We start from the raw sequence: 57,671 nt of genomic DNA on the forward strand, positions 1-57,671 counted from the left end.
AAAGGAACATAATTCAGGTGCAATAAATGACTTTAAAGAATTCGTTTAAAAGGTACGGAGGGTACAATATGGAGAATGGAGCACGTAATCTCATTGCAGATGACGAGAATAAAAGAGGAAACAGGTACAACAAGAACGGTAAATCAAAGCTTATTATCGGAATTGCCGCTGTTATTGTAGTTATTGGACTTATATTAGGAGGATTCTTCTATTATCAAAGCACTCATTTTAATTCTCAAATAAAAATTAACGGTATAAATATAGGCGGATTGACAGCTGACCAGGCTCTAAACAAATTAGGTTCAACTGAATACAAAAATGTTGTTTATATCGGAGAAGACAAAATCTTTGATGCAGAAGATACGAAAATAACCTATACAGATGATGACTTACCAAATATAATAAAAATGTTGAAGAGCCAGCGAACATGGCTGCCTTCCTCAGATGCAAAGGAATTTGAGCTGAAGCCAAGTAAAAATGCTTCATCATTCGCAGAAATAAAGCAACAGTTTCAAGATGAACTGACAGATAGAAATAAAAGCTTAACACCACCAAAGGACGCACAAGCTGAGCTTAAAGAAGGTGAAATTGTCATCACAAAAAGTGAAGACGGCAAGCAATATGACATTGACGGACTTCTTGAGCAATATGAAAAACAGCAATATAAAAGTGAAATCCATTTGGAAGCTGCATTTATAACACCAATTAAAGAGGACAACGAAATTGTCAAACAAGAAGAGGAAAAACTACAAGCCCTTTTGGCTCAGACAATTGATTATAAGGTTCAGGATAAATCGTATTCTTTAAAAGGCAGTGATGTCATCAAAAATGCAACGGTTACGAAGGATCTGAAAATTTCTGTTGATCCAAGTGATATAGAAAGTAAAGTTGCAGAGATAAATGACACTCAATCAACTCTAGATAAAAACTTTAGCTTTAAGACACATACAGGTTCCGTTATCCAAGTAAAAGGACAGGGATACGGATGGGCGCTTAATGAAGAACAAGAGGCTGCAAGTCTTCAAAAAGCCTTTGAAAATGGTGATAACTCCCATACTGCATCTAATATTTACGGACATGGCTGGACTAATGAAGGTATTGGATATGAAACAACCGGCAACAACGGGATAGGCGATACGTACGCGGAAGTATCCATTTCAGAACAAAAAGCATGGATTTACAAAAACGGAAAATTAATCGTAACAACAGATGTCGTAACAGGAAGACATAACACGAATGAAGATACACACAAAGGTGTATGGTATATCCTTTATAAACGAACACCATACACACTTAAAGGAACTTCTGTTGGCCATGGCGGAGCATATGAAGTAGAAGTTGATTATTGGGCGCCATTTACAAACGATGGCCAAGGCTTCCACGATGCTGGCTGGAGAACAAATTGGGCAAGCGATGCCTATTTAACAGCAGGATCTGGCGGCTGTGTTAATACACCAGCGAACATAATGAAAAAAGTGTATGATAATCTTGACACATACGAACCAGTTATTGTTTATTAGTTAAAACTAGAATCGAAATTATATAGAAAAGTTACTTTGTTAGTTATATAAAAACAAGGCAGCTCATTAAAAAAGACAATTAAGGGAGACTTGATTGTCTTTTTTTATTGCAGTTGTGTTTAGCAAGCTTGATATGAAGCAGCATGTTCTTAGCAATTATGAAAAGAGAGTAAAACAATCTTACAAATAAAAACTATTCGTATAAGACTCATTTTACGAATAGTTGTAGTGTGCAAATAATGAATCTATATAGTTATAAAGATAAGTAGCAAGTTTTACCGAAAAACTGTAAATAAAGATAAAATGAATTATGATCGCCAATAGTTTATAAATGAGTTTTATGATAGTTTAATAAGTCAGCATGCATAATATATAAGCTTCTTAAAAAATTCCGTTTTAGTTAACAAGCTTAAAATGATTTAACGTGTAGTTAAAATCAAAATGACTAAATATGAATTTTAAATTTAAACTACAGCTAGTTAATTCAAGTCATTTTAAACGATTAGACAAACTGAATTTGCATTGATATAAGTTTCAAAGATGCGATCTTATACTTTGCAAAGGTCATCAGGTAAACTTACTAAGTTACATAAATACAATTCAAATAATAAATCCTAATAAATTTGCTTAATTTTATAGCTTAATGGCACAAAAGGGCGTAAATAAAAGAATATACAACTATTCGTATAATACATCTTTTACGAATAGTTGTATTGGGTTAAATTTATTATTAGATTGAGGACAGCTTAGTTAACATAATGTCAGTAAACCACAATAATTATACCTGTTGCGCGGGTTTTAAGTCAGTTATATTCTAGAGTGATGTTAAGATGATTAATTGCTAAAACGCATATAATTTCTTATGTCGTAATTTGTCTAATACAGCTATTTGTTTCAAAAGTTAAATATTATAGCTTAAATCACAATACAACAATTTGTTAATAATAATCTTATTAAAAATTTTAAATCAATCACTGAAAAGATTGCTATCCAGCAGGTTTGATCAATAGTTAAACTACATAAATCAGTCACAAATACATTGAAATTGTCTGTTTGAAAGCAGACTTAAATCAATCCCCCTTCCCTTTTTTCCTGATGTCTTTGAATAATGGTACGTAATGTAATTAACTGGAGGAATTAAAGCGTAGCTATCTGTAAATCAAAGATAATGCTCATTAGCCAAATAACCAATATACAAATATCATTCAAATAAACAAACTTTACGATAATTAAATTATGTAAACTAGTATTCGTAAAAATTGTATTATACGAACAATTGTTCGGTAGTGTAAAACATTTTTTTGTTTACTAATAACACTTTCGTTTGCAAATCGAAATCAAATTTTGAATCTAACGTTGATTTTAAGCCTTTTTCCAGGTGTTTTGACATCATATCACAGCAGCTACCTCTCTGCCATAAATCAGGATACATTTAATAAGCGCTTCTACTCCAAGCAGAAACGCGAACAAAATGCGAACAGACGTAATTTAGTACAATTGCTGTAAAACCTCTGCCCTTTTTAATTGGTTCAATCGATTTTCTTGGTATTCCATTTGATACATTGCCGAAAAAAGGACATTTAATATGTAGTCAAATGCTATTTGCGAGGAATATGTAGCTATTTTTTCCACTTCCTTCGTTTCTAAGCGAGGCACTGTTAGGATAACATCAGCAAGCTTACCAAGCTCACTTTCTGGTATCGAAGTTAGGAGCAGAATTGGTACCTTATGTTTTTTTATTACTTGTGCTGCATGCAAATCATTTATAGATTTTGCATCATAACTAATGAATAAGGCACAGTCCTCTGGCATCAGGTTTGCTGCATTTAACGCCCATTCTTCCCGCTCCTTAGCAAGAATAGCGTACTTATTAATCTTCCATAGCCTATTTTGAAAGCCTTCCGCTCGAATATGCGAATCACCGGCAGCAAACAAAAAAATACGCTTGGCATGATATAAGTGCTTTGTCATCTCAAGTAGCGGTTCTTCTTGTAACTGATGATATGTCTCTTTAATGGCTTGCTGTGACAAATACATAATATCCTCGCTTATATTCATTAAATGCGAGTCACCTTCAAATGGGATATCTGGATTTATTTCTTTATCTAAATCAGCTCTTTGTTCAATCGACTTTAAAAGCAGAATCTTAAACTCCTTAAAGCCCTTTATTCCCAGCTTCTGCACAAACCGAATGATGGACGCATTAGAAGTGTATGTTTGCCGAGCTAATTCTTGAATGGATAACTTTTCTATTAAAGCTGTATTTTCTAAGATAAAATCAGCAATTGTTTTCTCTGTTGTCGTAAAATTTGTTTTGTTTTCAATCTGTCTTAACAACAAGCTTAAACGCTCCTTTACACCTGAACTATTGTTCCGGAAATCTCTCGAAAAAGAAATGAAATTCAGAACTATTTTACCTAAATAAGCGTTTCCATGATAGATGATAGTATTCTTCCTCTCCTCCCCCTATAATATAACTATCAAGAGTATTAAGGAGTGGAGATAATGTTAACAATTGGCTATATTGGCAATGGAAAAAGCACAAACCGCTATCATTTACCGTTCGTTTTACAGCGTGATAATATTAATGTAAAAGCAATTTTCCGTAGAAGTGCCGAGCGTGATGCTTGGGAGAAGCATCCTGGTATTAATTATACTACGAATTTGGATGAAATAATGAAGGATGAAGAAATTCAGTTAGTTGTCGTCAATACTGCGATTGAAGCACATTATGAATATGCAAAAATGGCTTTAGATCATAATAAGCATGTTCTTGTTGAAAAGCCATTTATGATGACAGCAAAAGAAGCAGAAGAAATTTATGCATATGCCAAAGAAAAAGGACTTTTAGTGCAGTGTTACCAAAATCGCCGCTTCGATTCTGACTTTTTGACTGCTAAAAAGATTATTGAAAGTGGAAAATTAGGCGAGCTGCTTGAAGTAGAAATGCATTATGATTACTTCAGACCACAAACTCCCGAATCTACACATACATTTAAGTACTATAATAGCTATTTATATGGCCATGGCTGCCATACAATTGATCAAGTAATTTCGTATTTTGGCAAGCCAGATCATGTTAACTATGATGTTAGACAGCTGCTTGGCACTGGCCGTATGAATGATTATTTTGACTTAGATTTTTATTATGACAAGCTGAAGGTTTCGGTTAAATCCAGCTTCTTCCGTTTGAAAGAGCGTCCAAGCTTCGTCCTTTATGGTAAAAAAGGTGTGTTTGTTAAACAAACAAAGGATCGTCAAGAGGAGCATTTAAAGTTATTTTATATGCCTGATAATGAAGATTTCGGAATAGATCTACCTGAGCATTATGGTGTATTGACGTATTTAGACGAAGACGGCAACTATCACGAAGAAAAGGTTGTTTCCGAAGTTGGTGATTATGGCCGCGTCTATGATGGCATGTATGAGGCTATTATTAATGGAGCAGACAAAATTATTAAAGACGAGCAAACCCTTCTAGCAATGGAAATTCTTGAAAAAGGAATCAGCTATTGTAAATAAGCACACAAAAAAGACCAACACGATGAAAGTGTTGGTCCTTTTTATATTAAATAAGTCCGTATTTCTTAAAGCTATTATAAATTCCGTCTTCATCATGGCGATCGGTAATATCGGCAGCTGCTTTCTTGACTTCCTCATTAGCATTGCCCATAGCAATCCCATATTGAACAAATGAAAGCATTTCAATATCGTTCAGCCCATCCCCAAAGGCAAACGTATTTTCTTTGTTTATGTTTAAATGCTGAATGATCTTTTCAATCGCAGTCGCTTTATGTATCCCTAATAACGATATCTCCCCACTATTTTCACCGAAAAACGGAACGGTGCTTGGAATAACCGTAAACATGGCTGAAAATTGTTGGCATATCTTCTCAATAGGATAATCAGAACCTAAAAAAGCTATCTTATTAATATCTTCTCTAACTACTACAGCTTCTTCTATTAGACTGTCATAGAAGGACTGCAGCCACTTCTGCAGCTCTTCTTTTGACTCTAGCTGAACTACTAGCAAAGAATCAATAATACCTCTTATCCTTTGTTTACAGCTCTTACTAGCAAATAATCCAGCATTTGATTCAAAAAAGAAATCGATTTTTTGCTCATTAAAATAATTGATCAATACTTGCAGGTCCTCTTTCACGAATACATCATGTGTTAATACCTTTCCGTCAAGCTCGATATAACCGCCTGCAGCGCCAACAATGCCATCAAAACCAATATCTAATACCTCTGGAAACAAAATTGATTTAGATCGACCTGTACATAAAAAGACTAAATGACCGTTGCTCCTAGCTGTTTGTATTGCCTGAATAGCTGAATGAGGGATTATCCCATTATCCGTTACAAGTGTTCCGTCCACATCCATAAAAATAATTTTTTGCATGTCCACACCCGCTTTAATTTAAGTTTTTAATCTAGTCTACTACTAAAAATTATATCATTTATGCAAACAGAAAAATTATCCATTTGGTAAGAAAAGTTCTTGCAAATGTATGATATGTTGCGGATAAAGTGATATAATAAAATAGTAAGTACATATGTTCCCTATTGAGGTCTATGAGAGGTGGGAAGCTCCCCCTCCCTATCTATAAATAAAAACGAACAGATCTTTTTACCCTGATAAGAGGTGTGATAATGGCAATAACGAAACAACATGAAATGTATGAAAAGAGGCTCCAGGTATTGCTGAAGGAAATGCCTTATTATGTCGTTGAATATGTGGACGACAAATTGGATATTCGCTCCCCTCTCACTTTATTTAATTATGTTCGGGATTATAAGGAATTTTTCTCTTGGCTGCTCGCAGAGAATATTGTGACATGTCCAACAATAAAGGAAATCCCTGTTACTGTATTAGGAGAATTGCCACTTGCTGACGTGCAAAATTATTTTAAGTTTGCGGCAAGGAAAAAATATAAAATAACTGAAAAAGACGATGTTACGAAAAAAATCAGTCCGAAAACAATCAACAGACAAAAGTCTGCATTGCGGTCGTTGTTTAATTACCTCTCTTTAGAAGCAGAGGTCGACGGTGGTGAACCGTATTTCCACCGTAATGTCATGAAAAAAATTCCGATCAAAAAAGTGTCCGAAACATTTAATGAACGAGCAAAGAAAATTACCGAAAAGATTTTTATTAATGACAATGATGTCGAGTTTTTGGACTATATTGAGAATCATTATGAAGAAACACTTACCACAACAGAACTCCGCTATTATAAACGTGATAAGGAACGGAATTTTGCGATTCTTTCCCTCTTTTTAGGCAGTGGAATTCGTGTAAATGAATTGACCTCCCTGCGCTTAAAGGATGTTGATATCACAGCAGGTGAAATCAGTGTCATTCGTAAAGGCGGCAAAAAGGATACCGTGTCTGTTACTCCCTCTTCGTTAAAGGATGTAATAAAATATTTAGAAGTAAGAGCAACTAAGTATAAGGCTGGCAGTGGCGAAAATGAGTACTTGTTCATTAAGTTGTATAAAGGCAACCCAGAGCCGTTAACAAATAGAGCGGTCGAGGATATCGTCTATAAATATACAAAGTCGTTTGATAAGCGAATGTCTCCTCATAAGTTACGTCATACGTATGCTACAAACTTAGCAGAGCATACGGGCGGTGATATTCCCCTTATCATGAACCAATTAGGCCATACGCAATCAGACATTTCCCTCCTTTATATTAATACATCAAGGGAAAAAGCGAAGATGGCTGCGGAATTACTTGATAAAAGACGGCAAAATAAAGACGATTAACAGCAAGGCACTCCGCCAAATATGGAGTGCCTTTTCCTTTTGTTTCTTTAGAATTTAGTGTACCGTCCCTCATCTCTACTAACGAAGGTACTCTCTAATCAAATAAATGACCGTTTATTTATTTAATAACCGTTATCTCTCTCTGTAAAAATGCCCAATTTTGCGGTGCTGGTAAATTAATTTGCCAAAATGTTGTCCCTGCTAATTGATTTATATCTATCACTTTATACTTTTCCCTATAGCTTCTTATATCCTCGAACCAGACAATATGCTCGATCGTCCCAGAAAAGTATTGATACCAAGGTGATTGTGCTACCGTATCATATTGAATTGTTGTTCCTAATGAAATGGCATTATTCTGTGCTGCGAGAACAGACAAGCCTTTTGTAACATTCGTGGAAACTTCTTTGTCATATCCATATAAAGCCATCGCAATCAATAGCTTTTGCGGACTAACTAAGCTAAGTGCGTATGCCACGACCTGTTCGACAAATCCAATTGGCGAAACAGCATCAGGTGGACCGCCTGGATAGCCGTAATCAAGTGTCATGACCGCCATAAGATCGGCTGTTTGGCCGATAAAGGCATAATCATACCCGCCAACGATTCTATTTGTCGGCAGGTCAGCGGTTTTAGCATGCACATTCACTTGTAAAATCAATGCTCCTAACTGCTGTTTTAATGCCAGTATAAACGAATTAAATTCTTGCCGTCTTGCTGGCGGGACAAATTCTAAATCGAGGCTGACTCCACCAAAACCACGGGTTATTGTTAAATTAACAATACTATCCACTAAGTTTTGCCGGTATGTGGCATTTTCTAAAACTGCTCCAGCTAAGGCTGCATCAAAGCCTGTAGTGGTGAAATTTCTAATCATTAATAACGGGTTTATATTTATTTGCTTGCATCTTGTAATAAGTGCAGTATCATCTGCTTGGACATAAGCATATCCTTGTGCAGTAAAACTATAGTTGGCGATGGCGATATAGGTCAGTTCATTTGCAAGTGCATCAATAGTCGCAAGATCTGTGACCGAGTTGGAAGGCAGGATAAATCCTATTGTGCTGATGGAGAGTTTGGTTACGGAAGGGATATTAAGCACTTGGTCTATTTTTAATGCAGGTAAATTAACCTCAGGATTTGCGGCAGTTATCGAGGAAATCGATGTGTTAAAGCTTTGCGCTATATTCCAAAGTGAATCTCCGCTCTTTACTTTATAGGCACGAACTGGCAATGTATTATCCGGAATGTAGAGAGCAAGCCCTGGGACAATTGAAGCAGGTGTTAGTAAACCATTTGTAGTGATAATTGTATTTATATCTATATTATAGCGTGCAGAAATAGACCATAGATTCTCCCCGCTCTCCACAACGTGAACAGTCATTTAACATCACCCCCTATTTTATTTATATGGGGCAGTTTTAATAATATACGGGTTTTATCATATGGTCTTCTTTCCTATTACACACTAAAAAATTACAGCAAATGACTGTTTCCCTGCAGGAAGAATTGCGATTGCTCGTAATTGTAGGTAACCTTTGAAAAATCAAATGGTTGACCATTTGTTAAATGAAAAATACTTTCTGCACACAGTTTAGGGTCCCCGCTTTGCAGACCAAGTAAGCCTGCCTCTTCTTCCTGCAGCTTGCCGACTTGAAGATACATATCAGAGAATCCTACCTTCAGTCCCAATCCTTCTGTAATGTAATGAAAAATGGATTCGGAAATGATTTCTTTATTCAAATACGTGATAATGCCTTTATGGTAATAAGATTCCTCTAAACATAATGTTTGGCCATTAATATAACGAACCCTTTTCACGTAATAAACCTCATCTGTCTCACGCAGATTCAAGCTTTGGGCAGCCTCAAGTGTCGGTTTTCTAACGTCAAAGTCAATGATTTGTGATGTTATTTGATAGTCCTCAAGATCTTTTTTAAATCCCTGATTAGAAAGGAGACTTATATAGCCTTTTCGATGATGGCGTCTAACAAAAATCCCGCTCCCTCGCACTTGGAAGATAATGCCCTTTTTCTCAAGCAGCTCAAGCGATTTAGTAATCGTGCTTTTGCTGACCTCGTACTGGTTCATTAATGCTTCGATAACAGGCAGCTTATCACCTTGCTGAAGCGCGTTGTCTTCAATGTATTTTTCTATTTCTGTTGCAATTTGCTGATACTTTAGCATAATACATTCCCTCTTATTTAGTCACTTAAACAGGATTATAGCATAAATCAGCGAAAAACTCATTTTCTATTATTCACGCATAAAATAATTTGTTGGTACTTGATAAATTATACCGATACAATTATAATGTAAGCGTATAAAGCATGAAGGAGGGGTACAATTTGGCAGGAAATGTTAGAGATTATCCGAAGCTGGCCAAGGATATTTTAGAAGCTGTTGGCGGTGAGGAAAACATTGTTGGAGCGACGCGCTGTGCCACAAGGCTGCGCTTAGTTTTAAAGCGTTCTAATCCAAAAGCAAAAGAAGAAGTATCTGCTATGCCAGGTGTTGTGACAGTTGTAGAAAACAGCGGTCAATTTCAGGTTGTTATCGGTCAGCATGTTGGTGAGGTTTATGAGGAGTTTTCGAGTCTCATAAACTTAGATACAACAACCGACGCACAAGCTGAAAATAAAGGGACGATCCTTAACCGGATTATCGCCACAATGTCCGCCGTGTTTGCACCATTTGTGTACATATTAGCAGCTGCTGGTATTCTGCAAGGTTTACTAATTATCATAAGCTTATTGTTTGATAGCTTCGCAGAATCTGGTACATATCAAGTATTCAGCTTCATCTCTTGGGCACCATTTACATTTTTACCGATTTTCATTGCCATAACCGCTTCCAAGCATTTTAAGACAAACATGTATATCGCAGTAGCCTGTTGTGCTGCATTGGTGAGTCCTACTTGGGCAGAAATGGCAGCGCAAATTTCTGAAGGTTCAAACATTAGCTTTATCGGAATTGCGTTAACAGAAACAACTTATACATCCTCTGTATTGCCACCGTTGTTTCTAGTGTGGATCTTATCGTACTTGGAGCGCTTCTTAAACAAGCGAATCAATGAAGTGATAAAGCCATTATTTGTTCCCTTTTTCAGTTTAGTAATTATGGTACCGTTAACAATCGTGCTTATTGGTCCTTTATCAACAATGGGTGCAAACGGAATTGCAAACGGCTATAACTTCTTAGCAGAAAATGCGCCTATCGTGGCAGGTGCTATCATCGGCTCTTTATGGCAGGTTATCGTTATATTCGGTGTCCATTGGGGCGTAACGCCGATGGTATTAGCTAACTTTGATTTGTATGGAAGAGACTCCTTCCAGGCATATCAAACAATCGCTGTTATCGCACAGGTTGGTGCAGTACTTGGTGTGATTTTAAAAGCGAAAAACCAAGAAACGAGAAAAGTCAGCATCTCTGCTGGAGTGACTGGGGTTTTCGGGATAACAGAGCCAGCGATTTACGGAGTTAACCTGCGCTTTAAGAAGCCATTTATCTTTGGCTGTATTGGCGGCGGTATCGGAGCTATCACAGCGAGCTTCTTTAATCCATATTACTTTGCTTATGCAGGACTACCAGGTCCATTAACAATCGTAAATGGTATTGATTCAGAGTATCCATCATCTGTGTGGGGAATTCTTATTGGGTCTGCGATTGCGATCATTCTACCTGTTGTTTTAGTGCAAATCTTTGGTTATGGTGAAAAGCAAGAAAGCACGAAGACGACAGAAAAACAACCAGAAGCTGCAGCAGCTGCGAAAGAGATGGCAGCAGCAGCTGAAAATGAAGTAACAATTGCATCCCCGCTTAGCGGCAAAGTAATACCTCTAACTGCTGTGCCTGATGAAGTGTTCAGCTCAGGTGCAATGGGTCAAGGTATTGCAATTGAACCAACAGAAGCAAAAGTGTATGCTCCTTTTGAAGGAACGGTCGTAATGGTTGCACCAACTAAACATGCCATTGGATTGAAAGCAGAAAACGGTGTTGAACTATTGATTCACATTGGTTTGGATACAGTGACACTTGATGGCAGTCCATTCACCGTCAAAGTAAAAGATGGAGAAAAATTCAATAAAGGTGATTTATTAATTGAATTTGATAAAGACTATATCTTGGACAAAGGCTTAAAAACGATTACACCTGTAATCATTACAAATTCCTTTGCTTATGAACAAATCATTAGTGAGAATTTGGAAAATTGTACATTTAATCAAAAATTGTTTACTGTAGTTAAATAAGGAGGAAGACAAATATGAGTAAATTACCGAAGGATTTTCTATGGGGCGGCGCACTTGCTGCACACCAATTTGAAGGCGGCTGGAATGCTGGTGGAAAAGGCCCAAGTGTTGTCGATGTTATGACAGCAGGTGCACATGGCGTAGCACGAAAAATTACCGATACAATTGAGGAAAATGAGTTTTATCCAAACCATGAAGCAATTGATTTCTATCATCATTATAAAGAAGATATTGCCTTATTCGCAGAAATGGGCTTAAAGTGTTTGCGAACGTCTATCGGCTGGAGCAGAATTTTCCCGAACGGTGACGAGGAAACACCAAATGAAGCAGGCTTGCAATTTTATGATGACGTGTTCGACGAGCTGTTAAAGCACGGAATTGAGCCTGTTATTACCCTTTCTCACTTTGAAATGCCGCTTCATTTGGCAAGAGAACTTGGCGGGTTCCGAAATCGTAAAGTAGTCGATTACTTTGTGACATTTGCAGAGGCTTGCTTTGACCGCTACAAAGACAAAGTGAAATATTGGATGACTTTCAATGAAATCAATAACCAAATGGATGTTGATAACCCACTATTCCTTTGGACAAATTCAGGTGTTACTGTTCAAGAAGGCGAAAACCCAAAAGAAGTTATGTACCAAACAGCCCATCATGAGCTTATTGCAAGTGCCTTGTCTGTAGCTGCTGGTAAAAAAATCAATCCTGAGTTCCAAATTGGCGCAATGGTTTCACATGTACCTATTTATCCATTCTCTTGTAACCCAGAAGACATCATGCTTGCAGAAGAAGAAATGAGACAACGCTACTTCTTCCCTGATGTCCATGTACGCGGTGCTTATCCGAAATACGCTTTAAAAGAATTTGAAAGAGAAGGCTATAACATCAAATTTGAAGAAGGCGATGACGAAATCCTGCGAAATGGTACTGTTGATTACTTAGGCTTCAGCTACTATATGTCAACAACGGTGAAAAGTGATGTCGTCAATGACAACAGCGGTGATATCGTGAACGGTGCCTTGCGTAACGGTGTTGAAAATCCATATATTAAATCAAGTGACTGGGGCTGGGCAATTGATCCGACGGGCTTACGCTATACACTTAATCGTTTTTACGATCGCTACCAAATCCCTCTTTTCATTGTAGAAAACGGTTTTGGTGCAATTGACACAATAAGTGAGGATGGCTCTATTCATGACCCAGAAAGAATTCAATATTTAAAATCACATATTGAAGCATTAGAAAAAGCCGTTGAGTATGATGGTGTGGATCTAATTGGTTATACTCCGTGGGGAATCATTGATATCGTTTCCTTCACAACAGGTGAAATGAAAAAACGCTATGGCATGATTTATGTGGACCGTGACAATGAAGGAAACGGCAGCATGAAGCGTTATAAAAAAGACTCCTTTGCTTGGTATAAAAATGTTATTGAAACAAATGGTGAAGAGCTGTAAAAAGCAGACAATGAACCACAAGAACCTGAACAATATTAGTTCAGGTTCTTTTCTATATACCGCAGACTTACTATGTCATTTAATAAAATTTATCCATTTCCGTCATACTTTGCTCATGTTTTCATCCTATAATTTACTTATAACACCGAGCATGCATCGGTATAAAGAAAAAACAGGAGAGGCTTATTTCCCCTCCTGTTCTGTTATGCATTTAAATCATACCGCTTTCCTGTCACTAAATAAATGACATGCTCCGCAATATTAGTAGAATGATCTGCCACTCTTTCAATATAGCGGCACACAAAGGCAAGCTGTGTAATTTGGTTTGTGTTGCCAGGATTTTGCTGCAGATAGCCCATTAATTCTTTAACAAGCATGCCATACATTTCATCCACCTTATCGTCATCCTCGGCACATTTTCTTGCCAAAGCTACATCCTCCTGCAGAAACGACTGCAAGGAATCGCTCAGCATTTTTAATGCCATATCCATCATTTTGGGGATATCGACTATTTCCTTTATAAGCTTTTCATTGCCAATATGTAACGTTGACTTGGCGATATTTACCGCATTGTCGGCAATCCGTTCTACCTCAGAGGAAATTTTTAAGGCAACGATAATTTTGCGCAAGTCCCTTGCCACAGGGGCTTCCATCGCAATCAGTGAAATTGCTTTATCGTTAATATCGTTCTCTAATTCGTCAATGGCATTATCTCGGTCTATAATACCCTTTGCTTGTTCAAGATCTTGGTTAATTAACACTTGGATACTGTCTTGAATAGAACTCTCCGTTAGCCGAGCCATATCCATCAGCATATCCTTTAATTGGTTTAGATTGCTGTCAAAGTTTGTTCTTATATTCATGCGCTATCTCACTCCTCTTATCCGAATCTTCCTGAAATATAACCTTCTGTTCGGTCATCGGCCGGGTTTGCGAAAATCTTGGCTGTTTTGTCAAGCTCAATAAGCTCACCCATTAGAAAGAAGGCAGTTTTGTCTGATACGCGTGATGCCTGCTGCATATTGTGTGTGACAATAACAATCGTGTACTTTTGTTTAAGCTCAAGGATTAATTCCTCAATCTTTAAGGTGGAAATCGGGTCAAGTGCGGATGTTGGTTCATCCATCAAAAGCACGTCCGGCTTTGTCGCTAACGCTCTTGCGATACAAAGTCTTTGCTGCTGTCCGCCAGACAATCCGAGTGCTGGCGCGGTAAGCCTATCCTTAACTTCCTCCCATAAAGCCACATCCTTTAGTGAGCTTTCCACTATCTTATTCAGTTCGTCCTTTTTCTTAATGCCATGAATTCTTGGACCATAAGCAATATTATCAAAAATCGATTGTGGAAACGGATTTCCTTTTTGGAAGACCATCCCTACCTTCTTCCTTAAATCAACAAGGTCCAGTCTTTCCCTTAATATATTTTGACCATCAAAGTTAATTTGCCCAGCCATTTTTACATTTGGTACATAGTTAATCATTAGATTCAACGTTTTAATGAATGTCGATTTCCCACAACCAGACGGACCAATAATGGCAGTAACCTCTTTCTCATTTATTGGAAAATTGATATTCTTTAAAGCATGGTGGTCACCATACCATAAGTTAAGATCCACACAATCAAATATCGCCTTTACATCAGTATTTGTAGACAAAATCTTTTCCTCCTTACCCAAACCGTCCAGAGATATACTCTTCCGTTTTCTGATTGGAAGGCGCTGTGAAAATCTTTTCTGTGACATCGTATTCAATGAGATCTCCAGAGAAAAAAAAGGCTGTTTTATCTGATATACGAGAAGCCTGTGACATATTATGCGTCACGATGATGATAGTATAATCATTCTTCAAATCCAGTATCAATTCCTCCACCTTTGCGTTAGAAATTGGGTCTAATGCAGAAGAAGGTTCATCCAGCAGCATGACAGTCGGTTTCATCGCAATCGTTCTTGCAATACAAAGTCTTTGCTGTTGCCCGCCGGAAAGAGACAAAGCAGATTTGTGAAGACGGTCTTTAACTTCCTCCCAAAGTGCTGCTTTTGTTAAGCTTTCCTCAACAATTTGGTCAAGCTCTGCCTTCTTCCTAATTCTATTGTATTTTAAAGCGTGCGTTATATTATCATAAATTGATTTTGGAAAGGGATTTGGCTTTTGAAACACCATACCAATCTCCTTGCGCAATGCGACAACATTAATATCATCTGCTAATAAATTAATGTCTTCATAGAGAATTTCACCCTCTGCTCTCGCACCAGGAATAAGGTCATTCATACGATTAACTGTTCGCAAAAAGGTTGATTTACCGCAGCCAGACGGTCCTATAAGTGCTGTAATTGAGTTTTTTTCAATTTGCATGGAAATGCCATTAACTGCTCTTTTTTCACCGTAAAAAAACTCCAAATTTTTTACATCTAAAATGGTTGTTGTCAAAGTATTCACCAGCCTTCTATTTCGTTGCCGTGATTTTTTTATGAATGAATGTGCCAATCCATCTTGCTAAAAGGTTAAATATTAAAACAGCAAGTATTAATACAGCAGATGCACCATTGGAAACCTGTTCAATATCAGGAATCAGCCCTTGTGTATTTACAGACCAAATATGAACAGCAAGTGTTTCGGCAGGTCGGAAAATATTTAATGGTGATCTGTCCGAAAACGGGTTCCAATCAAGATAATTCAATCGTGGAGTAGACAGCCCTGCTGTAAACAACAGTGCTGCTGCTTCCCCAAAAACACGACCTGATGCCAATATTGCACCAGTCAAAATGGATGGAAATGCACTTGGCAGAATTACTGTTTTAATGGTATGCCAATGAGTGATCCCTAATGCAAGACTGCCTTCCTTCAGCTCTCTCGGAACCGTTCTGATAGCATCCTCACTAACCCTAACTAGGACTGGCAAGTTAAATACGGTAAGTGCAAGCGCTCCACCTAAAATCGTATAGCCCCAGCCAGTTAAGTTAACAAACATTAATAGTCCGAACATCCCAATCACAATCGATGGTAAGGAGGACAATACTTCAATACAAGAACGAATAATATCTGTCACTTTTCCTGGTCGTGCATATTCGGCCATAAAAATCCCTCCGCCAATACCAAGGGGAAGTGAAATAATCATCGTGATAACAAGAATATATAAGGAATTAAATAACTGATCTCGCACCCCGCCGCCTGCACGCACATTGCTTGAAGGGGATGTTAAGAAATCAAATGAAACGTACCTTAACCCATTAAACAGAATATAAGCAAAAAGCCCAACAAGTATCGATACAATCACAGCGGCTATGACTACTAATACGACAGTAGCAATACGGTCTGCTGTTTTACTGTTCATTACATTTTCCTCCTTGACGAAACATAGCGAATGAGGATGATAAAGATGAATGACATAATAAGGAGAATCAGTCCCATCGACCATAGTGTATTATTTTCCACACTTCCATAAGTAGTATGGCCCATATTCAAGGTGATGATTGTCGTTAATGTTGCGGCTGCATCAAGCAGGCTTGACGGGATAACCTTCACATTACCGATTACCATTTGAACAGCTAACGCTTCGCCAAACGCTCTTGCCATTCCAAGAATGACTGCTGTTAACAGTGTTGGCAATGCTGCTGGGATAAGGACTTTGCGAATCGTCTGCCATCTTGTCGCTCCTAATGCATACGAGCCTTCACGGAGATTTTTTGGTAACGAGCTCATCGCATCTGTTGCAATACTAGTTATGGTCGGCAATATCATAATGGACAAGACGATTGTTCCAGCAAGCAAACTAAACCCGAGTCCGCCAATATGATCGCGAATAAAAGGAACAAGTACGGTTAAGCCAATAAATCCATATACAACAGATGGAATCCCAACAAGCAGCTCGATCACAGGCTGGATTATCTTTTTCCCCCAGGAAGGAGCTATCTCTGTCATAAAGATTGCTGCTCCAATTCCGAGTGGGGCAGATACAAGTGCAGACAAAAACGTTACGGCAAAGGAACCAAAAATAAATGGCAGCACACCAAACTTCGGATTTGCCTTATCGGTTGGATTCCATTCCGTGCTTGTCAGAAACTCAGTGAAGCTAATTCCATTTTTGATAAACGATTGTAATCCTTTTACACCAAGGAAAATCGTAATGGAAATAGTGACGGCAATCATAATAATGGCACATAAAGTTACTAAGATTTTTCCACGAAACTCATTCCCAAGGCCGGTTTTTCCTGATTTTAACAATCTTTGTTTTGCAGGAATTGTTTTTTCCTCCATGCCGAAAAACACCCCTTTATGGAAACAGGGTAAATGCTTTTCTGCATTTACCCTGTTCAGTTTTTAAAGATTTTTTAGATTTCCTTCAGCATCTCTTTCTACCTTCATTTCCGTTACTGGCAAATAGCCTTGTTGTTTGAGCAAAGTACTTTGAATATCATCAGACATCACGTAATCAAGGAATGATTTTCCAAGTCCTGCTGCCTCACCTTTTGTGTAAGAATGCTGATATGCCCAAATAGGGAATTTACCAGTTTGCACATTTTCTTCCTTTGCCTCAACTCCATCAACAGCCAATGCCTTTACGGAATTATCTGTAAAATAAGAGAAAGCCAGATAACCGACAGCACCTTCTGTTTCTTTCAGGATTTTCTTCACTGTATTTGAGGAATCTTCTGTAATTCCCTCAGCAGGGGTTGCGCCATCTAATCCAAATTTGTTAAAGACAGCACGAGTACCTGATGAATCTGGTCGGTTAACAAGAACAATCTTTTGATCCTTGCCGCCAACGTCCTTCCAGTTTGTGATTTTACCTGTAAAAACTTTTATTAAATCTTCTTTTGAAATATCGGTAATACCAACATTCGGATTAACAGCTGCAGCAATTCCAACAACCGCTACTTTATGATCAACTAGCTTCGCTGCATCAATGCCTTCCTTTTCTTCTGCATATACATCAGAGTTTCCAATATCAACAGAGCCTTCCGAAACTTGTGATAAGCCTGTACCAGAACCACCTGCGTTAACTTGAATATCAGCATTTGGATTCTCTGCCATAAATTCCTCCGCAGCAGCAGCAATCAACGGCTGCATCGCAGAGGAACCAGAAACAACAAGAGAACCAGAATTTCCATCGTCACTATCTGCATTATTATTACCTCCACCACATCCAGTGGCAATAACCATTAATGCTACTACCATTAAAACGTAACCTAATTGTTTGAAACTTTTCATAGTAAACCCTCCTATGTAGTTATGATTTAATTTTTTACTAATGAATGCACAGTAAAAAGATAATTTTCACAAACTTAGTATGTGTTACAAAATAAGTAGTTATTATCTATTATCAACCACATTTTATGCCAAATTTTAGGTATGCAGAGATTCGCTCTCAGACGAAATTAACTATACCTTTATGTACCTACGTTCATCTAATTTCCTTCTAGAGCCTTCTAGAAACGGCTTATTTTATGTAAAGATAAACCAAGCGTTTTCCGGTTATTTTGAAATCAAATTCGAAAAAGTGCAGATTTATAATATAAATAAGACTTAAATGCTTCTCTTTTAAGCTAACTTCCGATAATATATAGTTATCGGAAGTTAAGAAATGCAGTTAGGAGAGGAACAAATGCTCGTTCCAGACAATAAAAGCACCCCCGCATTCAGCAAGCAGCAAATGGACAAAATAAACTATTATATCTCCCACTCGAAAAGCAGTAATACGAAAAAGAGCTATTTTGCGGATTGGAAGCATTTCACCGATTGGTGCACATTACATAATGTTTCACCCATTCCAGCTGAGGTGGAAACGATTTGCTTCTACTTAACAGAGCTGGCAGAAACCCATCGATTCTCCACATTAAGAAGACGGATTGCTTCAATAAGTGAAGCACATAAAATGAGCATGCATGTCAGTCCGACAAAAAGCTTAGAAGTGATTGCACTGATGGATGGAATCCGCAGAGAAAAAGGATCACGGCAAAAACCGAAGAAAGCATTGATGCTTCAAAATCTTCCTGATTTAATAAGTAAGATTGATACATCAACTTTAGCAGGTGTTCGAGATAAAGCGATTATTCTGTTAGGATTTGCCCTTGCAAGCAGACGGTCCGAGTTAGTGGCGATAAATGTTGATGATTTGGAGTTTCATGATTTTGGCATGGACGTTAGTGTACGGGATACGAAAACGAGAAATGATGATTTGATTAAAGGTGTTGTGTTTTCGAATAATGATTATTGCCCTGTGAAAGCAACAGAGGATTGGATCGAAACAGCGAAGCTTTTTAACGGAGCATTGTTCCGCTCGATTGATCGACACGGCAATATGAAGGGACGCCTTAGTGATAAGTCCATTTCTTTAATCATTAAGAAGTATGTTGCATTAGCCGGCATGGATCCAAGACAATTTGGCGGTCACAGCCTGCGGAGCGGATTATCAACAAGTGCTGCGATGATGGGAATGACCGATATTGCCATCATGAAGCAGACTGGACATAAAACAAGAGAAATGGTTGATCGGTATGTACAGGCAGGGCAAAGATATCGTAATAATGCGAGTAGCGTTTTGCGGAATTTGTAAGTGAGGATAATTTGCTATATATAATGGAAGAAACTCGGTTTTTTTTTCGAGGTTTTTCATTAAAAAAGAGAAATGGATGGTGCTCCATTTCTCTTTTTTGTCTTACAGCTCTGCTCCGTTTGTTTCAATCACTTTTTTATACCAATAAAACGAGTCCTTTTTAATTCTATCATATGAACCATTACCTAAATCATCTGCATCAACATAGATAAAGCCATAGCGTTTTGACATTTGAGAGGTCGATGCACTTACGATATCAATACAGCCCCATGAAGTATAGCCGAGCATTTCGACTCCTTCCTTGCAGGCAAGATTCATTTGCTCAAAATGCTTGCGGAAGTAATCGATGCGATACTCGTCATGCACCTTGCCATCAACTAATTCATCAATCGAGCCAATTCCATTTTCGACGACAAACAATGGCAAATGATAACGATCATACAAATCAATCAGGGATATGCGTAAACCGACAGGATCTACTTGCCAGCCCCAGTCACTAATATCTAAGTACGGATTTTTTACGCTCGTAATTAAATTGCCGCCAACCTTTTCCATTTTATCTTCATTCACGCTTTTAATCATCGACATATAGTAGCTGAAGGAAACAAAGTCAACAGTATGCTGTTTTAATATTTCATCGTCTCCTGTCAGTTTATCAATGATAATATCATTCTCAGCCAAATAGCGCTTCATGAACAGCGGATATTCGCCAAATACCTGGACATCTGCATAGAAGGAGTTATCTCGATTATGTCTTTGCGCAAGCAGGACATCCTCTGGATTAGAGGTTAATGGGTAAGCTAGCGTTTTTGTCAGCATACAGCCAACCTGTGCGTTTTCAATCATTTCATGTGCGTATTTCGTTGCTAAGCTGCTTGCGATAAATTGATGATGCAAGGCTTGGTAGATCGCTGCCTCTGCCTCTTTTTTGCTTGCATACTTTTCTTCAACAACACCAACTGTTGTGAATGGATGTCTAAAGACACTGTCAATTTCATTAAAGGTTAGCCAGTATTTCACATACTCTCCAAAGTGTTCAAAGCAAACCTTCGAATAGGTAACAAACATATCCACTACCTCACGAGAAACCCAGCCATCATAATGATTAACTAAATAAAGCGGCATCTCGTAATGAGACAGGGTAACAAGTGGTTCGATATTTCGTTTGCGCATTTCTTTAAAAAGACCTACATAGTAATCAATCCCCGCTTGAATCGGCTCTTCTTCTGTTCCTGTTGGAAAAAGCCTTGTCCAAGCAATCGAAACTCTTAAAACCTTCATGCCCATTTCTTCCATTAACGCTAAATCCTCTTTATAGCGATGATAAAAGTCAATGCCCCGTCTTTTCGGATAATAAACAGTATCGTCTGTTTGCATGGCCTCTTCTATTTGCTCTGGGCTAACATGCCACTGACTGACATAATCACTTTTATCAATATTCGGCTTATACATTGCCACATCTGCGACAGACATTCCCTTGCCGTCTTTATCCCAAGCACCCTCTGCTTGGTTTGCTGCAATCGCTCCACCCCATAAAAACTCTTTTGGAAAATAACTTTTCTCTGCCATTTATATCTGCTCCTTTTTATCTGCTGCTGGTAGCTCAAGGCTAGCACCATTTGTTTCGATAATCCTTTTATAATAATGGAAGCTTTCTTTCTTTAAGCGTTTCATACTGCCACTGCCGTCATTTTGCTTATCAACATAGATAAAGCCATAGCGTTTTTCCATTTCACCTGTTCCGGCTGAGACAATATCAATCGGTCCCCACCATGTATAGCCAATAATACTGCAGCCATCCTTGATTGCCTCTGCTATCATTTCTACATGGTCCTTTAAATAGTTCATTCTGTCTCGATCGTCAATTTTTCCATCGACTACTTTATCATGCAGACCAATACCATTTTCTACGATAAAGAGCGGCTTTTGATAGCGATCTGTCAATTCATTACATACATAGCGAAGTGCTAATGGATCAATCGGCCATCCCCAAGGAGTCTCCTGTAAATACGGATTCTTCTTGCCTATGATGCCACCGGTATTTCCAAGAATTTTCATGCCTGCTTCATGTAGAGAACTGCGATAGAAGCTGAAGCCAAGATAGTCACAAACACCTTCTTTAATGACAGCTAAGTCTTCACTTGGTATAGTTACATTCAATTCATGTTCTTCTACTATTCTATTAAAGTAAGCCGGATACTCCCCTCTTAATTGCACATCACTGTAAAATAACGATCTTCTTCTTAGCTCATTTGCTGCAAAGATATCCTCTGGATTACAGGTTGCTGGGTATACCGGGCTTAATGAAAGCATACAGCCAATCTGATTTTCCTTATCGACTTGATGACCATTTAAAACAGCTTTTGCACTTGCTACAAACATATGGTGGCTGGCATGATACATATCCTCAAGCTTCTCCTTTTCATCAACATCGCCAATATGAAGGCCTGCTCCTAAAAGCGGGAGCGTATGGGTATGGTTTATTTCATTAAACGTCATCCAATACTTCACTAACCCTTTGTAGCGATTAAAAACAACTTCACAATATCTTTCGAAGAAGCTAATCAGCTTGCGGTTCTTCCAGCCACCATATGCCTTCACTAAATGAAGCGGTGTTTCAAAATGGGATAAGGTAATGACTGGCTCGATGTTGTAAGACTTTAATGTTTGAAACATATCCTCATAGAAGGCAAGACCCTTCTCATTTGGTTCTTGTTCATCTCCATTTGGAAAGATTCTGCTCCACGCAATCGATGTGCGGAAGCATTTCAAGCCAATCTCTGCTAATAATGCAATATCCTCTTTGTATGTGTGGTAAAAATCAATCGCCTCATGGCTTGGATAAAACACGCCATCTCGCACCTCTAGCTTTAAATCATCGAATCTATTTTTACCAACAGGCAGAATATCTGAAACACTTAACCCTTTGCCATCCTCAAGATATGCTCCCTCTGCTTGATTAGCAGCAATCGCGCCGCCCCATAAAAATCCTTCTGGAAATTCACTCATATTGTTGCACCTCCACTGTTATTCCATTTCATTAAAGGCACAAGGTCCTTAGCATGGTTTTTGATAATGTCTGCCTGCGCTGCTTCTGGCACATTCGTAAAAATCATCATCGATGTCGGATCAAACCCTGCTTCTTTTATTACTTCTAAATCAAACTCTGCCAGCACTTGACCTTTTTCAACTTTATCACCGACTTTTACCTTAGGCTTAAATCCTTTGCCGTTTAACTCGACTGTATTAATACCAATATGAAGCAGGATTTCTACACCAGAAGAGGAAGTAATCCCAAATGCATGACCTGTTGGGAAAGCAACCTCAATCGTTCCTGAAACTGGGGCATAAAGGATGCCTTTCTCAGGTACAAACGCAATCCCATCACCCATAGCTCTTGAAGAGAAAACCTCATCATTCACCTCATCAAGGGAAATAGCCTGACCAATAACAGGTAACTGAATTTTAGAAGGATCTGCATCTGCAGTTGGTTTAATCTCTATCTCATCTTCCTTAATCCCAATAAAGTAGGTTAGTGCAGCACTTAAGATAAAGGCGCCTGATATACCGATAACATAATAGATAAATGTGTCGCCAAGAAAGGCAGGCAATGTTGTTATTGCTGGGAAAACATAAACTATTGCTTTTGTTTGCATCGCACCCATAAAGGCACCCATAATTCCGCCGGCAATCGCTTGAGCTATAAGCGGTCGCTTAAAGCGAACAGATAAGCCGTATACGATTGGCTCTGTGATGCCACCAAGTAATGCTGGTAAAATCGAAGACAATGCTAATGTTTTCGTCCCTTTGTTTCTGCTTCGTAAGAATACGCCAAGGGCAACACCAGCACTTGCAAACGTAGCAGCTGCAATCATAGGACGAAGTGTATCAAAGCCATATGTGGAGAGGTTATTGATCATAATTGGCACAATGCCCCAATGGATACCGAGCATCACTAAGAATGTCCAACCTGCACCAATCACTAATCCAGCTAATAAACCACTCTTACTGCTAATAAAGTTCATTAAGTCGCCAAGCCCATTCCCTAAACCAACACCAATTGGACCGATGACCATAACTGTTAACGGAACCATGATTAATAACGCAACCATCGATAATGCAAAAATTTGAATGCTTTTTGGAATAAAGCGCTTTAAAAGCTTCTCTAAATGAGAGTAAACATAGATGGCGACAATGGCAGGAATGACTGTTCCTGAATAACTCATAAGGACTGCAGGGATGCCAAGGAAGTCAACTGTCACACCATTTTCTGTCACAAGTCCTGTGAAATTCGGTTCTAATAATGCTGCAACGATTGCTAATGCTACGAATTGATTTACTTTAAATACTCTTGCAGCACTCACAGCAAGAAATAATGGTAAAAAGTAAAAGACACTATTGCCTGCAGCAGATAAAATTTTATACGTACTGCCTTCTGCATCTAAAATATGATATTGAGATAATAGCACTAATAGAGCTTTCGTCATTCCCGCACCGGCCAAAGCAATGATAATCGGATTAAATATCGATGAGATTACATTAAAGAAGCGTATTAATATATTGCCTGATTTCTCTTCTTTTTCATCCTGTGACACATCATCACTATCTGAACCAAGTGCACTTTTTATTTTGTATTTATTCATGATATACTGATACACGTCAGCAACTTCATTACCAATCACCACCTGGAATTGACCATTTGCCTCAACAATGGACAGAACACCTGGCAGATTTTGAATTTTAGCCTTATTTGCTTTAGCAATTTCAGCATCCTTTAACTTAAAACGTAATCTTGTCACACAATGGTACAGGCTAACAATATTTTGTTCCCCACCAACGCTGTCAATGATTTCCTGCGAAAGCTTACCATAATCTTTTGACATATTGAACGCTCCCTTTACTTTATGAAGTTTTTCTTTGCACTTTTACTATAACAATTTAGTTAACGCTTTCATTAAAATTTCGATTTTTGGAAACCGTTACATTATATTAGGAGGTTAAAAAATGGGGCAATTAATTTTACGATTACTTGTTGTGCTTAATAATGAGAAATTAGATTCTACCAACTATCATATTGCGATGACTTTGTTGAATCATTATCATCATATAACAACTTTAAGTATTACAGAGGTTGCGAAGCTATGTAATGTCTCCAAATCAACGGTATCTAAATTTGCTCGTTCGATTGGATTTGATGACTATTTTGATTTAAAGGACGCGGCAGTCTTTATTGAAAATCGCTTTCAAAACGACTTGAATTACGTATCAAATATCCTTTCTTCGATTGAGAGGCTTGGCACAGAAAGCTATTTTGATGCCATAATAAAAGATATTGAAGCATACAAAAACCTAATTGATGTAGATGCTATTGATCGATTAGCCAGTGACCTATTAAACTATGAAAACGTAGCTGCCTTTGGGTTACTATTCTCTGAATCAGCAGCAATTGATTTACAGTATAAATTAGCCTACAACGGTAAATTTATTGTGACATTCCAAAGTGATATAAAACAAGAGGAGTATATTGAGCAGGCAAACGAGGATACACTTATCATTATTTTCTCCAATTCAGGCAATTTCTTAGCGAAACAGCAGCTACGCGCAGGAACACCAAAAAAGAATGTATTCAAACAAACAAAAGCCAAAATCGTGGCGGTCACCTCTAATACAGACGTGAAGGATTATCCGTTCGTTGCTGATGGCATTTACTTTCCACATCAAACAGAAATCCAGACACATGCGGTGCTGTATCAGATTATTATGGATATGCTTGTTAGTCGGTTTCGGTATTATCGGAAGATGGAGCAGGTAGAATAGGAGAATAAAAACTATTTATCCATTGGCAATCTGTAAATATTCATTATAAAAGGCTTGAGCTATCGGATAGCTCAAGCCTTTTATCATTTTTATACGGCTACACTCTCGTTAACAACCACTTTCTTCTCAACCGTAAATTGATCAAGTGCTTGATCATCGATATCATAGCCAATACCTGCTTGTTGTGGTACATCCACAAATGTGCCGTTTAGCTCGATTTCTGGTTTAATGATATCTTGGTTGTAATAGCGGGATGATGCTGCAATATCATTTGGCAATGTGAAGCCTGATAGTGTAGCAACTGCGACGTTATGTGCACGTGCAATCCCTGAATCTACCATGCCGCCACACCATACTGGAATACCGTGGCTCTCACAAAGTGCCTGGATTTTTTTCGCTTCTGTTAAACCGCCGACACGGCCTACTTTAATGTTGATGATGCCACAGCTTCCTAATTCAATCGCTTTACGTGCATCCTCGACTGTATTGATGCTTTCATCTAGACAGATTTTTGTATTGATTTGGGCTTGTAGTGTTGCATGGTCTACAATGTCGTCATGATCAAGTGGTTGTTCAATCATAATTAAATCTAATTTATCCAGCTCCTTGAATACTTCAATATCATCTAATGTGTAAGCAGAGTTAGCATCTGCCATTAGCATTATGTCGCTGAATTGCTCGCGGACAGCTTTCATGATTTCCACATCTTTTCCTGGTTTGATTTTGATTTTAACTCGTCTGTAGCCTTCATCTAAATAGCCTTGCACAACCTTAACCATTGTTGCAGCGTCCTTTTGGATACCAATGCTGACACCTGTTTCTACTTGTGTTTTCGTTCCGCCAAGAAGCTGGTAAACTGGCTTGTTTTCGATTTTTGCATATAGATCCCAAAGCGCACAGTTGATTGATGATTTTGCTAGGTTGTTTTTACGGATATGCTCGAAGATTGTGCTTGTTTCGTCAGGATGAGCAATATCGCCTGCTTTTAGCAATAATGGAATTAAGCAATCCTGTAATGCAGCCCAACAGCCATTCACGAACTCTTCATTGTATAATGGGTATTCAAATGCAGAACACTCCCCGTAACCAACTTTCCCTTCGCCATGAATCTCAACAATAATGCATTTTTTTGCTGTCATTGCCGCAAAGCTAGTTTCAAATGGTGCTTTCAATGGAATATCAACTTTTCTTAGAACGATTTTATCAATTTTCATGGTCAAACACTCCTTAAGATTGTTTTTTCAAATATTCTTTTAAATTAGTTAATACACGGTTGTTGTGAGTCAGCAGGATGTCCTGCAGCTCTTCAAACTTAGCTTGTTGTATCAAATCAAGCATCTTCTCATGCTCCGTTATAGAGAGATGGATGCGATTTTCAAATGTGAAGTTGAGGTTTTGGAACATTAACAAAGGATATTTTAATTTCAAGTAGAACTCCTTCAGCACATCACTGTTCGTTAAACAAATCATGTGATAATGAAAGTTAAAATTCATCAGTGTATAGTCTACTTGATTTTTCACTGTTTTCATTTGCTTCAATTCTTCTTGAAGTGAATTGAACGAATAATCAGATATATCATCTTGGTTTAAGCGGCGAATTGCCATTTGTTCGATATTGTTTCTTATTTCGAAAATATCGTACACATCCTGCGCCGAGAATTCCTTAACAAAGCTGCCTTTTCGCGGAACCTTCACAGCAATTCCCTCCTGCTCCAACCGGTACAGTGCTTCTCTTACAGGTGAACGGCTGACAGAGAATTTCTCCGCATAATCACTTTCTCGAATCCGACTGCCCTGTGGTAATTCACCATTTATGATTTGATTGACCATATAATGAAAAATCTCATTGGGCAATTGTTGGGTTTGCAGTAACATCCTCTTCTTCCTTTCTTTTTGGTACAGCACGTAAAGTTAATGAAACGATAAAGGAGAGAGCCACAGCAGCAATCAAGAATATAAACGCTGCATTGTATGAACCATTAAATAAATCAATCAAGAATCCAATCGCAAGTGGTGCAACAAAGCCGGCAATTTGTCCGCCGAAATTAACAATCCCAGAAGCGGAGCCGAACTTATCTGGTAAAATGAAGCTCGCTAATAACGCAAAGATTGATCCAAATGCAATTGATTTAAAGAAATAAACTAGTATTTGGAAAATGATTACGGAAGTTAATGTTTTTGATGAGTACATTCCGTAAATAAGTACTGCAGTTAGGATTGAGACAATACTTAGCAAGTATTTTTCTTTTTGCTGGAAGAACTTCATCATCAGCCATCCGCTCAAGGCTGCCCCAAGACCTGCGGCAATGAATGGGAGCGGCACAAGAATCGAGATTGCTTTTAAGTCAACACCACGGACATTTAATAAATAAGTTGGCATCCATGAATCTAACCCCTTATTTACAATACTTACACCGAAACAAATGATGACTAATTGCCAAATGATTGTGCTTTTTAATAGCTCTTTATAGCTGATAGAGTTTTTCGTTTTTGCTTGGGCTGCAGCTGTATTTTGCTTCATTGGACGAAGCCAGAAGTAGTAGAAAACAGCGAAAACGATACCGATAACACCAATAATATAAAACGTACTTCTCCAGCCAACAGCTAAAATTAGCGGTGCAATGACCAATGGTGCAATGGCACTGCCGACATAGTTAGATGACAGCATACCCGTAACAGCTTTTGGTCGCTGAGACTGTGGAAATACTTCAGAAACAGCCTTCAAGCTAGCTGTTGGATAAGCACCTTCACCAATACCGAAAAGTATACGGATAAACAATAAGGACACTAATGACCAAGCCATACCAGTCATCGCCGTGAAGACCGACCATAAAAGGATGGCGATAAGTGCGACAATATTGGAGCCGAACCTATCTGCTAGCCATCCGCCTGGTATTTGCATTAGGGCATAACTGAAGAAGAAAACACTGACAACTAAACCAAGCTGTGTTGCATCAAGGCTGAATTCAGCCCCTATGTACGTTAAAGCAAGTGAAATGGCGGCCCTGTCGATATAACAGATACAATAGCCAATGTACACCAATGTAAATACAAAATATTTAGATCGAACTCCCTTTAACGTACTCATCTTCCTTCACTCCGCCCTCTATAATTTTAGAAATTTCCGAGATAATATGAAAAGTAGATTTAATACCACTTTCAAAATTAACAAGCTTAAGATTTTCATTCGGCGCATGATTCGCTTGATCAAAGTTAGCATAAGGAACAATAAGAACCGGAACATTTAAAATATCTGTCCACACATAGTTTGGCAATGTTCCCGGCATAACCGGCTCTAAAATAGGGTTTGTGCCGAAGCCTTGTTCAAGTGCTGCCAATACTGGTTTAACAAAAATGGAATCAATGTTTGTACTAGACGGAGGAGTGGAAACCATTTTTATAACAGAAACGCCTTCAATTGGTTCAATCATTTTTTCGATATTTTGATAGATTTCATCAGGATTTTGCTTGCCGACAAGACGCATGTCTAATTTCAGCAATGCTTTTGATGGAATAACCGTTTTTGCGCCTGCATCAACATAACCACTGTTAATACCTGAGATATTTAGGGTTGGTTCATACATTAATTTTGTAAAGTATTCTTCTTGGGAGAGTGTCAGGTTAGGTAGCCCGATCTTAGCTGCTAATGTTTCATTATCATATGGAATCTGATTTAATATCGCTTTTTCTTGCTCATTTGGTGCTTGTACGCCTTTATAGAAGTCTTTAATTGCCACCTTGCCGTCATTACCCTGCATTTGTGACAATAATTCCACTAGCTTCCAAGCAGGATTTTTAATAATATTGCCAGTGTTTCCAGAATGATTATCCTGGCTTGCAGAAACTGCCTCAAGCTCTATATATAACATTCCGCGAACACCAAGACGAAGCACAGGTGCGCCGCTTTCATGACACGAGCCGTCGATGGAAATCGCTAAATCTGATTTTAATAAATCATCCTTATGCTGTTCGACAAAGCTTCCAAGGTTTGCACTGCCTTGTTCTTCCTCTCCTTCAAACACAAATTTCACATGAAAAGGAAGCTGTTTATGTATTTCTAAATAAGCCTTAATCCCAAGCAATTGTGCCATTAGCTGTCCTTTATTATCACCAACACCACGGCCGTACAAGCGGCCATCTCTTACGTTTGGCTCAAATGGCGGGCTAACCCATGCAGCAACAGGATCTGGTGCCATTACATCATAATGCCCATACAATAAAACAGTAAAATCCTGCTGTCCTTTAATTTCCCCAAACACAATCGGGTGACCAGCAGTTTGAATGACCTGAGTTTTAGCATGAATGCCTTCTAGTAACGCAGACACCTTTTCTACTGTTTCCTGCATCCCTTCACCGCTTGAGCTAATACTTTTTTGTTTAACAAGTGCGATAAGTTCATCTATATTCTTCGTTCTGTTAGAATCAACGAATTCTTGAATATTAGTAGCTGCCACACTAAAACCTCCTTCACCATTGTCGATTGTCGACAATTTCTAATCAATAAGTTACTACCTTGGATAAAAGAAGTCAATATATTTTCAGAAAATTATTTATATTATATTTATTTGGATATGATGCTTTATTGAGATAAGATAGTTGTTTTATTATTGTGGGATAGAAACTATGAAACTTATGATTGGTATATAAGAAAAGGTGGAATATTGGTTTCCTCCCTTTTTGTGTTGCAAAATTGGTTTTTCTTAATTGCTTTGTTTTATTAATTAATTTTGTATTTATTTGGATACGTAAAATTTATTATTCGTTGGTTAATCCATGCTCTTCGTTTCTCAATTCGACTTGTTTATCTGTGCGAATTGGTTTCCTATCTAATTGCTGTAATTTTTTCCAAATCATCAGAATAAACAACTTAAGTCCCGTTTGGTCAATGTCTTAACATATAACTTTTTCTCATTTCTTAAAAGCATTCCTTCCAGTTGAAAACCTACTTCTCCTCCTCATCACATATTCTTACTATATAGGACTGTGCGACTCATATAATCCTGATTTTATAACATACCTTAGTTTAATTTTTACAAAAAAAACAGCTTTAAAATGTTACTAAAAAAGCAACTATTTCCGAATTAATGGGAGTAAAATCGTTGCCTTGCCGTGAAAAGCAAATATAGCGTTTGAGTCATAATCTATAAAAATAAAATAGACTGCCCGCAAACCTAATTTATAATAAGTTTGTAGACAGCTTAAAGAGAAAAGTATTTCCCTACTTATTTATAATTAGTTCCCATTAGACCTCCTCTATTACCAAGGGTTATAAACTAATTCAGGTCCTTTCTGGGTGCGTAAAATCATTGAGTCTGTTCGTTTATTTATCCATTCTCGCAGTAAAAATGCGCCATTATTTGTTTCTATTTGGATATCTGAGCGAATTGGTAAGCTATCTAGTTTCTCCAGTACCTCTACTGCCTCGTTCCTATTAATCGGATGTGGTGCATATACGACGATATCAAGGTCGCTTGTGTCTTTTATCGCTGGGTAACCGGTCGCTATTTCGAAGCCTGCGCTGCCTGTTGGGCCCCATTGCCAGTCACCCATGATTTTTGCCACTTTATCGATGCTTTTTAAAACAGGTAGTTCTCGTCTTTGTGCGTTAAGTAAATTCCAGCTTTTTTGTTGTGCCAGCATGTATGGAGTGATAATCTCTTCGATTCCGTTGCGATGTAATATCGCTGCTTGCCGCTGATTACGTTGCTCGCCTCGAATACCTACAGGAATGAAATCATTTGTTTGTTCTGCTCGGCGCACGACAACGAATGGGGCATTCCTTAGTGAGGCAGTGACCCATTCGTTGTCTTCCTTCCATTCCAGCTGTGATAGATCTGAGACTTTTAATAAGTCATGTGGCTGAATTACCATTGCTGTCTCAGCATTTCACGGACCTTCAGTGTTGCAGCACGGCCACCATTTATTGCTTCGTCTGTTTGCAAGCGGAAGCTTAAATCAGTCGCTGCATCCTTTGTGCTCGCAATTGCTTCAATCAATGTTTGCTCTACTGTTTTTATATCATGTTCTGTTGGTGAATCGGCGTTAATATTGGTAAGTAATTTATACAGCGGTCCTAATGAATGATAGCTGTGAACGTCATACGCCATAGATGGAACAGACTTTGTTGCTTCCTCTAATTGTTCGATCGTGCGCTTTGTTATTCTCGCGGCTGATGCTTTTGACATTGCTTGAATGTTTATCTTGTCATCGTCTAATGCAATGAGACGATTGGACTGCAAGCCATGTGCTAAAAAGGCGCCGGAAATGGCATTGCCGCAAATAAGCCCGATAACGGGGTGACCCTTTTGCCTTGCTGTTGCATACGCATCTGCACTTGCGGCAAGTGCTAAGCTGATGCCAACCAGTTCCTCTTTGTAGCCATATGCCTGGCTTGGCACATCAATTACGGCGATAATTGGACGTTTGACTTCTTTATCAGCATCTTGACTTATAACATCGCGTACTATTTGAGCAGCAGTCCAGCCTTCAAACAGTCCTACTTCCCCATTGCGCGCTCGAGGAAAATGATTATTAGCATCTGGAACAATCGCAATATAGCGAGCCAATTGGCCATTTTTGGCTACATCAGCCGCTAATACAGATGGTGTTGCACCTGTCGGATGAGTGATGCCAGTCAGTTCAGCGAACCATTTATATCCTCTTGATGGTGAAATGTCTGCATTCCCGTCTTCTGCCATTGGGACTGCCTGCTTTTCCGCTTGATGCAGTTTAAAGTAATCTGCATACTTTTCAGGATTCCATTGTGCAGAAGAATCGATTCCTTTAAGTAATGAAAGATGGAAGTCAACCTGTTCTGTTTTGGCAGGTCTTTTTCCTTCTGATAGCGCGACCTCGATTGCCTCCACTATCGACTCAATGTCATCTTCTATTACTTGATCAAGGAGCCCCGTTCTAACACGTTGTTTTGCGCCAATTGTATTCCAAATCAATGCCTTGTCACTTGAATCAAATTCCATAACACCAGCCTCTTGCTCAATTACCTCTGGTCCATTCAGTCCTAAGCGGGCTTTATTTGTGGCAAGCAATGTTGTGCAAAGTTCAGCGACAATCGACATGCCTCCGAATGCACCAACTCTTCCCGGAATCAAACCAACAACAGGAACATATTGACGTAATGCAACAATTTGATTCGCTATTTCAGAAATCGATAATAGCCCGTAATTCGCTTCCTGAAGGCGCACACCGCCAGTATCAAATAATATGATCGGATAAACAGCGTTGCATTGTTTATTATCTTCCAAAGCCAGTTCTAGTGCTCCAGCAATTTTCGCACCGCTGACCTCACCAATACCGCCGCCTTGAAACGAACCTTCTAACGAAATAACGACAACATTTTTCTGATTGATTTGTCCGCGCGCAATGATAACCCCATCATCGCTTTGCGGAACGATTCCTTGTGGCTCTAGGTGAGGTGACTGCATTTTATCGAGTGGTCCCAGCAATTCTCGGTATGTGTCTTTATCCAATAACGCTTTTGCCCGCTCACGCCCATTCAATTCTACTAAACTATTCCTCAATTCTGAGCACCTCCAATGCTTGGGTAAGCCTTAACTGGACCACACCTGGTGTTGCACCAAAATCATGTATTGTAATATTTGCGGTGATAGGATAGCGATTGAAAAAACGTTCTAATACATTTCCCCAAACCTCACCAAAGCCATCACTGCCTGTAAGCACACTAACTTCGGTTGAAGTTCCCTCAACCGGCTCTATAATAATTTCCAAATCCCCTGACCCGACAACACCAATATGTGTGGCGAATTGAATCGGTTTAGAAGTTTCAAATTGAAACTGTAGTTTTTCCATTCTTGAACACCTCCGTAATTAACTGACTAAAAACATTGTCGCTGCCAATAAATCAGCACTTCCTCCAGGGGAAAGCCGTTTGGATTTGCAGTAGGCAGATAAGCATTGAAAAATGTCTCTGCCCGGTTCTGTAGCAAATCCCCCATTTTCTAAAAACTCGTGTGCCATGCTTTTTATTTCTACTAAATCCTCCCAATCTCCACGGTGCAAAATACATGTATCGTCAACCGTTGCCATTAAGGATAAGAGGGCATCAATTCGGGCAACATCCTCCGTCTTCCCTAGAGTACGGGCATTTATCAATGCAGGCAAAGCTGCATGACGAATATGGGGAAAGCCAAGCTGTGCTTCTTCCTCCGCACCCATAACACGATACTTCTTTTTTACGGCCTGTCCGTGGGTGTTGCTTATTGGTCTGTAGCGATCTTGATAGGATGCAATTCTTCCTGCCGTTTCTAATATCTTTATAGGGTTTTGCTCCTCTAGATTCGTTGCCTTTGCACTAACCAATAACCCTAATGCCCAAATCGCACCTTTATGCGTATTAACCCCATTTGTAGCGGAAAGCATCGTCTGCTCCCCTTGCCTTCCAATTGCAGCTATTTTCTCACGCAACTCTTGATTGACAGGATGGAGATAAGAAATACTGGCTATCTCTCTGAAAGTCTCCTCTAATGCATATGCTGATGTCAGCATGTGTTCAAGAGACATATCAGCATGTGCGCCACTATTGTCTGCATCAACTAAACCTGGCTTAGGTGTCAGCATCGCTTCATCAATTAACGCTTTTACTGCTTTTGCAGCCAATGCCTCCTCAAGTGTTGCAGCTATCAGCATTAAGACCAGCTCCGAAATTTCGCAGGTGGCTCGTAAAGGCCCTCTGACCATTCTACTAGGTCACTAACAGACTGTGCGGCAAGCAGGGAGCGTTTTGCTTGCTGTCTGGTAATGCCGAGATCCTCTGGATAGGCGACAATGCCTTGGTCTCTTAGAACTCTAACGTCCTTTTCTTTGCTTTCCATTCCTAAAGGCGTTACTCCGGCGATTGCAGCAAGGGCTTTTTTCCGTTCTTCTAAGCTATCAGACTTATAAAGATAAGCGATGCCTTCTTCCGTAATTACATGTGTCACATCATCGCCGTAAATCATCGTTGGTGTAACAGCAAGACCTGATTGTGTTTTTACTTGTATCGCATCTAAAGAATCAACAAACACAGGCTTTTTATTTGCACCAAATGTTTCGACCATTTGCACAACAAGCTTTCGGCCCTTCGCAAGCTCATGCGGTTTTTCAATCATATCAAGCCATGCTGGTGTTGCATGACGGCGTCCGCGTGGATCATGCCCCATATTTGGTGCACCGCCAAAACCTGCTAACCGTCCTGCGGTTACAGTTGAAGAGTTAGCTTGAGCGTCCATTTGCAGTGTGGAACCGATAAACATATCAACCGCAAATTGGCCCGCTACTTGGCATAATGCACGATTGGAGCGCATCGATCCGTCTTTACCGACAAAAAAGATATCAGGTCTTGCCGCAATATACTTCTCCATGCCGACTTCACTGCCGAAGCTGTGAATACTCTCGACCCAGCCGCTTTCAATTGCTGGTATTAATGTTGGATGAGGATTTAATGCCCAGTTTCTAGCAATCTTTCCTTTTAAGCCGAGCTGTTCCCCATAAGTCGGCAGCAATAGCTCGATAGCTGCTGTATTAAAGCCAATTCCATGATTTAAGGATTGCACCTGATGCTTTCCATACACCCCTTTAATGGCCATCATCCCCATCAACACTTGTAATTCGGTGATGTTTTGCGGATCACGAGTAAACAGTGCTTCAATAACATATGGCTTATCAGCTTTCACCACTACATCGACCCATGAACCTGGTATATCAACACGAGGCAAATCATCGACAATATCATTGACCTGTACAATGACAATTCCGTCTTTAAAAGCAGCCGCTTCCACAATCGAAGGTGTCTCTTCGGTATTATTGCCTGTATACAAATTTCCGTCTTTATCCGCTTTATCTGCCGCAACTAACACGACATCTGGGATTAAATCGATAAACAATCGTCCAAACAACTCTAAGTATGTATGTATATCGCCTAGCTTCAACGTGCCATCCTCAATCATTTGCGCAACACGCAAGCTTTGCGAACCAGAATAGGAAAAATCAATTTTCGAGGCAATTCCGTAGTCAAAAATATCTAAATGTTCAGGCATTGAAATGCTCGACATAATCATATGCAGTTCATTTACCTTAGAAGGATTCACTTCTAATAGTTTTTTAGAAAGGAAGGATGCTTGCTTTTGATTATCCCCTTCTAACACTACCTTCGCACCTGGTTCAATAAGCAGCTCCATTAATTCCACAATCCGAGAAGTGTCTACAAATTTTCCGTTCAGCAAGCGGCTTGCTTTTTCTAATTTCGCTCGTTTTTTATCACGCTTTTGCGTCCATTTATTCACTCTGCTTGCTCCTTCCATTTATTAATTAAGTATCGTATTGCTTCAAGACCGACCTCACCGACAGCGATTTGCTTTGTTGTTTCATGTGCTTGCTTAACAAGATTTGTTAAAACATTACCAGGCGGCATTTCTACAAAAGTATCCGCGCCCGACTCTACACAAATCTCAGCCATATCATGCCAGCGCACAGGATAGGCAACATTCAAAGCTAAGTCTTCAGCAATTTTGTCTTTTTGTCTTAAAATCCTTCCAGTGTGATTTGCTAAATAAGGAATTTTCGGATTATTTAAGGTAAACGTTCCTACTAAATTCAGCAGCTCTTGTGAAACATCAGCCATTAATGGGCAGTGTGATGGGATTGCTACTTTAAGCATTGTTGTTTTTCTGGCGCCGAGCTTTTGGGCATGTTGGAAAGCTGTATGAATACCTTCAACTGATCCAGACACAGCAATTTGCTGTTCGGCATTAATATTGGACAGATACACCGGCGATGCTTCTGTATGAGAAAGCTCAACAGCCTTTTTCACCTCACGCTCAGTAAGACCGCTAATTACTCCCATTCCATAACCGTCTGGATATGCTTCCTCAGTAAGCTTCGCCCGCTGATACACTAGTTTAATAGCATCGTCAAAAGTCAATACACCGGCAATAACAGCCGCCGCAAATGCACCAATCGAATGCCCTGCCACAAACTGGGGCTGAATTCCCTGCTTCATTATCTCTGTTGCTGCCGCTACTCCTTTCACAAACAAAGCCAACTGCACCCAGAAAGTCGATTGAAAAGCGTCCTCATCATCTCTTAAAGTAATCCCAATATTCTCTTTTACCTGATTAACATAGTCTGGCACATCACTCAGCATTCCAGGAATTTGTGCACCTTGCCCTGGAAAGGTAAAGACAATTTTCATGCTTTTCGCTCCTAAAGGTTTATACAATTCTTTACAATCTTTATTTTAATGTGTTTCAATAAAAAATAAAAATATATTTTCAGCACCGATTAATAACCAAATGGTTATAAGGAGATTTTCGATATGGATTTACTGCAGTTAAGATACTTCCAAGTAACAGCAAAGCATGAAAATATCACACATGCTGCCAACGAATTATTAATATCACAGCCTGCCCTCAGTAAAATGATTCGCAAGCTTGAAACAGAATTGGATATAAAGCTGTTTGATCGGAAAGGAAAAAACATTTTTCTCAATACAGCTGGCGAAAAGTTTTTAAAGTGGGTAAATCTATCACTCTACGCCCTTGAACAAGGCGTGTCAGAAATGAAAGACATTAAAAACGGGCAAATGGATACGATTACCCTTTATGTAACAGTCGGTTCGATGCTGCTGCCAAAGCTTCTCCAGCAGTTTCGAACTAAGTTCCCAAAAACACGCTTTAATTTAACACAGCACACGAATAAAAGTATTAGCTACAATTTTGCGATTACCTCCGAACCATTAGAGGGTAATGAGCATATCGTCTTACTGGAGGAAGAAATATTACTTGGTGTTCCTATCTCTCATCCGTTAAGCCATTTAGACTCCGTATCTCTCAGGGACTTGGAGAAAGAGAAATTCATCAGCTTAACGAGTGGCAAACCATTGCGGCACACAACTAATAAACTATTCGAACAAGTACATTATGAGCCAGATATTATTTTCGAAAGTGATGATCCAGCTACAGTACGAGGACTGATTCAAGAAGGACTTGGAATATCCTTCATCCCATCTATTCTTTGGAAAAATGTCAGGCAGGATCCCCTTAAGCTGCTGCATATTAGCGAACCAGAATGCAAACGGACGATTTATTTATGCTATCCAAGCGGGCATTCGTTTACAAATGTAGAGAAATCATTGTTCGATTTTCTCGTTGGTTTTTTTGAAGAACAGATTAGTGAATCACAAGGTCATTGAAGCTTTTAATCTTCAATGGCTTTTATTATGTTGAAATATGTTGATATTTATCTGTTAACTTACAAGGAAATGCTTAATCTTGTCAAATATTATCAGAATTTTTATATAAGTAATTGTTGTTTCCTTATTTTCACAGTGTTAACATTATTTTTGTAAGCGATTACAAACAATAAGGAGGAGTTACATGACTCAATTATCTGGATTGCTAAAAGAAAAGGTAGAAAAATTCCTTAACGGCCAGAAAAAACTATTTATTAACGGTGAATTTATTGAAAGCACCTCACAAAAAACCTTCGATACATACAACCCGGCAACAGGAGAGGTGTTAGCAACTGTTTTCGAAGCAGGCCCAGCAGACATCGACCGTGCCGTTAAAGCAGCCCGCAAAGCATTCGATGATGGCCCATGGTCGAAAATGAGTGCAGCAGAGAGAAGCCGCCTCATGTATAAACTCGCAGATTTAATGGAAGAAAACAGCGCCGAGCTGGCTCAGCTCGAAACATTAGATAACGGCAAACCAATCCGCGAAACTACAAATGCCGATATCCCACTTGCTGTCGAGCATATGCGCTATTACGCAGGCTGGTCCACAAAAATTGTCGGCCAGACAATTCCAGTGAGCGGACCATTCCTAAACTACACACGCCATGAAGCAGTCGGTGTCGTCGGCCAAATCATTCCATGGAACTTCCCGCTCCTAATGGCAATGTGGAAGCTAGGCGCAGCACTCGCAACAGGCTGTACCATCGTCCTAAAGCCAGCCGAACAAACACCACTGTCAGCCCTTTACCTCGCAGAATTAATCCAACAAGCCGGCTTCCCAGAAGGCGTCGTCAACATCGTTCCAGGCTTCGGCGAAACAGCAGGCCAGCCGCTAGTAGATCACCCATTAGTAGATAAAATCGCCTTCACCGGATCGACTGAAGTCGGTAAATTAATTATGGCAAATGCCTCAAAAACATTGAAACGAGTTACATTGGAGCTTGGTGGAAAATCACCGAACATCATCCTGCCAGATGCAGATTTATCGAAGGCAATTCCAGGTGCACTTAACGGGGTTATGTTTAACCAAGGACAGGTTTGCTGTGCCGGTTCCCGTGTGTTTATTCAGAAAAAGCATTTTGATAATGTCGTTGCTGATATGGCATCACATGCAAAGAATATTCAACAAGGAGCAGGTATTCATGCAGATACAGAAATTGGCCCATTAGTTTCTGTTGAACAGCAAAATCGAGTACTTGGCTATATTGAAAAAGGCCTAAACGAAGGTGCACAGCTTGTAGTCGGCGGTACTAAGCCACAAGAGCAAGGCTACTTCGTTTCCCCTACGATATTCGCTGATGTGCGCGATGAAATGACAATTGCGAAGGAAGAAATCTTCGGCCCGGTTATTTCAGCAATGCCGTATGACGATTTGGATGAATTGATTAGCCGTGCTAACAGCAGTGAGTATGGCTTAGCAGCAGGAGTATGGACGCAGAATGTTGGCAAAGCCCATTATATTGCGAGTAAGCTCCGTGCCGGCACTGTTTGGGTGAATTGTTATAATACGTTTGATGCTGCTTCTCCGTTTGGAGGATATAAGCAATCTGGTATTGGGCGTGAGATGGGGTCTTACGCTTTGGAGAATTATACGGAGGTTAAGAGTGTTTGGGTTGGGTTAGAGTAGGGTGTATTAATTAAATGTTTAGAAGGTGCTGGGTTCCAGTACCTTCTTTTTGTATTCTCAAATAATAATGAAAGTGAGATGGACATTTCTAACAGTATTAAGAAAAAGAAGTAGCTTTTGAATAGGAACTCTCCCTTTAATTATGACAATTCTAGAAATCTAAATACTATCTATTTTTCTTTAGATTCTTCTTCCTCTTTGTTAATTTTATTCAACATGATACATGCTGATGCTGTAATGGCAAGAGGAATGATGGCTTGATAAACATTTGATAAATCATCTTTAATAGCGTAAATTACTAATGCTAGGATGGAGACAATGATATATAGAACTATTATAATTGTATTCATTACAAACTTATGCTTATTTTTCATAATTTGTCCTTTTCTAATAATATCTCCAACGCCAATTTATTTCTCCCTCTAGATAAACAGCAGGAATCTCAATTCCGTCATTATTCCTTGGTTATCTGCAATAAACCTTCTCCTTTTTATAAGATAGCCAAGCTATCTCTTCCAATAAAAATCCACCCTAACACATGGTTAGAGTGATTTCCTTTAATAATGCTTAAACATATTTTCTAAATATACATAGACAAGAACCCCTTACTTGTCTTCTTGTTCTTTGTAAGCTAGGGCAATATCTACAATTTCTTCTGGTGTTAATTCTTTATCATTCCAGAAAATTAAATCACTTGGTGCTGGGTATGGTACATTCTTTTCAAGAATATCAAGATACTCACTTACCTCTTCGTCAGAAAGCAGGGGGTTTATTATCTTATTTACTAATTGAACTAATTCTTCTTTTGACATTTTATTTTTCATGTTATCCACCATCCTTAATTAATTCCCTTTCTTCCCAAAGTGATATGCAGGATCCAGAATAATTTGATGCATTCTAGGAGAAGTAATCATTAAATTATCTAAATTATACACTTCTCCACCTTTATCAATTGGTTGTTTATGGTGCAGGATATATGATTTATGCTTAACGTAATGTTCAGCTTTTGGAGCAATAGGAGCATTTCCTACGGCCATTCTTGCAACGTTTCTTGGATTGAATTCACTTGCAAAACTGGAATTAGCAACAGATATCCAAAATTCTTTTCGAAAATCATCAAATGTATTAAATTCTTTCCCAATTAATAGATTTCTAACTTCTTTCGGTATAACTCCAATAGAAGCTTGATTATACATTAATTTAGTTTGATCTTCTAAAGCTTTGTCAAAATTAAAACTCTCGTTTACAACTCCTGGTCTATATCTGGCATTTCCTCCATTACCACCAGATAACATACTAAATAGCTCTTCTTTGTCTCTGCTTTCAGGTTTTGTCATACTATTTATCATTCCTGAATCAGCATTAACACGTACTACACCACTATCTGCGACTAGTCGATTATATGGATTGATATTGTTTGTAACATCATCAGCCCATGCCCAAGTAATATCCAACCCTTGCTTGCCGAGTTGTACCGTTTTATTAACAGCCTCTTGGCTTAGTCTATCTGCTTCCTTCATCATTCCTGGCAGATTCGGTACGAAAGGTAAACCTGCAAATATTCCTTGAGATAAACTAGCATGGCGTTGCTCATCTGTTAATTCGTTGCCTAGCATATCTTTTCCTGTTAGATATTCAGATAATCCATTTGCAGCTATCAGTCCATAGATACCCATTTCTGTTTTTTTCCCAAAGTAGAAAAGGAGCGAACATTCTTATAAGCACTCATTGCATGTTCAGCTGCATTAATACCTTTTGTAGCGGAGTAAATACCTTTACCACCTTTAACAGCTCTTCCAGCCCAACCTACAATAGGAATAAATCCGGCTAATGCCATGGCTCCTGCAGTCACTCTTTGAGTATTAGAAGCTTTTTCCCAGTTACAGGATCTATTCCTTCCGTTGCCCTCTTATAATCATAATAGCCACTGAATTCTCCTGCAAATGTTTTTGTGCCTTCCCAAAAATTTTTATACCATGGGCGATTCTCTATTTCTCTTGCTTCTTTTTCATCTTGTTTAAATGTCAAATAACTTAAAGTAACTTCTTCCGCTTCTGATTTCACTTGGTATGCCTCACTAGTATGAAAAGCCTCAGTGTTAAAATTAATAGGAGTAATGCTGTTTCCTTGCTTAGTCGCTTCTAACAAAGCACTAAACAACTGAATAACATAACTTTCTTCACCTTCAGAAGAAATATATTCCTCCTTTAGCTCTTTATCTAGTTCATCTATAGCATCGAGTGTTTTTATTTTTTTTTTATGTATATCTGCCATTTGATCATCGAACTTGGAGCGGGAGAATGAGTCTAGTGATATTAAATCATCTATTTCTCGAAAGATATTGTCTAAAGACTTCTTTTGCTCTGTAATCATCTCATCCGCTATTCTTTCCTTCTGGGAAAGATCATTTTCTAAGAAGTCTGTTTCAACCCTTGTATTGTCTCCTAAATCCTTATCTTGGAGCTTACCTGCAACTCCTTCAAAAAATGCAATTTGCCTGTCTGTGAGTCGCTGCCATGCTTCTACCACCTCAATCTGCCCTTGGTAAAAGCCTTTAATGGCTTCAGCACCTTTACCTTCAAAGTTGTCTAAATCAACTATTTCATTGAATGCTTTTCTTAGTTGATTAAATTGTTCTTGTAGATTTTTATAATGTTTTGCTCTGGTTTCCATGGAATCTTGTAAACTAGAAGAATCTAAAATTTTCATACTATCTCCTCTCCCTTTAAGGATTAGAAAATTCTCACATCTAATTTTACCACTTATTTGGAAATGACCCATCGAACTAATTACTTAAAATAAAAAGACACCTCACCCTAAGTTCAAATGTCTTTTGTGATATATGAAGTTAAATTCTTAGTACCACTCTCAATACCTTTCTCACTTTCAAAACCAGAAGCTATAACAGTTATTATTAAAAGTTCTCTCTATATCTACCTTCATCATCTAAATTCTCATCAATACCTAATTCTTCAAAATTAAATGTTTCTGTCTCCTCTGTACCTTCAAATTTTGTACTACTGAATGAAAAAGTGATTATCTTTTCCAATTTTTTCATCTCTCTAATAAAACCTTTTCGAGTTTGTCTTAATCTTAGTTTACAATATTCCTTCTTATTCCACTAAACTCCCTCAATAAACAAACGCTTATCTCTTAAATGCTCAGTTTTACACTGTATATGTGCGTTAACTCCTGGAATAAGTGTTAATCCTTCTTAAATTGATTAACTCACAAAGAAAAAAACCGTCTAACCATATATACCAGTGGTTTCGACGGTCTCCTAATTTATCGTATTAGAGGAAAAAAATTTGTTTATTTGCTTTGATTTGCTTTATCACTTGAGTTGATTATAAGAAATTAGTCTGTGTATATGCACTGCAAGGTAGGCCAATTCCTCGTTAGGAATTGTTTTTTCATATACTTGTTTAATGTATTCCTTAATTTTAAAAGCACCATCCATTGCTTGAGGATATAAACTAGCGATTTGCTTAAATAGTTCACTATCCTCTTCCTCTAGCATGCTATCAGCATAAATTCGTTCTACAAAGAATTTTATATGTGTAATAAAACGCGTATAATGTATGTTTTTCTCATCACTACTTATATTCAATGTATACCGAACTAGGTTTACTATACTCCCAATCATCTTGGCAGTCTTCATTGCATCTTTAGATTCTTGCTTTTCTCCTTGAGCATTTACTAGATGGAATGCTATGTTTGCAGCTTCTTCAATTGGGAGAACTATATTAAGTCTTTCATTCATTAATTGAAGCGCAAATTCTCCGATTTCGTATTCTTTAGCGTAATAATTTTTAATTTCCCAATAGACTCGGTTAGTAATATTAATATTTTTCATAAATCGCTCTACAGCGAAATGTATGTGATCCATTAATGTGAAATATATTCCAGAATTGAGCTTTGTGTTTAATTTTTTTTCTGCATAATCGACAATCTGCGTAGTGAGCTCTATAAATACAGGTGGCATGGAATCTAATAATCCAAGAAATTCTTTTACTTTAACATTTTCAACAGGTATAAATATTTGGTCAGCTTTGCTTTCTTCCACAATATTACCTGCTTTCTTACCATAACCGATTCCTTTACCCAAAAGAATATATTCTTTCTGTTGGTCATTTTCTACCAATACTATGCTTGAATTTAATACCTTTTTAACTTTAATCATTTTATTCCCCCCTAACCAATCAACATTAATTCATAAATTGAATTAACTACCAATCTTCCACAATAAAAATTACTCATTAGCTTATATTAAATAAATTATTGAAATTAAATATTGAACCTATTGTGGCTACCTATAAAAAGGGTCTGCATTAGCAAACCCTCTCTTGTTTAAATATTTTCACCATTTGTTTCAATAACTTGCTTGTACCAATCAAAAGATTTTTTCTTAATACGTTTCATTGTTCCAGTACCATCATCTTGTTTATCTACATATATAAATCCGTAACGCTTCTTCATTTCTCCAGTACCGAGTGAAACAGAATCAATACATGCCCAGCTTGTATACGCAATTAGAGGAACACCTTCATCAATAGCTTGTTTCATTTCTCTAATGTGACTTTGGAAGTAATCAATGCGATAATCATCATGAATTTCTTCATTCTCATCAAGTTCATCCGAAGCTCCCAACCCATTTTCTACAATCATTAATGGAACTTGATATCTGTCATTCAAAGTATGTAGTGTGTATCGCAAACCAATTGGATCTATTTGCCACTTCCACTCACTTTCTACTAAATAAGGATTTTTTACACCACCAAGTAGATTACCACCTGTTTGTTCTTGATTTGGATCAGCACTAACGCACACAGACATATAATAACTAAATGAGCAATAATCTACTGTATTTTCTTTGAGTAATACATCATCTCCAGCTTCTTTATTAATCACAATTCCTTCTTGTCTAAAATAATGATTTGCATAAGATGGGTAATATCCCCTATGAAGTACATCTGCACAATAATAAACTTTCATTTGCATTTCTCTAGTTGCTAGAATAATATCCGCTGGATTGCATGTTAATGGATAAAATGTTAAATGCGTTATCATGGAACCAAATTGGAAATCAGGGTTTATCTCTCTTCCTTTTTTTACAACAAGTGCATTTGCGACAAATTGATGATGTAAAGCTTGGAAGCGTAATTGTGCATTATCTTTTGTTAAATTAATCAGTTCTCCAGTCTCATCATATATAATTCCGCCGGCTTGATATGCCTTTTGGGAAAGAGTTAAACAATTCATTTCATTAAATGGAATCCAATACTTCACGCTATTTTTATATCGATTAAATAATACCTCTGCATAGCGAACATAATGGTCAATCATTTCTCTACTTGCCCAACCATTTATTGTTTTTGAAAGATGGAAAGGAAATTCGTAATGAGCAATGGTCACAAGTGGTTCAATATCATATTTCTGTAACTCCTCAAATACACTATCATAAAATTTCAATCCCTCTTCATTTGGCTCTAACTCGTCTCCATTAGGAAAAATACGAGTCCAATTTATTGATAGTCGGAACATTTTTATACCTAGATCAGCTAACAATCTAATATCATCCTTATAATGGTGGTAAAAATCAATCGCTTCGTGTGTTGGGTACCGTTCACCAGGCTCTAACTCAAGTGTTATACGTCTCTTTTGATGAAGTGATCCACCTGTATACATATCTAAAGTGCTTACACCTTTACCATCTTCCTGCCAAGCACCTTCAATTTGATTGGCTGCTGTAGCTCCACCCCAATAAAAACCCTTTGGAAATCCCTTATTCATAATAACCATCTCCTTCTATTAGTTTCCTAACGCTGATATATACATCAATGTGTCTTTAGGACCAACCTGCTTTATATCTGCAACCCTGACGGTGTAGTTTTCCTTACTTGTAACTACTGCAATAGTTACTGGATCAAATTCTTCTTTAATTTTTTCAAGATCAAATTTCAATAATAAATCACCAGTCTTTACTTCATCTCCAACTTTGACTTGAGGTTCAAAATATTTCCCTGCCAACTGGACAGTATTAAGGCCCACATGGAATAAAATCTGAGCACCATGATCAGTAGTCAATCCTAATGCATGGTTCGTTTCAAAAATCATTTCGATTTTACCATCGGTAGGGGCATATAGTTCACCTTTTGAAGGAATAATTGCAATTCCATCACCCATAACCTTTGAAGAAAAAACATCATCATTTACATCAGATAAATTAATCATTTGTCCAACCAATGGACTTTTAAACTCGCTTTCTAGTTTTGAGAGATTCATTGTCATTTGATCTTGTTGTTCTTCTGCTAGCTTTTTATCTACACTTTTATCTTTCCCTAATAAAAATGCGGCAACAAATGCCACTCCGAACGAAATAACCAAGCCGATAATAGCATTGATAATATTGTTTGGCAATTCTTCCGAAATAAACATTGATAAGCTTGCTAATCCTGGTCCAACTAGAACGAAAGCCTGTAAACCAGCTATACCAATAAAGGTACCGCCAACAAAGGAACCAATCATAACACTGCTCAGAACCTTCTTATTTTGGATTGTTACCCCGTATAATGCAGGCTCTGTAATTCCAAAAAGAGCAGAGATACCAGCAGAAATGGCTGTTGATTTCAACACTTTATCTTTTGTTCTTATTGCTACCGCAAAACAAGCACCACTCTCTGCAAGATTATGTGCAAGTGATGCAGGCAGATAAAGGATTTCCTTTCCTAGTTCACTCATTGTTGTTACTGCATATGGAACCATCGCTTTATGCATACCTGTTGCGACCATTAGTGGCAATACAGTTGCCAATAACGCTACTGCGATCCAGCCTACTTTGTCAAAAATAGCAAGAATGACTGCAGATAACCCCTGCCCGAATGTAAAACCAATTGGTCCCAAAACTAGTAAAGCAATTGGAACAGTAATCAATAGTGAAATCATCGGAACAAAAAAGATTCTAATCGGTTTGGGAGAAATTTTTGTAAATAGCTTTTCTACCTGTGCATAAAATAAAATCGTTAAAATCGCTGGGAACACTTGATAAGCGTATGCAATATTCTCTATATTAAAACTGAAAAGTTGAGCCCCTTCTCCGATCATTGCTGCCATATTCGGTAATACAAGTGCTCCTACTGCTGAAAGAGCAACAAGCGAATTGACTTTTAGTTTATTAGCCGTTGTAACGGCAACCAGTAAAGGTAAAAAATATAACGGTGCATCTCCAATCATGTTTAATATCTGATAGGTCTGCCCTGCTGTGTCCATTAACCCCATCACTGACAGTAATAACAATAGTGACTTTAAGATTCCACCACCAGCTATCGCAGGAACTAGTGGCTGAAAAATACCAACAACAAAATCAAGGATAACGCTTCCAATTTTTTGCTTTTGTTTCGGTGTATTTTCAGAATTGAAATTGGTAGTTCCTTCATTTGGTACTAAGAGTTTTTTTACTTCGTCATATACTTCAACTACTTCATTACCTATGACAACTTGGCATTGAGCGTTCATTTTAACTGCCATAACACCTGGAATACTTTTTAACTGATCTACGTTTGCTTTACTATTATCATTTAAGGAAAAACGTAATCTTGTTGAACAATGCTCAAGATGGGAAACGTTTTCATTTCCGCCGACATACTTTAACACCTCTGCTGCTGTTTGTTTATAGCTCATCCTGTATACTCCTTTTTAATAATATTGGAAATGTCGCTGGATGAAGACAAAAAAAGGCAGGACCTAAAATAACAAATACGTAAAGTATTATTTGTTATTTATAGATCCTGCCTGCATTACCAGTCACATGTCCAATTTGTTTATTTAATTATTTATAGTATATACTTCCTTTTTGAAAGCGTCAACTTTTTTTTATTTTATATTCCCGAAAAGCATCAACAATCAACTGATGATCCTCAACATGATCTAATCCACTAACTATAAAACTACCAACTATCTCATCTTTAACAATGATTGGAAAGCCTCCACCGCAAATTACGATAGTTTCATCATCTTTGTATTGCTCGTAGGTACCATTTTCTTCATTTTCTAAGAAGATGTAGTATCCGCTATGTTGGAATCTTTCAATAGTATTCTGTTTTCTGTTTAACCAAATATCACCTTTTTTGCCTGTCATCAGATACTGAAATGCTATCTCGCCGTTTAAAACAGCTCTTATTCTTATATTTTTTAAATTGTCTTTCTTTATTCTATTTACGATACTTAAGGCTATATTATAAGCATCTTCATTACTGAAAGAATCAAAAGATAATTCCTTTTCTAACTGCAGTACTTCATCTTTCAACATATTCTTTCCTCCAATTTATAAGATAAAAGATCCTTCCGGGTCCCTTTTCCTTAAGTTTTATCCATTAGTTATAACGTAAGAAAGGGTCTCAGACTTATTTAGAAATGATGCAATTTAGATAAATATGCAAAAAGATCGCCGCAGCAATCCCCCTGTTATTAAAACAGCATATATCTATTAATAGTGCTGGGATTTATTGTTTGTTTTTTTACCAAAGATAGAAACTATTGCAGCAAGCAGGATTGGAATACCCATCATTATGTATGCAGCTCCCTCAAATCCTCTGATAAAGATATAACCAAAGAGAAATAAAGTGAGTCCAACCAAAACGCCAATATAGCCAGGGATTAGTGCAATATTAGGCTTGTCATTCTTTCTGATAAAAAGAGCTATTAGGTAAATAATGAGACCTACTGCAATACCTATATATAAAGGTATGAAAAACATTTGGTACCCCCTATAATATAAACTGGTGTATAGAAATTTTTTCCACCACTTTAGAATACCACTTACATTTCATTTCTTCAATTTTCTTTTTTAATACCTCCTAGTCTTGTATATTATGTTCAGTATATAAAAAAACTGTAGATGAAACACTCTTTTATGAGTGTCCTATCTACAGGTACCAGTTTACAACACGTTGCCAGATAACCTTTCTTAGGATACACAAACATTCCTTTGAAGTACCTATTAGAAAGATGTATATATCAGCCCTACTCACGAATAAATCATTCTAGCTTTCAAGATAAATTCATTAAAATTTCTCGAAGCACTTAGCTCAGTTGCTTGATTCTCGCGGATAATATCGACAAGAAAATCATAAATACCCATTGCTTCCTCGTAGTCTTCTTTACTGATGGCGAGGAGAAAGATTAATTGCGCCTTCTGTCCGTTTCCCCAATCAAGCGGTTCTTCTGTTAGTGCAATGCCAATCTGTGTTCGCTTAGAAAGTAGATTTAAAGGATGTGGAACAGCAACTCCTTCTCCCATTACCGTTGAGCCCATTTCCTCCCTTTTTAAAATAGCTTCAAGGAAATCCTCTTCATTATCAATTACTGCTTCTAACGCCATAGCATGCGTCAGTGCTTTAATTGCCTCGTCTTTATGTTTAAAAGACTTCTTGATAAATAGTTTAGGTGAAAAATAATTCAGTAAAAGATCTGTAGTATGACTTAGCTCTTTCGTGATTTTTTTATCCAAATCAATAATTTGCCTTCTTGATGGCAAAGTCTCTATTTTAAAAATTGGTTTATTCTTCTCCTCAATATCAATCGTCGTAATCACAACGTCTTCTTCAACATATGGTAATGTGCTGTACCTCTGTGCAGAAATTGTTTTTGTTATAAATAAATCTGGAATCGTTTGTTTAATAGCTGCTTCAATAATCCTTGCCGTTCCTATTCCAGACCCACAAACTATTAAACAGGAGTTGTGCCGTTCGTATTTAACCTGATAGTTTCTCTCCAAAGAAGCCCCTATATGTAAAGATAAATAGGCAATCTCCCCATGATTAACTTCATAATTCAACTCATTTTTAATAGATTTCACAGCATATAAAGTTATTTCATAGGCGAGCGGAAAATACTTTTTGATATGTTCTTCCATTGGATTTCTTACTCTAATATTGTTATTCACTCGAAACAACATCGAGTTAATATGACTCTGTAAATCACTTCTTAGCTGTTCATCCTTATTGAGGTCATAATAATAATTTTCATTAATTTTATCTAAAAATAATTGGGTGTACTCAATAACCACATTATTTAAATGCTGACTTTGCTCCACAACTGAAATAATTTTACTTCTGACTTGAATAAAAAGATAATCTTGCTCCGATTGTGGAATCTCTATTATAAAGACTTCTGATAATAATTGGATTAAGCTGTCCATTAATTCGGTGTATTGGCCCCACTTATCACGGCCATACTTAAGCTCCAGTATAAATTGATTCTGGATTCGATCTGCCATTATAAGAAGGTGAAAGATAAAGTTCTTTAAGTTTTCATCACTAAAATACAGATGAAAGGTACTGAATAAGTGTGGTAACTGCTTTTGTAAAGCTTCCAACAAATGCTGTTGATTCTTCCAGCCAAAATACCGCTCTATTTGAGCATAGTCAAAGGTTTCATCAATGAGTGATAATAATGCACACCGTTTATTGCGCTCTGAACCCTCGATAAATATGCCTTTCCCAACCTTGGATTGTAAGGAGAGGTTGAAGCTTGTAAGAAGATTTCTTATGTCTTTAAGCTCCTGACTTAAAGTAGTTCTTCCAACATACATTTTTTCAGCTAATTCCTCCAAGGTCATAAATTGATGCGCGTTAAGGAGAATGATAATACACTGTTTTATTCTGCCTTTTTTTGTATTGATATCGAAATAAACGGGGGAAGTTACATTACTTTTTTTAAATTCGTGGAAATGGTGATGGTCCATTACATCAATGTAAAATCCTTTCCCACGCATATTTTTGATACTAAACCCATGATTCTTACCAACTTCATTCATCACCTTAATTTCCTTACGAACAGTTCTGTCAGAAATCGATAATAATTCGCCAATTTTTTCGCCATTAAATTTACACAGATTATCTTCTAAAAGGGTGAAAATTTTATTTTTCCGGTTGTCAGCAAACATGTTGAACTTCTCCTTTCCATGAAGGATTCGTTATCACAGCAAATGGACAAAATATCACTGCCCAGCACAATTTTTATGTAAATGAAAACTTCCACCCACTTTTTGTAGTAGGTGGAATGCTTCTATAATGGAATAGAGATGGTACAGAATTTATAGGGAGCTAACTCTTCTGTAATCTCTGCTTTCGTTAATTCATCTAACATCACAAAGCTCCCGTTTTCGACTAGTTCTTTTTCAATCGTTGATACTCTATCTATATAAGGATTAAAGAGCCGAACAATGAGATAATCCGTTTCTTCTGCTTTCTTAATTGTGCTAATAACAGAAGTCATTTTTGCAAAAGTAAACAGGCTGTAGTTTAACTGATTGGTTTTTTCTTCATCGCGATAAGCATAAATCATTCTTCCATTTAGAAAGTCAGAGAATTGGTAGTACGGAATGGGTGATAAATATTCCTTTGCCATTTTTGCAATATTCACTTCATCAAATGATTGGTTATTATTCATATAATAAGCGAATGTTGCCGTTAATTTACCAAGCAATTGGGCATCTGGGGTCTCAACAATACTTTCTCCAGATGCACGCCCTGGTCTGTAAAGTAGGTCCGTTTTCCCCATATGACTAAAGGTTCTAAATAAGGTTAATTGAATGGTGTCATATGAGTTTCCAACAATCTCATATTCTCTTACTCCTTCTGTGAAAATAGCAACAACAGAATTCTGATCATGTAAGGAAACAAAGCTTTGCATTGGTTCGATCGAAATCGGCGCCTCCTCCCACTTCTCCTCTTCCCAAATCTCCATTTCAGGTAAATAAACTGGTCTAGTAACCGTTCCAAATAACTGATCTGCAGTAGAGAATTGGCTGATAATGTCTGTATTAAATTGAACACAAAGTCGATGACTCAGTACTTGATTGTCGATATCAATCTCAAACCGAATCAATTCTTCATTTTTTCGGAGGCCAACTTTTGCGGTGATGATAAAGTCTCGGTTCGCAATCCCTTTTGCCCTATCCTCGAGATTGTATGGCACCTGCATTTTTAGTGTTATTTCAAGATGCTCCTCTACCTCAGAGGTAAAATAGTTTACACTTATTAATTCAGAATCTGTTGAATAGCTAACCAGATCCTTTCTAGGAGGAGAGTAATTATATGAGTCCCCATCATCCCCATTTTCAACGAAAATCATCTGGTTTTGATATTCTTTTCCGGATGCTTTGTCTAAAATCGTAAGTGTATTATTTGCAGCTGCTGAAATAGCATAATAGTCATTTTCAATTAAGGATTTAGTCGATTCTTTAAAGGTATTACTTGAATTTTCAAGGCTCTTATTCAATTCACCATCCAGCTCCAAATAAAAGCTATCATAGCCAAGGCCATTTAGATTTGTCACATGTATTAAAATTTCAGCTAAAAATACCTTTTCTGGTATATAGATCTCTTTGCTTGGATTCAATCGAATCGTTTGTTTTAACACATAATCGGTTAATTCAACTTTATTGAGAATAGCAAACGGCATGGTATTTCCATGATAATCTTTAATAACAAAGTTCTCTTCTGGAATATACAGCCCCACTTTAACGACTCCGGACCGTTGATATGGAAGCGGATTAAATAAAGTGAAATTCAAATGATGCTGATACGGTATTCTTTCCGTCACTAACCGCATATGTATATCCAAAAGGTTTTCCGCTTTTTCTTTCGCTAGCTTATAACGATACTTCACATCCTGATTCGTTGTATCACTATTACAGCCGCCAATACTATCATGAGCAGCATTTTCAAACATCAGCTTCCAGATTTCTTCAAGCTCTCTATGCGGGTACACATTTCCTAACGAAAAACTAATTGAAAGTACTGGCTCTAGGACATTTACCAAAAAATTTTCAATCTCATTGTTTGCTTGTTTTAAATCTGCTCTTGTCGAGAAAATAGACTTGTGCAGCCTACTATGCTTACCCTCCGTTAATTCACCTTTAATCACAGGAAGGTTTTCTACCTCTTGCTCAAGGGCATCAAAGAATTGCTCCGGTGATTGAAGAATATATTCTCGACGAGGATCCAACTCGTTAAATTTATTAATCATTTCAGGAAGATTCGTTCTAATAGGCGCCTGATCAAAGCCATTAGGAAAATACACGTTATTTGTTGAGGCTTTTTCTTCTAGCTTACCAACAAATTCGTCTAGGTAAGGGATGATATCTGCCTCTTCTTCCGGGATATTGCCACCATGGTAATATCCAAAAGGGATTTGCTCTGCCAGCATTTGGCTTCCGTCATCACCCTCCCAAATAAACTCAGTTTGTTTTAAGCGGTTATCCGCCACACCTCGCCAAAATAAAAACCGATTAATACCAAAGTTTTTGTAAATTTGCGGCATGTTTCCACCTTGACCGAATGCATCAGGCACATAACCAATTTCAAAGGAGTGTCCCAATTGCTTTGCATATTTAGTACCATAAAGCAGATTTCGTGCGACAGATTCCTGTGATATAACTAATTGGTCTGTTTGAGTATACCAAGGCCCCGTTAAAAGCCGCTTCTCCGCAACTAATTTTTCAAGTCTGTTTCTGTCCTCTGGCTGATATTTTAAATAGTCTTCGATAAGGGATGTCTGAGCATCCATCAAGTAATATTCAAAATCCTTATTGTTTTCCAATGTATCGAGAACCTCTCGAAGATGCTTTACTAAATAAACAGTTGATCTAGACGATGTAAAGTACCATTCTCTATCCCAATGAGTATGTGGAACTACATGGACTTTTGTTTTTTTCATTAGTACAAAACTCCTTATCTATAATTAGTGGATGCATACACTTCATACTTTTAAATAGTAGATTCCTGACTTGATAGATTATAAGCAGGAATCTACCCAATGAAAATTAATATTTAGTCAAAACTAATATCAAGCTCATCCAATTCTTCTTTTTGTTTATCAGCTTGTTTAGTTTCCAGCTCCTTGTCATCCCGGAAATTAACTAATAGATTTGAACCAATGCCAATAATAAAGGCACCAACTAAAATGCCAGCTAAATATGCCCAGCTACTGCCTACCGTGAAGAAGCCATAAACTCCACCAACCGGAGGCATAATTTCATGTACACCAAGCAGTACCGCAGTGGCTGCTCCTGCAGCACCAGCGACTACGTTTAAGGGTATCAGCTTTAATGGACTTTTTAATGTAAACGGAATCGCTCCCTCTGTAATACCAATGATCCCCATAACTAAGGACCCTTTACCTGACTCTAAAAGCTCTGGAGAGAAGTTTTTCCTTTTAAGCAATGTTGCAATCCCATAACCTAATGGCGGGATACAAATTGCAATATTCACTAAAATCGCAGGCAGGTATATGCCACTCATAAGCAGTGCATTACCAGCCATCCATGCCGCCTTGTTAACTGGTCCACCCATGTCAAAGGCAATCATGGCACCAAGCACCAATGCTAAAACAACATTATTAACATTACTTTGCGTCATTTCCGTAATCCAGTTTAATAAGGATGTATTAATCCAGCCTAACGGTCCACCTAAGACCAATGCCATTAAAATTCCTATCGCACCAACCGTAATTAATGGCAGGATAATTAATGGTACTGCACTTGCAAGTGAGCCACTAATAACAATCCGCTTTTTCACCCAATTTGTCAGCCACCCGGCAAAGAAACCAGCCACAACAGCCCCAATAAAACCAGCATTTGTTGAGCTAGCTAAGGCGCCACCGACAAGACCTGCTGCCAGCGCCGGCCTACCTCCAATGGAAAAGGCTATATAGCCTCCTAACACCAGGTTCAATAACCCGATTGCGGTCCAGCCAACTTGTTCAAATAAATATATATAATGAAGGAAACCACTTGCTTCAGCAAATTGACTTAAATCTGTATAACCAGCTGCAAAGCTTATGATTTTCGCAAGTGCTACAACTAAAGAACCAGCGATAATAACCGGAAGAACATACGAAATACCTGTCATTAAATGAGTTTTAAATGCATTGGCTTGTGATTTCATCTTCTTTCCTCCATAGCATTAGGATTGGTTTCTTTTTTCTAAAGCCTGAACAATTTTTTCAATAACAGCTTCCCCATGCGAAACAGCCTGACCAAGCTTCACCCGGACAACTGGCTTCCCCTTAAACCGTTCCTCCCCTTCAATAGCCTTATCTGCAGCTATAATCACTGCATCCGCCTCACGTATATCTGCCTCTGTTAAATCATTTATAAAGCCCATAGCCCCTTGCTGTTCCATTTTTACCGAATGCCCTAGCTTAGCCCCTGCCTTTTCTAATGCCTTAGCCGCCATTGGCGTATGAGCTAACCCAGCAATACAAGCTGTTACTCCTACAAACTTCATCTTCAAACAACCTCCATTTCAACACTCTTAAATAAATTCAAAATATCCTCTTTCGTGTTCACTTTAAAAAGCCGTTCTTGAAATTGCTCCTCCATTAGATTCCCAGCAAGTGCTGACAAAATTTTTATATGCTTCGTACCTGCCTCCATTTCCGGAACAAGAATAGCAAAAATAAATTTCACCTTATAGTGATCAGGAGATTTCCAATCAATTTTTTCTTTTGTTTTAATAAAAAAGAGCGTAGCCTTCTTAACTGTTACACTTTTAGCATGAGGAATGGCAATCCCCTCCTGAAAAGCAGTAGGATACTGCTCTTCCCTGCTAATAAAATCCTTTAATAGAACCTCTTGATTTTCAATTATCCCTAATTGCTGTGCCTGAACAGAAATATACTCTAATACCGCATCTCGATCATTTAATTCTAAATCTAAAAATATTTGGCTATCATTTAAAAGCAATCCTAACCCTCCTTTTGTTATCGCTTACAAATTGATTATAAGGTAATTGTGAGGAATGTTTAATGCGGAATTTGGCCGGTGGAGTTGGAATTATTTGTACTAGGTTTTTTGGGTTGAGTCTTTATTTATGAGGTGATTTGATAGGTTGGCTTTTGTGATATATACTCAGGGCTATATGATAAATTAACAGTGCAAAAAAGAGGCTGGGACAAAACTTAGCCTAAAGTACAAAAAAGCATGTGAAATTTTACGGATAGTAAAATTTCACATGCTTTCTTTTTTTTCAAAACAAAAAGGACATCTTCTGATAAAATTTAAGTACCCCTACCAAAATTCAATTCAGAAAGAAGTGTCCTTATGTTTAAAGATTATAACACGAATCAATTGATTTTACCTTTAGATTTAGAAGTGAAATTACAAAAGAATGATATTGCCTTTTCTATTCATCAATTAGTGGAAATTATTCCGGAAATAGCCTTTGATTCCTTTTTCCGTCAAACAGTTTGCCCAGCTTACCATCCTCGTATGATGTGGCTAGCTCAAGGGTATGAGCCAAGCTATCGGACCATCAATCGATTTCGTGTTCATCCAGAAATGAAAGAGCTTATTAGACAATGCTTTATTCAATTCCGCTGTCAGCTTGTACAAGAAAAGATCATTGACCAAGAAGCTATTTTTATAGATGGTACTAAAATTGAAGCAAATGCCAATAAATTCACTTTTGTCTGGAAGAAATCTGCTGAAAAATATCATACGAGTCTAGTGGAGAAGTCTAATCAGCTATACAATGAGTTGCTTGAAAAGCAAATTATCCCTGAAATGACACGAGAAAACGACGAACAACTATCATTAGAAGAACTAGCTCAATTGGCCGAAAAAATAGAAGAAGTGGTGGAAGACTACACAGAAAAAATGGAGAAGTCCAGTAATGCCAACGAACGTAAACAGTGGCGTAAAGAACGAAAAACACCGAAACAACTCCTAAAACAAGTGAAGGAATGGATAGTACGAAAACATAAATATCAGAAGGACTTTGACATATTTGGTACTCGTAATAGCTATTCCAAAACCGACCAAGATGCGACCTTCATGCGAATGAAAGAGGATTATATGAAAAACGGTCAATTAAAGCCTGGTTATAATCTTCAAGTAGCGTCCGAAGGACAATACACGCTTGCCTACGGCATTTTTTCTAATCCAACAGATACGAAAACACTTATTCCATTCCTAGATCAAATACAGGAACAGTACTTTTCCTTACCAGAATATATTGTCGCAGATGCAGGGTACGGCAGCGAACAGAATTATGGGGACATCTTAACAAAGCGCCAATGTACCCCACTAATTACATATGGTCATTATATGAAGGAACAGAAGAAAAAATATAAAACGGACCCATTTAAAACAAGCAATTGGTTATACAATCAAATAATCGACACCTATACTTGCCCAAATCAACAAGCAGTAACATATAAGTACACATCTACTCGAACAGATTCCACAGGATTTAAACGCACCTTCAAAATTTATGAATGTGAGGACTGTACAAATTGTCCATTTCAGCTGTCATGTACAAAGGGAAAAGAAGGCACAAACCGTCAATTGAGGATCAATGAAAAATGGGAACAGCAAAAAGAGCATATAAGAGCGAAGCTTTCAGAAGAAAAAGCTGGTTCCATCTACCGTCAAAGAAAAGTAGTTGTGGAACCAATTTTTGGATTTCTGAAGGCTAGTTTAGGTTTCACACGATTTTCTGTCCGTGGAAAATCGAAAGTAGAAAATGACATCGGTCTAGCATTAATGGCCGTAAACTTAAGAAAATATGCGGTAAGAATGTAAGATCTTACTGTGAAAAATCATAAAATTAAATGAAAAAAGTGAATTCGGGCAACCGAATTCCCTTTTTTCATTTATAAGAAGCTAGTTTTGTCCCAGCCTCTTTTTATTATATAGTCATGAATTTAAGCTCAAACATTTATAAATTATAATCGGGGTGCCGAATCAAGCTGCCACAGTCGCGACCTTTGTTATATTTAAGTACCAGTTAACCCCACTTTAACTAAGCAGGAAATTCAGTGGTGGATTTGAGTCAATAATTTGGACACAAAAAAGTTAAGTATTAAGCGGTTCTTCTAATCTGATCCTCCATAGCTTGAGGTGTTTGATAGCCGATGCTGCTGTGAATTCTGTTTCTGTTGTACCAGCCCTCTATAAACTGAAACATGGCCAGCTTCGCTGCCCGGTAGTCTGTGTACTGGGTATGATAGACTTCTTCTTTCTTTAATATGGCGTGAAATGACTCTATACAGGCATTGTCATAAGGACAGCCTTTCTGACTGAAAGACTGCCTGATTCCGTATTTTTGGACATGCTGAGTAAACTCACTGCTGGTATATTGTGAGCCAAGTTCGGTATGAAGAATTAAGCCCTTTCGGGGCTTTTGAGAAAAACAGGCGTTTTGAAGTGCTTCGATCACTAATTCCGAAGTCATAAAACGAGAAAAAGAATAGCAAACAATTTTTTTCGAATGCAGATCCAATACTGAGGCCAGATAGCACCAACCGTCTTTTACCGTAGGAATATACGTAATATCCGCCACCCATTTCTCATTGATCGTGCAGGTAGAGAAGTCTCTTTTTAAAAGATTACCCAGCTGCACAACCTTTTCTTTTGAGGGG

General features: G+C 38.0%; 50 protein-coding genes (1 of these 50 cut by a window edge). 10 read left to right on the top strand and 40 right to left on the bottom strand.

The window, feature by feature from the left end:
* The first annotated feature begins 68 nt into the window (after window positions 1-68).
* A complete protein-coding gene (locus CEQ21_RS04360) occupies window positions 69-1,520 on the top strand; it encodes a L,D-transpeptidase (protein ID WP_185763422.1) in 1,452 nt (483 codons plus the stop codon).
* Window positions 1,521-3,008: 1,488 nt separating this feature from the next.
* Here CEQ21_RS04360 and CEQ21_RS04365 read toward each other — a convergent pair.
* Window positions 3,009-3,860, bottom strand: coding sequence for a MurR/RpiR family transcriptional regulator (locus CEQ21_RS04365; RefSeq protein ID WP_185763423.1), 852 nt, complete (start codon window positions 3,858-3,860; stop codon window positions 3,009-3,011).
* 165 nt (window positions 3,861-4,025) lie between these two features.
* Here CEQ21_RS04365 and CEQ21_RS04370 point away from each other — a divergent pair, with 165 nt between their 5' ends.
* Window positions 4,026-5,042, top strand: a complete 1,017-nt coding sequence (locus CEQ21_RS04370) for a Gfo/Idh/MocA family oxidoreductase (RefSeq protein WP_185763424.1) — start codon at window positions 4,026-4,028, stop codon at window positions 5,040-5,042.
* Between the two features lie 46 nt (window positions 5,043-5,088).
* Here the strand turns inward: CEQ21_RS04370 and CEQ21_RS04375 are convergent, their stop codons facing one another.
* Window positions 5,089-5,925, bottom strand: a complete 837-nt coding sequence (locus CEQ21_RS04375; protein ID WP_185763425.1) for a Cof-type HAD-IIB family hydrolase — start codon at window positions 5,923-5,925, stop codon at window positions 5,089-5,091.
* Window positions 5,926-6,176: 251 nt separating this feature from the next.
* Here CEQ21_RS04375 and xerS point away from each other — a divergent pair, with 251 nt between their 5' ends.
* The gene (xerS, locus tag CEQ21_RS04380) at window positions 6,177-7,295 is read left to right on the top strand and encodes a tyrosine recombinase XerS (protein ID WP_185763426.1); all 1,119 of its coding nucleotides are present in this window, start codon (window positions 6,177-6,179) and stop codon (window positions 7,293-7,295) included.
* A 118-nt stretch (window positions 7,296-7,413) separates the two neighbouring features.
* Here xerS and CEQ21_RS04385 read toward each other — a convergent pair whose 3' ends face one another.
* A complete protein-coding gene (locus CEQ21_RS04385; protein WP_185763427.1) occupies window positions 7,414-8,679 on the bottom strand; it encodes a LysM peptidoglycan-binding domain-containing protein in 1,266 nt (421 codons plus the stop codon).
* Window positions 8,680-8,771: 92 nt separating this feature from the next.
* Entirely contained in the window at window positions 8,772-9,482 is a 711-nt protein-coding gene (locus tag CEQ21_RS04390) for a GntR family transcriptional regulator (protein WP_185763428.1), read from the bottom strand.
* Window positions 9,483-9,643: 161 nt separating this feature from the next.
* Between CEQ21_RS04390 and CEQ21_RS04395 the strand changes: the two genes are divergently transcribed.
* Both CEQ21_RS04395 and bglA read left to right on the top strand, forming a co-directional pair.
* Window positions 9,644-11,545: a beta-glucoside-specific PTS transporter subunit IIABC gene (locus tag CEQ21_RS04395; RefSeq protein ID WP_185763429.1), complete on the top strand. Its 1,902-nt coding sequence runs from the start codon at window positions 9,644-9,646 to the stop codon at window positions 11,543-11,545.
* A gap of 14 nt (window positions 11,546-11,559) precedes the next feature.
* On the top strand, window positions 11,560-12,999 hold the full coding sequence (gene bglA / locus CEQ21_RS04400) for a 6-phospho-beta-glucosidase BglA (protein WP_185763430.1): 1,440 nt from the start codon (window positions 11,560-11,562) through the stop codon (window positions 12,997-12,999).
* 203 nt (window positions 13,000-13,202) lie between these two features.
* Here the strand turns inward: bglA and phoU are convergent, their stop codons facing one another.
* The 6 genes from phoU to CEQ21_RS04430 all read right to left on the bottom strand — a co-directional run bounded on the left by phoU (window position 13,203) and on the right by CEQ21_RS04430 (window position 18,206).
* Window positions 13,203-13,862 (bottom strand): phosphate signaling complex protein PhoU, encoded by a 660-nt coding sequence (gene phoU / locus CEQ21_RS04405; RefSeq protein WP_185763431.1) that lies wholly within the window; start codon window positions 13,860-13,862, stop codon window positions 13,203-13,205.
* A 17-nt stretch (window positions 13,863-13,879) separates the two neighbouring features.
* Window positions 13,880-14,740, bottom strand: a complete 861-nt coding sequence (pstB, locus tag CEQ21_RS04410; protein ID WP_185764084.1) for a phosphate ABC transporter ATP-binding protein PstB — start codon at window positions 14,738-14,740, stop codon at window positions 13,880-13,882.
* Window positions 14,667-15,467 (bottom strand): phosphate ABC transporter ATP-binding protein PstB, encoded by an 801-nt coding sequence (gene pstB / locus CEQ21_RS04415; protein WP_185764085.1) that lies wholly within the window; start codon window positions 15,465-15,467, stop codon window positions 14,667-14,669. The genes pstB (CEQ21_RS04410) and pstB (CEQ21_RS04415) overlap by 74 nt, the downstream gene beginning before the upstream one ends.
* Window positions 15,442-16,329, bottom strand: a complete 888-nt coding sequence (gene pstA, locus CEQ21_RS04420; RefSeq protein ID WP_185763432.1) for a phosphate ABC transporter permease PstA — start codon at window positions 16,327-16,329, stop codon at window positions 15,442-15,444. The genes pstB (CEQ21_RS04415) and pstA overlap by 26 nt, the downstream gene beginning before the upstream one ends.
* Window positions 16,329-17,252, bottom strand: a complete 924-nt coding sequence (gene pstC / locus CEQ21_RS04425) for a phosphate ABC transporter permease subunit PstC (protein WP_185763433.1) — start codon at window positions 17,250-17,252, stop codon at window positions 16,329-16,331. Before pstC ends, pstA begins: the two co-directional genes overlap by 1 nt.
* 63 nt (window positions 17,253-17,315) lie before the next feature.
* Window positions 17,316-18,206 carry a phosphate ABC transporter substrate-binding protein gene (locus CEQ21_RS04430; protein ID WP_185763434.1) on the bottom strand — a complete coding sequence of 297 codons (891 nt, stop codon included), beginning with the start codon at window positions 18,204-18,206 and terminating at the stop codon, window positions 17,316-17,318.
* A 373-nt stretch (window positions 18,207-18,579) separates the two neighbouring features.
* Between CEQ21_RS04430 and CEQ21_RS04435 the strand changes: the two genes are divergently transcribed.
* Window positions 18,580-19,551, top strand: coding sequence for a site-specific integrase (locus tag CEQ21_RS04435; protein WP_185763435.1), 972 nt, complete (start codon window positions 18,580-18,582; stop codon window positions 19,549-19,551).
* Between the two features lie 102 nt (window positions 19,552-19,653).
* Here CEQ21_RS04435 and CEQ21_RS04440 read toward each other — a convergent pair whose 3' ends face one another.
* Genes CEQ21_RS04440 through CEQ21_RS04450 form a run of 3 tightly spaced genes read right to left on the bottom strand, consistent with a single transcriptional unit; the run spans window position 19,654 to window position 24,434 of the window.
* Complete coding sequence (locus CEQ21_RS04440; RefSeq protein WP_185763436.1) at window positions 19,654-21,120, bottom strand: glycoside hydrolase family 1 protein; 1,467 nt, start codon at window positions 21,118-21,120, stop codon at window positions 19,654-19,656.
* Window positions 21,121-22,560 (bottom strand): glycoside hydrolase family 1 protein, encoded by a 1,440-nt coding sequence (locus tag CEQ21_RS04445; protein WP_185763437.1) that lies wholly within the window; start codon window positions 22,558-22,560, stop codon window positions 21,121-21,123.
* Window positions 22,557-24,434 (bottom strand): beta-glucoside-specific PTS transporter subunit IIABC, encoded by a 1,878-nt coding sequence (locus tag CEQ21_RS04450; RefSeq protein WP_185763438.1) that lies wholly within the window; start codon window positions 24,432-24,434, stop codon window positions 22,557-22,559. The genes CEQ21_RS04445 and CEQ21_RS04450 overlap by 4 nt, the downstream gene beginning before the upstream one ends.
* Before the next feature lie 121 nt (window positions 24,435-24,555).
* Here CEQ21_RS04450 and CEQ21_RS04455 point away from each other — a divergent pair, with 121 nt between their 5' ends.
* Window positions 24,556-25,368, top strand: a complete 813-nt coding sequence (locus CEQ21_RS04455) for a MurR/RpiR family transcriptional regulator (protein WP_185763439.1) — start codon at window positions 24,556-24,558, stop codon at window positions 25,366-25,368.
* An 89-nt stretch (window positions 25,369-25,457) separates the two neighbouring features.
* On the opposite strand, the gene menC is transcribed toward CEQ21_RS04455, so the two are convergent.
* From menC to CEQ21_RS04505, 10 genes are all read right to left on the bottom strand, one after another.
* Complete coding sequence (gene menC, locus CEQ21_RS04460) at window positions 25,458-26,582, bottom strand: o-succinylbenzoate synthase (RefSeq protein ID WP_127740555.1); 1,125 nt, start codon at window positions 26,580-26,582, stop codon at window positions 25,458-25,460.
* A gap of 13 nt (window positions 26,583-26,595) precedes the next feature.
* A complete protein-coding gene (locus CEQ21_RS04465) occupies window positions 26,596-27,243 on the bottom strand; it encodes a GntR family transcriptional regulator (protein WP_185763440.1) in 648 nt (215 codons plus the stop codon).
* Window positions 27,212-28,456, bottom strand: a complete 1,245-nt coding sequence (locus tag CEQ21_RS04470; RefSeq protein ID WP_185763441.1) for an MFS transporter — start codon at window positions 28,454-28,456, stop codon at window positions 27,212-27,214. Before CEQ21_RS04470 ends, CEQ21_RS04465 begins: the two co-directional genes overlap by 32 nt.
* Window positions 28,428-29,822, bottom strand: coding sequence for a M20/M25/M40 family metallo-hydrolase (locus tag CEQ21_RS04475; protein WP_185763442.1), 1,395 nt, complete (start codon window positions 29,820-29,822; stop codon window positions 28,428-28,430). The genes CEQ21_RS04470 and CEQ21_RS04475 overlap by 29 nt, the downstream gene beginning before the upstream one ends.
* A gap of 802 nt (window positions 29,823-30,624) precedes the next feature.
* Window positions 30,625-31,239: a malonate decarboxylase holo-ACP synthase gene (locus tag CEQ21_RS04480; protein WP_185763443.1), complete on the bottom strand. Its 615-nt coding sequence runs from the start codon at window positions 31,237-31,239 to the stop codon at window positions 30,625-30,627.
* Window positions 31,233-32,906 carry a biotin-independent malonate decarboxylase subunit beta gene (gene mdcD, locus CEQ21_RS04485; RefSeq protein WP_185763444.1) on the bottom strand — a complete coding sequence of 558 codons (1,674 nt, stop codon included), beginning with the start codon at window positions 32,904-32,906 and terminating at the stop codon, window positions 31,233-31,235. Before mdcD ends, CEQ21_RS04480 begins: the two co-directional genes overlap by 7 nt.
* The gene (locus CEQ21_RS04490) at window positions 32,896-33,195 is read right to left on the bottom strand and encodes a malonate decarboxylase subunit delta (RefSeq protein ID WP_185763445.1); all 300 of its coding nucleotides are present in this window, start codon (window positions 33,193-33,195) and stop codon (window positions 32,896-32,898) included. The genes mdcD and CEQ21_RS04490 overlap by 11 nt, the downstream gene beginning before the upstream one ends.
* An 18-nt stretch (window positions 33,196-33,213) precedes the next feature.
* The gene (locus CEQ21_RS04495; RefSeq protein ID WP_185763446.1) at window positions 33,214-34,032 is read right to left on the bottom strand and encodes a triphosphoribosyl-dephospho-CoA synthase; all 819 of its coding nucleotides are present in this window, start codon (window positions 34,030-34,032) and stop codon (window positions 33,214-33,216) included.
* Window positions 34,032-35,684 (bottom strand): malonate decarboxylase subunit alpha, encoded by a 1,653-nt coding sequence (gene mdcA, locus CEQ21_RS04500; RefSeq protein ID WP_185763447.1) that lies wholly within the window; start codon window positions 35,682-35,684, stop codon window positions 34,032-34,034. The genes CEQ21_RS04495 and mdcA overlap by 1 nt, the downstream gene beginning before the upstream one ends.
* Window positions 35,663-36,574, bottom strand: coding sequence for an ACP S-malonyltransferase (locus CEQ21_RS04505; protein WP_185763448.1), 912 nt, complete (start codon window positions 36,572-36,574; stop codon window positions 35,663-35,665). The genes mdcA and CEQ21_RS04505 overlap by 22 nt, the downstream gene beginning before the upstream one ends.
* A gap of 123 nt (window positions 36,575-36,697) precedes the next feature.
* On the opposite strand from CEQ21_RS04505, the gene CEQ21_RS04510 reads away from it, so the two are divergent.
* Both CEQ21_RS04510 and CEQ21_RS04515 read left to right on the top strand, forming a co-directional pair.
* Window positions 36,698-37,573, top strand: a complete 876-nt coding sequence (locus tag CEQ21_RS04510) for a LysR family transcriptional regulator (RefSeq protein ID WP_185763449.1) — start codon at window positions 36,698-36,700, stop codon at window positions 37,571-37,573.
* Window positions 37,574-37,757: 184 nt separating this feature from the next.
* Window positions 37,758-39,242 carry an aldehyde dehydrogenase family protein gene (locus tag CEQ21_RS04515; protein WP_185763450.1) on the top strand — a complete coding sequence of 495 codons (1,485 nt, stop codon included), beginning with the start codon at window positions 37,758-37,760 and terminating at the stop codon, window positions 39,240-39,242.
* 170 nt (window positions 39,243-39,412) lie between these two features.
* Here the strand turns inward: CEQ21_RS04515 and CEQ21_RS04520 are convergent, their stop codons facing one another.
* From CEQ21_RS04520 to CEQ21_RS04590, 16 genes are all read right to left on the bottom strand, one after another.
* Entirely contained in the window at window positions 39,413-39,616 is a 204-nt protein-coding gene (locus tag CEQ21_RS04520) for a hypothetical protein (protein WP_185763451.1), read from the bottom strand.
* Window positions 39,617-39,847: 231 nt separating this feature from the next.
* Complete coding sequence (locus CEQ21_RS04525) at window positions 39,848-40,066, bottom strand: bacteriocin immunity protein (protein ID WP_185763452.1); 219 nt, start codon at window positions 40,064-40,066, stop codon at window positions 39,848-39,850.
* Between the two features lie 18 nt (window positions 40,067-40,084).
* Window positions 40,085-40,918, bottom strand: coding sequence for a hypothetical protein (locus CEQ21_RS27080; protein WP_235907161.1), 834 nt, complete (start codon window positions 40,916-40,918; stop codon window positions 40,085-40,087).
* Window positions 40,900-41,079: a hypothetical protein gene (locus CEQ21_RS04535; protein ID WP_185763453.1), complete on the bottom strand. Its 180-nt coding sequence runs from the start codon at window positions 41,077-41,079 to the stop codon at window positions 40,900-40,902. The genes CEQ21_RS27080 and CEQ21_RS04535 overlap by 19 nt, the downstream gene beginning before the upstream one ends.
* Before the next feature lie 11 nt (window positions 41,080-41,090).
* On the bottom strand, window positions 41,091-41,951 hold the full coding sequence (locus CEQ21_RS04540) for a ribonuclease YeeF family protein (protein ID WP_185763454.1): 861 nt from the start codon (window positions 41,949-41,951) through the stop codon (window positions 41,091-41,093).
* A gap of 205 nt (window positions 41,952-42,156) precedes the next feature.
* Window positions 42,157-42,291, bottom strand: a complete 135-nt coding sequence (locus CEQ21_RS27240; protein ID WP_268878975.1) for a hypothetical protein — start codon at window positions 42,289-42,291, stop codon at window positions 42,157-42,159.
* Window positions 42,292-42,576: 285 nt separating this feature from the next.
* Entirely contained in the window at window positions 42,577-43,425 is an 849-nt protein-coding gene (locus CEQ21_RS04545; protein ID WP_185763455.1) for a PRD domain-containing protein, read from the bottom strand.
* A 167-nt stretch (window positions 43,426-43,592) separates the two neighbouring features.
* On the bottom strand, window positions 43,593-45,035 hold the full coding sequence (locus CEQ21_RS04550; RefSeq protein ID WP_185763456.1) for a glycoside hydrolase family 1 protein: 1,443 nt from the start codon (window positions 45,033-45,035) through the stop codon (window positions 43,593-43,595).
* 18 nt (window positions 45,036-45,053) lie between these two features.
* Complete coding sequence (locus CEQ21_RS04555; protein ID WP_185763457.1) at window positions 45,054-46,922, bottom strand: beta-glucoside-specific PTS transporter subunit IIABC; 1,869 nt, start codon at window positions 46,920-46,922, stop codon at window positions 45,054-45,056.
* 181 nt (window positions 46,923-47,103) lie between these two features.
* On the bottom strand, window positions 47,104-47,550 hold the full coding sequence (locus CEQ21_RS04560) for a heme-binding protein (RefSeq protein ID WP_185763458.1): 447 nt from the start codon (window positions 47,548-47,550) through the stop codon (window positions 47,104-47,106).
* A gap of 177 nt (window positions 47,551-47,727) precedes the next feature.
* A complete protein-coding gene (locus tag CEQ21_RS04565; RefSeq protein ID WP_185763459.1) occupies window positions 47,728-47,997 on the bottom strand; it encodes a hypothetical protein in 270 nt (89 codons plus the stop codon).
* Between the two features lie 270 nt (window positions 47,998-48,267).
* Entirely contained in the window at window positions 48,268-50,187 is a 1,920-nt protein-coding gene (locus CEQ21_RS04570) for a BglG family transcription antiterminator (protein ID WP_185763460.1), read from the bottom strand.
* Between the two features lie 122 nt (window positions 50,188-50,309).
* A complete protein-coding gene (gene mngB / locus CEQ21_RS04575; protein WP_185763461.1) occupies window positions 50,310-52,964 on the bottom strand; it encodes a mannosylglycerate hydrolase in 2,655 nt (884 codons plus the stop codon).
* Window positions 52,965-53,077: 113 nt separating this feature from the next.
* Window positions 53,078-54,193 carry a PTS fructose transporter subunit IIC gene (locus tag CEQ21_RS04580; protein WP_185763462.1) on the bottom strand — a complete coding sequence of 372 codons (1,116 nt, stop codon included), beginning with the start codon at window positions 54,191-54,193 and terminating at the stop codon, window positions 53,078-53,080.
* A gap of 18 nt (window positions 54,194-54,211) precedes the next feature.
* The gene (locus tag CEQ21_RS04585) at window positions 54,212-54,535 is read right to left on the bottom strand and encodes a PTS fructose transporter subunit IIB (protein WP_185763463.1); all 324 of its coding nucleotides are present in this window, start codon (window positions 54,533-54,535) and stop codon (window positions 54,212-54,214) included.
* Window positions 54,536-54,537: 2 nt separating this feature from the next.
* Window positions 54,538-54,993, bottom strand: coding sequence for a PTS sugar transporter subunit IIA (locus tag CEQ21_RS04590; RefSeq protein ID WP_185763464.1), 456 nt, complete (start codon window positions 54,991-54,993; stop codon window positions 54,538-54,540).
* Window positions 54,994-55,350: 357 nt separating this feature from the next.
* Between CEQ21_RS04590 and CEQ21_RS04595 the strand changes: the two genes are divergently transcribed.
* Complete coding sequence (locus CEQ21_RS04595) at window positions 55,351-56,832, top strand: IS1182 family transposase (protein WP_328593456.1); 1,482 nt, start codon at window positions 55,351-55,353, stop codon at window positions 56,830-56,832.
* Window positions 56,833-57,112: 280 nt separating this feature from the next.
* Here CEQ21_RS04595 and CEQ21_RS04600 read toward each other — a convergent pair.
* Window positions 57,113-57,671, bottom strand: a protein-coding gene (locus tag CEQ21_RS04600; RefSeq protein WP_235907162.1) for an IS3 family transposase; it runs 592 nt beyond the window's last position. Within the gene, window positions 57,113-57,671 belong to an annotated coding region that runs on past the window's edge; the region does not span the whole gene.

The organism is Niallia circulans (genome assembly GCF_007273535.1).
GTDB lineage: Bacteria > Bacillota > Bacilli > Bacillales > Cytobacillaceae > Niallia > Niallia circulans_B.

Bases quoted from the DNA above. Each gene is read 5' to 3' on its own strand.
- phoU (WP_185763431.1), bottom strand. From the start codon at position 13,862: ATGAATATAAGAACAAACTTTGACAGCAATCTAAACCAATTAAAGGAT.
- CEQ21_RS04595 (WP_328593456.1), top strand. From the start codon at position 55,351: ATGTTTAAAGATTATAACACGAATCAATTGATTTTACCTTTAGATTTA.
- CEQ21_RS27080 (WP_235907161.1), bottom strand. From the start codon at position 40,918: ATGGGTATCTATGGACTGATAGCTGCAAATGGATTATCTGAATATCTA.
- CEQ21_RS04520 (WP_185763451.1), bottom strand. From the start codon at position 39,616: ATGAAAAATAAGCATAAGTTTGTAATGAATACAATTATAATAGTTCTA.
- CEQ21_RS04375 (WP_185763425.1), bottom strand. From the start codon at position 5,925: ATGCAAAAAATTATTTTTATGGATGTGGACGGAACACTTGTAACGGAT.
- CEQ21_RS04540 (WP_185763454.1), bottom strand. From the start codon at position 41,951: ATGAAAATTTTAGATTCTTCTAGTTTACAAGATTCCATGGAAACCAGA.
- CEQ21_RS04440 (WP_185763436.1), bottom strand. From the start codon at position 21,120: ATGGCAGAGAAAAGTTATTTTCCAAAAGAGTTTTTATGGGGTGGAGCG.
- CEQ21_RS04385 (WP_185763427.1), bottom strand. From the start codon at position 8,679: ATGACTGTTCACGTTGTGGAGAGCGGGGAGAATCTATGGTCTATTTCT.
- CEQ21_RS04570 (WP_185763460.1), bottom strand. From the start codon at position 50,187: ATGTTTGCTGACAACCGGAAAAATAAAATTTTCACCCTTTTAGAAGAT.
- bglA (WP_185763430.1), top strand. From the start codon at position 11,560: ATGAGTAAATTACCGAAGGATTTTCTATGGGGCGGCGCACTTGCTGCA.
- CEQ21_RS04580 (WP_185763462.1), bottom strand. From the start codon at position 54,193: ATGAAATCACAAGCCAATGCATTTAAAACTCATTTAATGACAGGTATT.
- CEQ21_RS04550 (WP_185763456.1), bottom strand. From the start codon at position 45,035: ATGAATAAGGGATTTCCAAAGGGTTTTTATTGGGGTGGAGCTACAGCA.
- CEQ21_RS04470 (WP_185763441.1), bottom strand. From the start codon at position 28,456: ATGAGTACGTTAAAGGGAGTTCGATCTAAATATTTTGTATTTACATTG.
- CEQ21_RS04505 (WP_185763448.1), bottom strand. From the start codon at position 36,574: ATGAAAATTGTCTTTACCTTTCCAGGGCAAGGTGCACAAATTCCTGGA.
- CEQ21_RS04360 (WP_185763422.1), top strand. From the start codon at position 69: ATGGAGAATGGAGCACGTAATCTCATTGCAGATGACGAGAATAAAAGA.
- mngB (WP_185763461.1), bottom strand. From the start codon at position 52,964: ATGAAAAAAACAAAAGTCCATGTAGTTCCACATACTCATTGGGATAGA.
- CEQ21_RS04515 (WP_185763450.1), top strand. From the start codon at position 37,758: ATGACTCAATTATCTGGATTGCTAAAAGAAAAGGTAGAAAAATTCCTT.
- CEQ21_RS04390 (WP_185763428.1), bottom strand. From the start codon at position 9,482: ATGCTAAAGTATCAGCAAATTGCAACAGAAATAGAAAAATACATTGAA.
- menC (WP_127740555.1), bottom strand. From the start codon at position 26,582: ATGAAAATTGATAAAATCGTTCTAAGAAAAGTTGATATTCCATTGAAA.
- CEQ21_RS04445 (WP_185763437.1), bottom strand. From the start codon at position 22,560: ATGAGTGAATTTCCAGAAGGATTTTTATGGGGCGGCGCGATTGCTGCT.
- CEQ21_RS04490 (WP_185763445.1), bottom strand. From the start codon at position 33,195: ATGGAAAAACTACAGTTTCAATTTGAAACTTCTAAACCGATTCAATTC.
- CEQ21_RS04585 (WP_185763463.1), bottom strand. From the start codon at position 54,535: ATGAAGTTTGTAGGAGTAACAGCTTGTATTGCTGGGTTAGCTCATACG.
- mdcA (WP_185763447.1), bottom strand. From the start codon at position 35,684: ATGGAAGGAGCAAGCAGAGTGAATAAATGGACGCAAAAGCGTGATAAA.
- CEQ21_RS04480 (WP_185763443.1), bottom strand. From the start codon at position 31,239: ATGGTAATTCAGCCACATGACTTATTAAAAGTCTCAGATCTATCACAG.
- CEQ21_RS04430 (WP_185763434.1), bottom strand. From the start codon at position 18,206: ATGAAAAGTTTCAAACAATTAGGTTACGTTTTAATGGTAGTAGCATTA.
- pstC (WP_185763433.1), bottom strand. From the start codon at position 17,252: ATGGAGGAAAAAACAATTCCTGCAAAACAAAGATTGTTAAAATCAGGA.
- CEQ21_RS04370 (WP_185763424.1), top strand. From the start codon at position 4,026: ATGTTAACAATTGGCTATATTGGCAATGGAAAAAGCACAAACCGCTAT.
- CEQ21_RS04450 (WP_185763438.1), bottom strand. From the start codon at position 24,434: ATGTCAAAAGATTATGGTAAGCTTTCGCAGGAAATCATTGACAGCGTT.
- CEQ21_RS04435 (WP_185763435.1), top strand. From the start codon at position 18,580: ATGCAGTTAGGAGAGGAACAAATGCTCGTTCCAGACAATAAAAGCACC.
- CEQ21_RS04465 (WP_185763440.1), bottom strand. From the start codon at position 27,243: ATGTTACTGCAAACCCAACAATTGCCCAATGAGATTTTTCATTATATG.
- pstA (WP_185763432.1), bottom strand. From the start codon at position 16,329: ATGAACAGTAAAACAGCAGACCGTATTGCTACTGTCGTATTAGTAGTC.
- CEQ21_RS04560 (WP_185763458.1), bottom strand. From the start codon at position 47,550: ATGTTGAAAGATGAAGTACTGCAGTTAGAAAAGGAATTATCTTTTGAT.
- CEQ21_RS04510 (WP_185763449.1), top strand. From the start codon at position 36,698: ATGGATTTACTGCAGTTAAGATACTTCCAAGTAACAGCAAAGCATGAA.
- CEQ21_RS04495 (WP_185763446.1), bottom strand. From the start codon at position 34,032: ATGCTGATAGCTGCAACACTTGAGGAGGCATTGGCTGCAAAAGCAGTA.
- CEQ21_RS04525 (WP_185763452.1), bottom strand. From the start codon at position 40,066: ATGAAAAATAAAATGTCAAAAGAAGAATTAGTTCAATTAGTAAATAAG.
- pstB (WP_185764084.1), bottom strand. From the start codon at position 14,740: ATGTCACAGAAAAGATTTTCACAGCGCCTTCCAATCAGAAAACGGAAG.
- CEQ21_RS04455 (WP_185763439.1), top strand. From the start codon at position 24,556: ATGGGGCAATTAATTTTACGATTACTTGTTGTGCTTAATAATGAGAAA.
- CEQ21_RS04545 (WP_185763455.1), bottom strand. From the start codon at position 43,425: ATGATTAAAGTTAAAAAGGTATTAAATTCAAGCATAGTATTGGTAGAA.
- xerS (WP_185763426.1), top strand. From the start codon at position 6,177: ATGGCAATAACGAAACAACATGAAATGTATGAAAAGAGGCTCCAGGTA.
- CEQ21_RS04555 (WP_185763457.1), bottom strand. From the start codon at position 46,922: ATGAGCTATAAACAAACAGCAGCAGAGGTGTTAAAGTATGTCGGCGGA.
- CEQ21_RS04565 (WP_185763459.1), bottom strand. From the start codon at position 47,997: ATGTTTTTCATACCTTTATATATAGGTATTGCAGTAGGTCTCATTATT.
- CEQ21_RS04535 (WP_185763453.1), bottom strand. From the start codon at position 41,079: ATGGCATTAGCCGGATTTATTCCTATTGTAGGTTGGGCTGGAAGAGCT.